We start from the raw sequence: 57,671 nt of genomic DNA, 5'->3' as shown, positions 1-57,671 counted from the left end.
ACGGCCCGGCTGGGCGCCGACGGCGAGGGCCTGGCCACCGCCCTGGACCTGGTGCTGCCCCGCTTCCTCGTACTGAGCGCCGCATTCTGCATGGGGGTGACCGAGGCGCTCCTCGCCCTTGCCGCGGGCCACCTGCGCACCACGCGCCTGGAACATCTGCGGCAGAGCCTGGCGGAGCAGCCGGTCGCCCGCCGTGAGTACGCCCTCATGCGGCTGCGCGCCGACGCCGCCCGGGCCTTCCTCGACGACACCCTCGCCGCCCTCGACACCGCCCGCCCCGACGCGACCCTGCGGGTGCTCCAGGTCAAGGCGCTGGCGGCCGAGACCGCCGCCGAAGTGGCGGACGGCGCCATGCGCCTGTGCGGCGGCAGCGCCTACCGCCGCGACCTGGGGATGGAACGCCGCTTCCGGGACGCACTGGCGGCGCGCGTGATGGCACCGACCACCGAGGCGCTGTACGACTTCTGCGGACGCGCCGGACTGGACCTGCCGCTGTTCGAGGAGGCCCGATGACTCCGCTGGTGCTGGGGGCCGTCGCCTACGACCCCAAGGTGGTGACCATCTGGTCCGGCTTCCGCGCCTGGCTGTCGCGGCAGCGACTCCCGTTCGACTTCGTGCTGTACGCCCACTACGAGCGGCAGGCCGAGGATCTGGTGGGCGGCCGGATCGACGCGGCCTGGCATTCGCCGCTGGCCTGGCTGCGCACCCGCCGGCTGGCCTCGGCGGCGGGCGTCGGCATCCGGCCGCTCGTCATGCGCGACACCGACCGGGACCTCACGTCGGTCGTGGTGGTCAGGACCGACGCACCCATCGCCACTGTCGCCGACCTCAAGGGCGAGACCGTCGCGGTGGGCGCGGTCGACTCGCCGCAGGCCACCCTGATCCCGCTGCACCACCTCCGGGGGCTGGGCGTCGACACGGACACCGGCCTGCGAGTCGAACGTCACGACACCGGCGTGGGACTGCACGGGGACCACATCGGCGGCGAGCGGGACGCGGCCCATGCCCTGCTGGCCGGCCGGGCGGCGGCAGCCTGCATGATCGACGCCAACCACCTCGCCTTCGCCCAGGACGGGACCCTGCCCCCGGACGGCACGCGGGTGCTGACCCGCACGGCCCCCTACGACCACTGTGTGCTCGCCGCCGGACCCTCGCTCGCCACCGAACCGGCCGAACACCTGACCGCACTGCTGCTCTCGATGTCCTACGCCGACCCGGACGTGCGCCACCTGCTCGACCTGGAAGGGCTCACCCGCTGGGTGCCCGCACGGGAGAGCGGCTTCGCACAGCTCGAGGCCGCGGTCGACGCGACGGGCTTCTACGACCCGGACGGCCGGATCACGGCCACCGGCTACCGGCCGTGACGGCGAGCGACCCGCGCTCCGGCGCCGCCCTGCCGCTCGACCTCGCCGGACTCGGCTTCGAGCAAGGGGCACACCTGCTGCTGCGCCGGGCGCTCGGCCACGTGGCGCCCGGCGGGCAGGTCGCCGTGTCGGGCACTCACCCGGCGCTCCTGCCCCATCTGGCCGTCTGGTGCCGTCGCGAAGGACACACGGTGACACCCGCGCCCGCCGAGACCACCCCACTGCGCGCGCATGTGCGCCGGGGCACCGCCGCCGGGGCCCGCTGGAACGGTGCCGAACGTGCCGGTGACCCCGGACCGGGCGGGGTGGTCGACCGGGCCCCGGCGCACTGGGGCCTGGCCGCGCGGGGCGCGCTCGTCGAGGCCGGCGGACCCGAGGTGCACTTCGCCGTGGCCGACCGGGACATGGCCTGGACGGACCAGGCGTCACGGCTCTACCGCCAGGCGACCGCCGCCCAGTGGGATCCGCAGTCCGCGATCCCCTGGGACACTCCCTTCGCTCTGCCCGATGACGTCGAGACGGCCGTGACGCAGGTGATGACCTACCTCGTGGAGAACGAGCAGGCCGCCCTGGTGGTGCCCGGGCGACTGCTGGCCCAGGTGCATCCGCACTTCCGGGAGGTGCTGCAACTGCTCGCCGTACAGGCCGCCGACGAAGCCCGGCACGTGGAGGTCTTCACCCGGAGGGCGCTGCTCAAAGGAGGCCGGATGGGCACCTCGTCGGTGGGGGGCCGGGCCTCCCTGGCGACCCTGCTGACCGAGCCGGACTTCTCCATCGCGTCCTTCCTGCTGTCCGTGCTCGGCGAGGGCAGCTTCCTCAACCTCCTCTCCTTCCTCGAGCGTCACGCACCGGACCCGGTGACGCGCCGCATCAGCCGGCTCGTGCGCCAGGACGAGGCGCGGCACGTCGCGTTCGGCCTGGGCCATCTCGAACACCGCGGCACCGTCGATCCCCGGCTGCGCGGCCGGCTGCGGGCCGCCGTGGAACGCCGTCACGAGGCGTTGACGCACACCGCGGGCCTGAACGCGGACGTGTTCGACGCCCTGGTGCTGCTCGCGGCGGGCTCCTGGGAACCGGAGGCGATCGAACGCGGCTGGCGCGCGGTGCGGCGGCTGCGGGCCGACATGGACGAGGGACGACGTCACCGGCTGTCCCGGCTGGGCTTTCCCGACGACGAGGCAGCGGCCCTCTCGGCACTGCACACCCGCAACTTCATGTGAGTCCCGAGTCGCCTCCGCCCGGCGGCGGCCCGCACGGTGGTTCTCACGGTGCGCGGGCCCGGCCACCTCGTCCGGCGCTATCGGGGCGCGATCGCACCGAGCCAGTCGTCGACGGTGAGGACATCCGCCCACTGCGGGAACAGCTTCTCCGTGAGCACCCGGTGCACCTCCGGGTCGAGGTCCAGGCAGGCGTCGGAGAGGACGGTCAGGCCGAAGTCGAGGTCGTTGGCCTGACACAGGGTGTACAGCACCACGGCGCTGGTGGCGATGCCGGTGAGCACGAGGCTGTCGATGCCGCGGGTCCTCAGCACCATCTCGAGGTCGCTGCCCGAGAACGCGCTCGCCCGTCTCTTGGTGACCACCACCTCGCCCGGCCGGGGCGCGACCTCGGGGTGGATCTCGGTGCCCGGGTCGCCCTCGACGTAGAGCCCGGCCCGCGCGATGGCGGTGAGAGCCCTGTTGTGCGGGCCGACCTCAGGGAAGCCGGGGCGCAACGCGATGACCACGTAGATCACGGGGATGCCGGCCGCCCGGGCTCCGTCGATCGCCCTGCGAAGGCGTGGCACGTATGCCGAGCCGTCGTCGGCGATGTCCACGATGGCCCGTTGGACGTCCATCACGAGGAGGGCCTTGCTCATACCGTCTCCAGGAACGAGGTCAGTCTGGCGTTGAAGCGTGCCGGGTCCTCCATGTTCGGGTAGTGCGCGGTGTCCGGCACGGTGACGGTGCGCCCGTCGCGGACGAGCCCGGTCAGGCGGTGGGCCATGGCCAGGTGGTCCGGGGAGTCCAGGGCGCCGTTGATGGCGCACACCGGGACGGCGATGCCGGCCGCGCGCTCCCAGGTGGCCGTGACCGGCACTCGGTGGTCCGGCTCACCGGGCGCGTGCTTGCCGAGCGTACCGAGTGCCATCTCCCGCACTCGGCGCACGACACCGGGATCGACCTCGGCCAGGTCGCGGTGCGGGCCGGCGGTGAACCGTTGGAACGCGTCGACCCAGGCGGCCGCGTCGCCCGCGGCCAGCGCCTGCCCCTGGGCGGCGAAGACGTCCAGCTCCCACGGGCCCTCGAAGACGGGCTCGCTGGTGCCGACACCGCTGACGACGACCGCGCGCACCAGTTCGGGGTGCTCCAGCGCGCAGTCGACGGCGGTGGCGCCGCCCATCGACACCCCGACCAGGACGGCCGGTGCCGCGTCCAGTGCCCGCAGCAGCGCGGCGAGGTCGTCGACGGGCCGGAAGGGACCGGTGGCGTTGTCCGAGCCCCCGTGTCCACGGGCGTCGAACGCGATGACCCGGTGGCTCGGGGCGAAGGCCGGGAGCTGCTCCTGCCACATGCGGTGGTCGACGAAGCCGCCGTGCAGGAACACCAAGGACGGCCCGGACCCGGTCTCACGGTAGGCGAGACGGCCGTCGGCGGTCGGCAGCGAACGGATCGGTAAGGAGGTGAGAGCGTCAATCATGACAACCAAGGTGTCATCTGCCCCGTGGTTTGGCAACCAAGGTGTCATGATGGCGCCATGACGGACGAACGCACCCCCGCCCTCTCCGCGCCCTGCCCGGACGAGATGGCCGAGCGTCTTGCGGAGGTCTTCGACCTGGTCGGGCCCCTCTACCGGCGGGTCCACCGCAAGGTGGAGCGGCAGGCGCCGGCCGAGGGCCTGTCGGTCGGGGTGCGCGCGGTACTCGATCTCCTGCGCACCGGGGGGCCGATGACGGTGCCGCAGATGGGACGGGCCCAGGCGATCAGCCGGCAGTTCGTGCAGCGCATGGTGAACGACGCCGCCCGGCACGGGCTGGTGGAGAGCCTCGCCAACCCGGCACACCGCCGGTCGGCGCTCATCGGGCTCACCGACGAGGGCCGCGCCGCGATCGGTGCGGTACGGGCCCGTGAGCGCGCGCTGCTGCGTCAGGTCGACGGCGACCTGACCATCGCCGACATCGACGCCTGCCTGCGCGTGCTCGGTGCGATGCACGCGCTTTTCGACGACGTGGACGTGGACTGAGCGCCGACGCGCCGGTGCTCGGACGTGCCCGGTCGACCGCGCGTACGGCGGCGTGCCGCGCCGCCGCGGCCACGACGCTGAAGGCCCGGGCGGTTCCGCCTGCGCGAGCCGCCCGGAACCGTCCGGCCGGTCCGGCCGTTCCGGTCCGCCACGGGTAGCCGGCCCCGAAGGGGCGGCGCGCCGGTCGACGGCCCGTGCCGGCGACCGGGGTGAGGTTTTCCGAACCCTGGATCCGGGGGCGGGCACGATCGACCGCCGTGCCCCGCCCGCCGAGGATGAGGGCATGGCCCAGACGACCACGGACATCAGAACGGCAACCACCGCCCGCGCGGAGGACCTGCACCGCGACTACGGACGCGGTACCGCCGCGGTGCGGGCGTTGCGCGGAGTGTCGGTGGCCCTCGCACCCGGGACGTTCACGGCGGTGATGGGACCGTCGGGCTCCGGCAAGACCACCTTGCTGCACTGCCTGGCGGGGATGGACCGGCCCACCCGGGGATCGGTCTGGTGGGGTGACACCGAGGTGTCCCGGCTGCCCGAGCGGCGGCTGGCGGAACTGCGGCGAAGCCGGGTCGGATTCGTCTTCCAGGCGTTCAACCTGATGCCGGCGATGACGGTCGCGCAGAACGTCGAACTCCCCGGCCGACTGGCAGGCGAGCGGCCCGACCGGGAGCGGGTGCTGGACGCACTGGCCCGGGTGGGACTGGCCGGGCGGGAACGGCACCGGCCCGGGCAGCTCTCCGGCGGGCAGCAGCAGCGGGTGGCGATCGCCCGGGTGCTGGTCTCCCGCCCCCAGGTGCTGTTCGCCGACGAGCCGACCGGTGCGCTCGACCGGGCCACCGGCCACGAGATCCTGGCCCTGCTGCGCGACGGTGTGGACCGCGAGGGGCAGACCTGCGCGATGGTGACCCACGACCCGGTCGCCGCCGGGTACGCGGACCGGGTGCTGCTGCTCGCCGACGGTGTCGTGGTGGACGAACTCGTCCGGCCCACCGCCGCCCGGGTCGGCGAAGCCCTCGCCCGGTTGGGCGGGTGAACGCGATGTCCTCGATCGCCCTCGGGCAGATGCGCCGGCGTCCGGCGGCCTTCGTCGGCCTGGCGGTCGCGCTCTTCCTCACCGTCGCCACCCTGACGCTGTTCGGCTCGCTGTTCGCCGCCGATGTCACCGCCCCGGCGGCCGCCCGGAAAGCGGCCGCCGGGCCCGGACTGATGGTGATCGCCGGTGCGTTCGGTGAGATCGCCGTACTGGTCGCGTTCCTCGTCGTGGTCAACGCGCTGGGCTTCGCTCTCCGTCAGCAGCACCGGGAGCTGGCGTTGCTGCGCACCATCGCCGCGACGCCCCGCCAGGCGCGACGGCTGGTGCGCGGCCAGGTCGTCGCGACCACGTTGCTGGTGACCGCGCCGGGCTGGGGCGCGGGCGCGGTGGCGGCCCGCCTCCTCCTCACGGAGTTGCAGCGACGGGGAATGGCGGCGCCCGGTGTACGGGTGCCGGGGACAGTGGTGCCGATGCTGGTCGCGCTGGTCGCCGTGCTCGCCGTCGGCCTGGCGGCCACGGCCGTCGCGGCCCGGCGGATCTCCCGGATCGCGCCCGCGGCCGCCCTCACCGCGAGCTCGACCGAACAGGGACGGACGGGCGCACCGCGCCTGCTCGCCGGAATCGGCACCCTGGTGGGCGGCGGCCTGCTGCTGCGACTGGCCGCGACGCGGCCGGCCGAACAGCCGGACGAGGCCGGGCAGGCGGCGCTGCTCGGTTCGCTGGTGCTGCTGGTCGCGGTCGCCCTGGCGGGGCCGCTCGCCGCGCGCGTCCTGGCGGCCGCGTTGGGCGCACCGGTACGTGCTCTGGCACCCGGCGCGGGCTGGCTGGCCGACGCCAACCTGCGCGGGTACGCGCGGCGGCTGTCGTCCGCGGTCACGCCGGTTGCGCTCCTCGTGGGACTGTCGGGCACCATGCTGATCATGACGAGTACCGCCGGGCGGGCCACGAGCGCGACGACCGACGCCGCCGGCGCCGCCACCGACGTCTGGCTGCGCCAGGCCGAGTTGGCGCTGCTGGTCTGCTTCGCTGCGGTCTCCACCGTCAACACCTCGGTCGCCGTGACCGCCGGCCGGCGCCGCGAGTTCGCGCTGCTGCGGCTGGTCGGTGCGACCCGGCCGCGGCTGCTGCGCATGCTGGCCGCGGAGGCCGTGCTGACCGCGGCGGTGGGGGTCCTGCTCGGCGCGGCGGTCACGGGCGCAGCGTCGGCGGCGTTCAGCACGGCGGTCAGCGGAACGCCGGTGCCGTCCGTCCCGGTGGCCGCCTGCGGGTGGATCGTCGCGGGCGCGGCGGCGCTCACCGTCCCTGGCATCGTCATCACGGGCCTGTGGGCGGTCCGCGGCCCGGCGGCGGAGCTGGTCGGCGGTGGCCGTGACTGAGCACGGCGACGGGGCGGCTGCCGCGGACGCGGCCCGGGAACGGACGGACCGACCGCGCCGGCCCTCCACCCGTGCCGGGCGCGCCGCCCGCCGGCTCGGCGCCGTCACTCGCCTCGGAGCGGCCGAGGCGTCCAGGGCCGGACATGGCTGAGCGGCGGCGGTACCTCTCCGTCCGGGGCGGCGAATGGGCCTTCGCCGTTGTCGGGCTGCCGCCGGCACTGCTCGGCGGCGCCTACGCGCTCGCCGTCCTGTACGCGGGGACGCTGCTCTCGCTCACCGTGCTCGGACTGCCGTTCGTGGCCGCCGCGCTGCTGGGAGCACGGGGACTCGGCGCGCTGCACCGCCGGCTGGCCGGCCGCTTGCTCGGTGAGCGCGTCGAGGCGCCGGCCCGGCCGCCCCGCCCGGCGGGAGCGGTCGCCCGCGTCCGTGCCGTGCTGACCGACCCGGTCGCCTGGCGGGCCCTGCTCTATCTGGTGCTGCGGTTGCCGCTCGGCGTGCTCGGGTTCGCCGCCGCCGTACTGCTTCCACTCGGCTGCGGCTGGCTGATCGGGTTTCCGCTCTGGGTCCGCCTGGTGGGACCGGGCCCGCGTCCGGCCGGCTGGCTGGACGCCGCATCCGTTACGCTCGGCCTGATCGTCCTTTCCGCGGTGCCCGGCGCGGTCCGGGCGCTGAGCGGAGCGAATCGGCGGCTCGTCCGGCTGCTGCTCGGCCCGGTCCGCGCCCAGCGGCGCGTCCGGGAGCTGGAGACCGCCCGCGCCACCTTGCTGGCGCAGAGCACCGACCACCTCCGCCGTCTGGAACGCGACCTGCACGACGGCACCCAGGCCCGGCTGGTCGCCCTGGCCGTCACCCTGTCGCTGGCCGAGGACGCGCTGGCTCCCGCCGCCGGTCCGGACCTCGCACGGCTGCGCAGCCTGGTGGACCGCGCCCGCGACCAGACCGACGACACCATCACCGAGCTGCGACGGCTCACCCGGGGCATCCACCCGGTGGCACTGGACGCCGGCCTCGGCGAGGCGTTGCCGGGACTGACCGCCACCGCGCCGCTGCCGGTCACCGTCCGTCTGGACCTGCCACAACGCCTGGACCCGGTGGTCGAACGGGCCGTCTACTTCTGCGCAGCCGAGCTGCTCACCAACGTCGCCAAGCACAGCGGCGCCGACTCGGCCGAGCTGGAGGCCAGCGCGGCCGGTGGCCGGGTCCGCCTGATCGTGCGCGACGACGGCCGCGGCGGCGCGGCACCGGGCACCGGCACCGGCCTGACCGGTCTCGCCGAGCGGCTCGCGGCGGTGGACGGCGTCCTGCGCGTCGACAGCCCGCCCGGCGGGCCCACCGCGGTCACCGCCGAGCTGCCGACGCACCTGTGACGGGACGTCACCCGCCGCTTTCCCTCAGAAAGGTGAGGACGGCCTTCACCCGCCGGTTGTCGGCGTCCGTCGCCCGCAGACCGAACTTGGTGAAGACGGCGGCGACGTGCTTCTCCACCGCCCGCTCCGAGACCACCAGCAGCGCGGCGATGGAACGGTTGGAGTGCCCCTGTGCCACCAGCTCCAGCACCTCGCGCTCGCGCGGCGTCAGGGTGTCCAGACCGCTGTGCCGGCCACCTCGCATCAGCTGCGTGACGATCTCCGGATCCAGTGCCGTGCCCCCGCCTGCGACGCGGTGCAGCGCGTCCACGAACTCGGAGGTGCGGGCCACGCGTTCCTTCAGCAGGTACCCGACGCCCGCCGCGCCGCCCGCAAGCAGCCGGGAGGCCCAGGCGGTCTCGACGTGCTGGGAGAAGACCAGGATGCCGACCTCGGGTGTCCTCGCCCGGATCTCCACGGCGGCGCGAATGCCCTCATCGGTGTGCGTGGGCGGCATCCGGATGTCCACCACGGCCACCTGCGGCCGGTGCTCGGCCACCGCGGCGAGCAGTTCGGGCGCCGTCCCGGCGGTGGCCACCACCTCGCAGTCGCGGGCGCCGAGCAGCTCGACCATGCCGTCCCGGAGAACGACGGAGTCCTCGGCCAGTACCACGCGCAGACGCCTGTTGATCACGACGCCATTATGGAGCTCGCCCGACGGCTGCCGCCGCCCGGTGCCGTGTTCCGAAAGAAGCCATGTGGAGAGGCGGGCCCACCGCTCCCCGGACGGCAACGGTCCGAGGCGGCCGCCTACGTGAGTGCCCAGCCGCTGAACCCGACGGTCCCGCGCGCCCCGTTCCCGCCGTTCGTCGCCGTCATGAACAGGCCCACGTCCTGGACCGCCGCGGCGCCGGGCACCGACACGGTCGCGACGGTGCGCCACGTGATCCCGCCGTCCGTGGAGCACGCGCCGGTGTACGCACCGCCGGACCGGCTCAACCGCAGCAGCACCGGCGCCTTGATCCCGGTGATCCGCCGGTAGGTGTCCAGGGTGCCGTCACCGGTGGCGTCGTAAGAGAGCACCACCCCGTTCGCAGGGGTCACCGACAGGTTCAGGAAGCCCGTCGACCCCGGCGCGGCCAGCGAGTCGCGGACCATGATCCCGGCCCGCGCCCACGCACCCGTCACCGCCTGGGCGTCCACCCGCAGCAGCACCGACGAACCGTCCCGGAAGGCGCCCTCGCGGTACGCGGCGCCGAACTCCGTCGTCGCCTTCCACAGGTCGGCGCCGCCGCCGTCGATCGCGAACCGGTCCGCCAACTGTCCGAAGACAGCGGCGTTGTTGCTGTACGTTTGCCAGCCCTCGGCCAGCGGACCCGCCTCGAAGAGCGTGCCCCGGTGCCGGTGCGTGACCCGTTTCCCGCCCCGCGGCCCGTACCGCACGTCGATCGTGTACGGCAGCGGGCGCAGCGGCTCGTCGAGCGGCGCGGCCGGTGCACTCGTCTGCCAGGAGACCACGCCCTGGCCGGCCGCCGGCACGCTCGGCAGGGACGTGCCGTGCTCCGGCGCCGCGTCGACGCCCTGGAGCGTGAAGTCGACACGGCCGGTCGCGCGCAGCCCGTTGACGTTGCGGAAGGCGGCGGTCAGGCGCGCGTGCCCGCCCGGCGGGAACGCGGACGGCTCGGCCGTCACCGTGACGGTGCCCTGGTAGGGGGCCCGGGCGAGCACGTCCCGTACCCGTGAGGCCGTCCGCCAGGCGTCGCCGTACGGTCGCAGCGGGTAGTCCTTGCGCTGCCGCGTCCACGGCTCCTCGATCGCGAACCAGTCGACGGCCTCCGGCTCGCGCCCCGACGCGAGCGCGTCCTGCAACCGGTCCAGCCACTTCTGCCAGCGCGGCAGGTAGAAGTCGCCCATCAGGCCCTGCCACTCGCGGTTGGCGTACTCGTGCAGATTGCCCGCGTCGGCGACGGACCGGTCGCCCCAGGTCGTGATCAGGACCTTGGCGCAGCGCTCGAACTCGGCGCGCTCGGCGTCGCCCGTGCCCATGGCCCGGGCGTCCTGGATCCACGGGCCCAGCAGGAAGTCCGGGTCGGTGCCGGTCACCTCGTCCGACAGCCGCATCAGCGTCAGCCACAGCGTGGCGAGCTCCTTGAAGGCGGCCCGGTCCGCGGCGTCGTACGCGGCCCGCAGTTCGGGCAGCAACTGGCGGCTGCGGTTCGCGAGGGCCTGCCGGGCCACGTCGACCAGGTCGTGGCGGTACGCGGTGCTGCGCCTCAGGTCCTCGGCCACATCGAGGAGTCCGGCCAGCGCGGCGTCGAAACGGCCCGGGTCGAAGGTGAGGGCGCGCGGCCCCCAGTAGTTGGCGCGGTCGGTGGTGAGGTCGGGGCGCGCGGCGAACAGCGAGTCGTGCGGGTCGGAGTGCTCGACCGCGGAGTGCTGGTACGCCGTCTCGTACAGCGCCCGCCAGGCGTCGCGGGCGCCGTGGTCGCGACGCCCGTAACGGAAGTCGGCGTACCCGGCGAACCAGTCGGCGCGGTCCACCTTCTCCGCGGTCCAGGCCAGTTCGGACCACAGCTCGAAGGCGGCCGGGTCGCGGTGCGTGGCCTCCGGCAGGTAGGCGGTGCCGACGAGCGCGCTGTGCGGCTTGTCGCGCCAGGCGAAGAACTTCTCGTTCCAGATGTGCGCGCGGGCACCGATCGTGGTGCGCCCGCCGAAGTTGGGGATGGTGCCGATCGCGTACGGGGTGCCGCCCCAGTCCTTCTCCCGGTCGGTCACCGACGAGTAGCGGTCGGAGACGCCGTCGACGATCAGCATCTTCTTCCTGTCGACGGCGTCGAGCAGCGCGGGCAGCGGGTTCGTCTGCCAGCCGAGGATGACCCAGAGGGCTCCCGGCCGGTTCTTCCGCAGGGCCGCCTCCACGCCGCGCGCGGCGCCGTCGATCGGCACGTCGCCGGCGGTGCCGCCCTCGTGCAGCAGATCCATCTTGAAGGCGTCGATCTCGCCGAACAGGTCCCGCTGGTGCTTGTAGAACGACTCGGCGACCCGCGCGAACGACGTGGTACGCGGATCGAGCCAGTCGGGCCGTTCGAAGCCGCCCGACCAGGTGCCTTGCGGTACGACGTGCGCGTCGCCGCCGTTGCGTTCCACGAATCCCTTGGGGACGTGGCCGTAGTAGCCCGGCAGGACGGGTCTCATCCCGAGCGCGCGCAGCCGGTCGACGATCCGGCGGCCCAACTCGGCGCGCCGGGCGATCAGTTCGGGAGAGAGCGGGCCGCCGTAGCCGTACAGGTTCTGCAGCAGCCACCACGGCTGGTGTGTGGGGGCGGGGAGCCAGGCGCGGGCCTCGGCTTCGCTGTACCCGAAGTCCCGCAGCACGCGGTGGTAGACGGCCTCGGTGCCCGGTGTGATCAGCACCTCGTTGCAGCCGTGCAGCGCGAGCACGTCGATCAGGCGCTCCCAGTGCGCCCAGTCCGCGAACGGCGCCGTGTAGCCGTCGTGGGTGTCGTTGAGCGCGAACCGGTGGGGCAGCGCCGTCGACCGCTCCAGGACGCGGGCCGGTGCGGGCAGTGTGCGAGGCAGGTCCAGTTGGCTGCCGTTCCAGGAGATGTGTGCTCCGGCCACGTACTTCAGGTACCAGTGGACCCCGGTGAGCAGGACCGCCGGGGTGGTCCCGCGCACCTCGATGCGACCCCGTGTTCCGAACACCCTGAAACGGTCCGCGCCGTCGCTCGCGGTCATCAGTTCGAGCCTGAACTGGTCAGCATGGCGCGGGAGTTGCCTGTCGAGCGCAGCCAGGGCCTGAGCCGTGTCGAAGCGTGTGCCGGAGTGTGCGGCGGGAACGTCCAGGCCGCTCAGGGCCGTGCCGAGCCCGAGGGCGCCGACCGCGCCGAGAACCGTGCGTCGCGTCGGTGCGGACATGTGTGACCCCCATGCGTCGCGGATGGTGCGGCGCACGCTATCCGGGGCGCCTGCTTCCACTCAACGGCGCGTATCTGTCCGCCCGGCGAACAGTGGCTGACCGCGGGCTCGTCAGTGACCTCCGCAGAAGGGACGGCCGCACCGTCTGCGGGCACGGCAAGCCGGTGGGTCCCGTGGGCCGCTGTCCGCGCGGTGCTGCCGGACCCGGTATGCGCGGCGGCATGGGAACACGGTGTCGCCGCTGCCCGCGCCCACCATCGGCGAGATCACCAGCCGGTACGGGGCCGCGCGGAGCGGGCCCGCACCGGACGCCGCCCGGCAGGACGTCGCTGAGATGCTTGACGGACGCGAGTCCGTGAAACCCCCGGCGTCGTTTTCCGCGCTTCCGCGCGGAGACCTGGACCGTCAACTTCCGTCTGGCTGGATTCACTTGCCGCATGCGTCCTGAGGGCGCGGGTAGCCGGGAAGTCCAGTACGGCTGAGAGGAGTGACGGCTTGTGGAACCGCGGGAGAGGACCGGGGAACCCCCGATCGGCGCACTGCACCCCGGAACCCGGCAGCGTGCGCAGTTGCGTGTCCGGATCTCTGACATCGCGTGGACCGCTCTGTGCGTCGTCCTCGCCCTGTGGGCGGTGGCGAGTTCGGTCGGCGCCGTACGCGGGATGACGGCCTGGGCGTACTGCGCGGTGGCCTGGATCCTCCTGGCGATCGCGTGCGCCATGCGGCTCGGTGCCGTGCGGCGCAGGAAGCGGATCTGAGGAGGGGCGGCCATGGAACGGATCAATGTCTTCCTCGCCAAGCACCTGTGGGTGCAGCTCGCCCTGTCCGTGCTCGTCGCCGCCGCGCTGGTCACTCTGATCTACCCGGGGCGCTCGTTCCCCTCCGTGGTGGCGCGCACGGCCGTCGTCTCACTCGGCGCTGTCGGCGTCACGCTGGCGGCCCGCCGCAGGGAGAAGCGGGCCGCGGGCGGTTCGACGAACGCCCTGGTGACGCTGGACCGGAAGCTGCGCACCGGTGAGGTGCCGTCGGATCCGAGGGAACGCCGGGCGATGCGCGATCTGGTCGGGCAGCGGTTGCACCGGAGCCGGCACCGCGTGGCGGCACTGGTCTTCCTCGCGGTGCTCTTCAGCTCGGTCACCGTGCTGACGGCCCTCACCGCGGGAGCACGGCAGACCGTCGGCATGGCCGTGTTCACCGTCGCCTTCACCGGGTGGATGCTCTACAACAGCAGGCTGCAGCACCGCCGACTGCGCGCCATGGAGGCCGCGCTGCGGACCGAGAGCCCGGGCGGCACCACCGAAAGCACCACCGACGCCGGCTCGGCGACGCGCCCCACGGCGTGACGGCACACAGTCCCGAGACCATGTCGTGGTTCTTCGCGGGCTCGTCCCCGGCCCGGGCGATGCCGTCCCGTCAGCCCGGAACCCTCGGGGCGGCGCGAAGCTCGTCCAGCCCGGGGAGGGGATTGTCCGGCCGGAACCGGCGGTACGCGATGTCGACGAACGACAGCGGCGTCCACTTCGACGGCCGCTCGTCGATCTGGTGGACCACTGCCTCGAGGATGCGCTCACGCAGGTTCAGCCAGGGGAACGCCGCGTGCGCGGCGTCGAGCACCGCCCGGTCCACTTCCTCGGCTCCGAAGCCGAAGACGTCGGCGCTGATGCCTAGGTGGGCGAGGGCGACGACCGGCTGCTTGTGGACCGCGATCCCGGCGGAGGTGTTGACGCCGGCCGGGTCGGTCCACGCCGCCCCGGGCGGGCGTCACGACGCCGGCCGAGGCCGCTGCGGCTTCGGCTCCGCGGAGTCGCTGCGTGTCCACTTCACCGCGCTGAGCCGGACCAGCCCGTCGGCATACCGCCGTACCTTCGCCCATTGAGCGCGTCCCGCCGTTCCGGCGCGGACCCGTCCCGGCCGGATCCGCGCCGGGGCCGCTCCAGGACGGCAAGCACGGCTCCTTCGTGGCCCACGCTCCGCGATCGCGCCGACCTGTTCGTTCGGCGGCGGCCGGCGCGCAAGCGTCCGGTGCGCGGGCCGTCGACGAAACCGATGACCGCACCCCGTCGTGCCGGCCGGGGTGCGCGCTCCCTCCGGATTGTCAGACCCCTGGGGGAGTATGACCCGCATGACGACTTCTCCCGCCGTTGAGGCGTTGACCACCCCTGCCCGGTACCAGGACGCCATCGCCCGCGTACGCGAGGCCGCCCGGGCGTACTACGGCGGCGACGGGGACTTCACGACCGACAGCGTGATGGACGACGCCACCTACGACCAGTGGCTGCTCGCGATCGCCGCCTACGAGCAGGCCCACCCGGCCGAGGCCGCCCCCGGATCTCCGACCGACCAGGTCGCGGCCGGGGCGGCACCGGCCGGCGAGGTCGCGCACACGGTGCCGATGCTGTCGCTGGACAACGTCTTCTCCGCCGAGCAACTGTTGTCGTGGGGGGAGGGGCTCGAACGGCGCCTGGGACGCCCGGTGGAGGGTGGCTTCACCGTGGAGCCCAAGCTGGACGGAGCGGCGATCGCCGCCCGCTACCGCGACGGGCGCCTGGTCCAGGTCGTCACCCGCGGCGACGGCCGGTTCGGCGAGGACGTCAGCCATGTGATCGGCACCATCATCGGGCTGCCGGAGCGGCTGGAGACGGCGGACACGGTCGAGGTGCGCGGCGAAGTGCTGTTCACCCAGGCGCAGTTCGAGCGTGCCAACGAGATCCGCGTCCAGCACGGCGCGACCGTGTTCCGTAATCCGCGCAACGGGACGTCCGGCACCCTGCGCGCCAAGGACCGGCCCTACCGGCTGTCCATGACGTTCTGGGCCTACGGCGCCGTCAACCTCGACGGCGGAACGTTTCTGCCCGACGGGGCGTCGCACACCGAGGTACTGGCCCTGCTCTCGGAGGCCGGGGTGCGGACCACGCGCGACAACCAGGCAGCGGTCCAGTACGTGAGCACGGTCGAGCAGGCGCGGCAGCGGGTGGTGGAGATACAGGCGATGCGGCCCCGACTGCCGTTCGGGATCGACGGCGTGGTCGTCAAGGCGAACAGCGCCGCCGAGCGGCGGGCGGCCGGGTTCGGCTCACGCTTCCCGTACTGGGCGGTCGCCTACAAGCTGCCCGCGGTCGAGCGGACCACAGTGCTGCTGGACGTGGAGTGGAACGTGGGCCGGACCGGAGTGATCGCGCCCCGCGCGCGGCTGGAACCCGTCGAGGTCGACGGCAGCACCGTCGAGTACGCCACCCTGCACAACCCGGCCGACATCCGGCGTCGCGACCTGCACATCGGCGACACGGTCACCGTGTACAAGGCGGGCGACATCATCCCCAGGGTCCAGGCGGCAGTGGTGGGTCTGCGCCCGGCCGGCACCGTCGAGGTGCCGTTGCCCGAGGTGTGCCCGAACTGCGGCGGCGGCATCGACAGGAGCCAGGAGAGGTGGCGCTGCGTCAAGGGCGCCGCGTGCCGGCTGCCCGCCCTCATCGCCTACGCGGCGCAGCGCGACTGCCTCGACATCGACGGCCTGGGCAGGACGTACGTCAGTGCGCTCGTCGACTCCGGCGCCGTCACCGACATCGCCGACCTGTACACCCTCGACCTGGCGACTCTGTCCGAGGCCGCCGGGAGCGACAAGCGGGGCGCCAAGCTCGTCGAGCAGATCCGGGCCGCGAAGGCCAAGCCGCTCAGCCGGCAGCTGTGCGCGCTCGGCATCCGCAACACCGGGCGCCGTCTCTCCCAGCGGATCGCCGCCTGCTTCCACACCATGGAGGGGGTCCGGGCAGCGGACGCGGAGGCGATGCGGCAGGTCGAGGGCATCGGCGCGGAGAAGGCTCCGGGCATCGTCGCGCAGATCGCCGAACTCGCCCCGGTCATCGACAAGATGGCCGCCGCCGGAGCCACCATGACCGAGCCGGCCGACGACACGGCGGGCGGGGGCCCTCTGGTCGGCGAGGACGGCCGGCCCATGAAGATCGTGGTCACGGGCAAGATGGCCGGCCCGCTCGCCGGCCTCGGCCGTACCGGTGTGAAGGACCTCATCGAGCGTGCGGGCGGGAAGGCCGGCGACGGGGTCACCGCAGAGACCGCGTACCTCGTCGCCGCGCCCGCAGCGGGCGGCAGACTCAGCAGCAAGGCGGCCAAGGCCGAGAAGCTCGGCGTGAAGGTCCTCACCCCCGAGGAGTTCGCCGAGCTCGTCGCCGAGTACCTCGACCGACCGGCCTGACCCCGGTGGTGAGCGGCCCGCACCGGCTCGGTGCGGGCCGCTCGGTGTCGTCCGCGGCGGACCGTGACGAGCGCCGCCCTCTCCTCGCCGCGCCCGCGAGCGCCCCGACCGCCGCGCCCCCGTCTCCCGGTCCGGCACCGGCGGTCGAGCGGCGACGACACCCTCCCGGCGGTGGCCCGCACCACCGTCACCGCACCACCGCCGTGCACGGCCCCTGCGGAGGTCCCTGGCCGTGCTGATGTCCGACGGCACCTCAAGCGCGACGGGGCCGGTGGGAGGCCCGGGACCGACAGGGGCGGCCGGTTCCCGGTCCGGAGCTGCCCGCGGCCACCGGGGACTGTCAGTGGGTGCCCCTAGTCTTTCGTTGTCGCGGAGCAGCGGTCCGGTCCGGACCGTTCGGCACCCCGCGACACCTTCCGGACGAGAGAGGCAGGGCGCCCATGGGCTGGCTTGCGGCGGGCGACGACTACGAAATCGCCCTCGACGGAGGGCGGGTGGTGGCGCGGCCCGCGTCCGAGCCGTCCTCGGCGGCACGGTCGGAGAGCCTGCCGGAGAAGATACGGGACCGTCCCGAGGTGATCGAGCTGCAACGGTTCGCCGAGTGGCTGGACCGGCACGCGGCAGACTGCGCGGCGCGGGTCGACACCTGGATGGTGTCGTCGTTGCCGGTGCCCACCGCACTGCTGGCCCAGGTGTGGCCCGACCAGGCGTGGCGGTCGGCGCTGCGTGACCTCGTCGTGGTCGGCGAACGCCCCGACGAGGTGGGGTTCCTGCGGGACGCCGACACCTCGGGTGGGCTGCGGCTGCTGACCTCGGACGGCGGTACCGTCCACGTCTGCGCCCGTACCGTGTCCATGCCGCACCCGGTCCTGCTCCCGGACCTGGAGGCCCTGCGCGCACAAGCCGCCGAACTGGGCGCCGTCCAGGGCGTCGAACAGCTTCACCGCGGTGTGTGGCACAAGCCCGACCGGATCGACCCCGAAGCATGCGGGGTCGAGCAGTTCGCAGGCGCCGAGTACGGCTCCTGGTTCCGCCTGTCCGCCCGTGCCACCGCGCTCGGCTACAAGGTCGCCGGGCGGTACGCCACCGACCGGATACGGGAGGCGGGGCGGGTCGTCACCGCGTCGGTCGCGATCGGCGACCCCTACACCGAGGAGAAGGCCTGGACCGGCAGGCTGGCCTGGAGCGCTCGCCCCGGCGACCGCATACCTCTGGCCGATGTCGGCCCGGTGGCCTGGTCCGAGGGCATGCGCATGGCCGCCGCCCTGCACGCCGGTGGCCGTACCACCGGCGTGGACGGCGCGGTGTGAACGGTCTGCCGCCACGGACGGCGGCACCCCCGACGACAGCCCACGACAGGCACCGAACGCACGGAAGGCGCGCACTCATGAACGGCTCGGTCACCGAGGACGGAACGACCGCGGAGACGGAGGAACTGCTGGGCGCCGGCGCGGTGCTGCCGCGCGGAGCCGCCACCGGAGGCGCCCGCGCCGTGCCGATGCTCACCCAGGCCTATCGGCATCCCGCCCTGGACGACCAAATCGTCGTGCGCCTGGTCGCCGCGGAGCCCGGAGAGGACCCCGGTGCCGGCTTCCTCGGCCTGGAACCCGAAGGCGAGGCGGTCGAGGTAGGTCTCGGGCGGCCCCGGGCACTCGGCTTCCCGGAATGGGTGCTGGTCCACCACCCCGCCGACGGGCACCTGGCCATGTCCGTGGTCGAGGAGATGGACAGGATCGCGAGGACGGCGCAGTCCAGACCCAAAAGGGCACGCGCCGCCTACGAGGCGATCGGCGAACGACTCGCGGGAGCGGTACCACATCTCCTGCCGACCTTCTACGAGCAGGCCGGCCGGGTGTTCCTGGCCGCCGACGAGAAGACGTACGCGTCCCTGATGTTCGTCAACGCCCGCAAGGCCGAGACGGCGTACGCGCTGCCCTTCGACGAGGAGCGCATGGACGCCGTCTTCCTGGAGTTCTCCCTGGCCGAGGCCGTTCCGACGCGAATTCTCTCCAGCTATGCCAAGGGACTGTCGGCCCGAGTCCCGCCGGAGACGGCGTACCGGCACATCCGCAGGCTCTTCGTCCGGCTCGCGCGGCACGGGCTGGCTCCGTCGAGCCCGGGCGCGGGCGATCTGCGCCGGTTGGCGAAGGAGGCCGCGGGCAAGGACGCGTTCGCCGAGGAGGTGGCCTATCTGCGCGAGATGCTGGTGCAGCCCGGTACGGAGAAGGCGCCGCCCGGCTGGTGGAAGGCCCACCGGCGGGCGCTGCTGGAGCTGACCCGGCAGGAGCCCGCTCTCCGCGGGGTGCTGCTGGGGCTGATGCCCGAGTGGGAGAGGGAGGAACTGCCGCAGTGGCTGGACCTGCTGGAGGGGACCGGTGCGGTCGCCGGACTGTGCGACGCCGCGCTGCCCGCCGAAGTGCGTCCCCCCGACGGTGCGTCGGGATGGGCCCGCAGGCTGCTGCGGCTGGTGGGGACGCATCCGCCGGCCGAGGTGCATCCGCTCGTCGAGCGCATGGCCGGCGCACTCCGCGCCGAACTGGGCGACTCCGGCGACGCGTTGCCGGCCGTCCATGACGTGAACCTCCTCGACCGACTGCTGGCCCTGGGCATACCGGTGGCGGACCCCGGGCCCCGGCACTCCCTCTCCCTCAGCCGCTGGGCGGCCGACGAGGATCGGCGCGACCTGCGCGCCGTGGAGGCCGACACCCGCTTCCGCGGCGCGTTCCGGCGCAGCTGCCCCACCCACCAGGGGAAGGACGACGTGCGGACCCTCACCGCGCTGGCCGAATCCCCGGGCGGACGTCCGATGCTCGCCGAGTGGGCGGGCGAGGTGGCCCGCAAGTACATCCCGGTGGAACTGGCCGGGTTCTCCGACCGGTCCGACCGCCCGCTCGAACCGCTCGGCTGGCTGCCGGGGGAGACCCTGGCGCTCGGCGAGGAGGCGGTACGGGACGCCCTGGGCACCGGACTGGCGCCCGCGCTGGCCCGCAGCCTGCGGTCGGGCATCATCGACGAACTGGGCTGGCCCGCCTGGGAGGAAGCCGTCGCGGCGGCCGGTGAGCACGACCCGACAGGACACATCCACGTCACCGACGCCTGGCCCCACCTCGTCGTCCTGGCCGGCACACAGGCCCGGGTGATCGATGCGCGGGGCCCGGTGCACACGCACGAACTGCGCCTTCCGCCCGAGGTGACGGACCGGCGCTCGGTCTGGGGCCTGCGCGCCGTCGGCTGCCGCTACGTGGACGGTGAGCTGTTCGTCTGGTGGAGCCCGTCCTGGCCGGCCGAGAAGCGGGGCTACTGGGAGCGCAGCGCCCCGTCCCCGTTCCCGACCGACCCCGATGCCCTCCGGTGCGACTCGATGCGGGAGTACGGTCGGAACATGCCTCCGGTCGCGCTTCCGCTCCCCGGTGGCGGACTGGCCACCGGTACGGGGGTGCTGCGCAGGGGGGACACCTCAGTCCCGGACGGACTGTCGGTGATCAGCGACGGGACGTCCTACTGGGCACGGCCCGGCGAGTGGCACGAGTACGACCCCGCCGGCGACAGGCTCGGCGGACCGGGCCTGCCGGACTGGTTCGCCGAGGGCCTGCGCGACGCCCCGCCCGGCAGCACCATCGCCAGGTACAGCAGGCTGCTGCCCGCCCCCTCGGCCGAGCCCGGCCCGCTGTGCGCCCCGGTCGGCGGACTGGTCGGCTGGCGGGTGGTGGAGCTGCCGGACGGCTGCCTGCGGGGCGAGGACCTGGCCGGACGCTCGGTCGTCGTGCGGCAGACGTCACCGCGTCGGTGGACCCGAGAACTGTGGCACGCGCTGGAGTTCCCCGGCGCCGACCGGCCGCTGGCGGTGTTCCAGGACGGCGCCCCCATCAGCCTGCTCGACACGAACGGCACGCTGATGGCCGAGTTCCCGGAGCAGGTCCCCTCCTCGCTGGAGAAGGGCCTCGGGGCGAGCTTCTCCGCGGGCACCGCGCTGCTGCCGCCCCTGCGCTACTGGCACCTGCTCCAGCCGCGCGACCCGCAGGGCTCCGCGGCGCTGCGCCGACTCGACGAGGACACCGCGGCGGCACTCCTGGAAGCGGCCGTGGCCGAGCCGCCGGAGGAGGACGTCGCAGCGGGGGACGATCCGCGGACGGAGCAGGTGGGATCGGACGGCCGGGACCGGCTGACCGAACTGATCCGCACGCTGCTGCCGCAGGTCACCAATGAGGCACTGCGCGCGGGCATCGCCGGGGTGGCGCGGCTCGCCGCCCGCCATCAGCGCACCATCGACGCGGCGCTCGCCCGGCTCGACGCGGCGGTCGGTCATGCCAGGGGGCGGGATGGCGCGGACGCGGAGCAGCCGGTCCCGGGGGAGAGCACCAGGGAGGAGGAAACCCGGCGGGAGCAGCCGGCCGGTCCCGGCGACGCGACGCTCGCCGCCGCGCTGGACGGCCTCGGCCTCCTGGGCACCTTCATGGGCCGCAGCGTCTACTACGACCTGCACCACCACCTGATCGATGCGCTGCGACTGATCGGCCGGTCGCTGCGGGGCCGCGCCGAGCCGGTCCCGGCGGGCCACACGCACGTCTCCATCGCCCGGACGGAACCGCTGGACTACCTGAACTGGTGGGGCCTGCCCACGCTGCCCGCCACGCTGGCGCTCCGGGCCGTCTCGGCGGCCACCGGGGAAAGCCACCGGGAAGCACTGGACGCCTACCTCGCGGAGCTGGACGCCCAGAACCTGTCGGCGCCCGACCCCGGCCACTGGCGCCGCGCCCGACTGCGCCTGGCGACCAGCCTGTTCGAGGGACCCGACGCCCTGCCGTCGGTTCCGTCCTCGACAGCCGTACTAGACCTGGGAAGCGGCGAGTTCGTACTCTTCCCCGGTCACTGGTTCCGGTTCCCCGACCGGCCGCCCATGCCCGCGACCGAGGGCAGGGAGTTCGAGGTGGTCCACCACGATCCGCGGGGCCGGTTCCGGGTGCCCGCTCCCTACACCCTGGTGCACGCCGAGCCGTTCACCGTCGGACCGGCGCGTGCGCCCGGCTGGCTCGCGGCCTTCCGGGCCGAGCTCGCCGAACGCGGCCCGGCGCCGTGGTGGCCGAAGACCGCCGAGGAGTTCGCCCGGCTCACCGGGGTCACCCCGACCATGGCCCGGCTGGTGGTCGCCGGACTGCCCGTGATCGACGACGCGCGCGAGCCCGTGCCCGCCGGGACGCTGAAGACCATCGGCGTGAAGACGGCCGACGCGCAGATCGGCAAGGACATCCTGAGAACCGTCGACGCCGACGCGCGCCGGGCGGTCGTGGCGGCGCTGCTGCCCGCCGAACCGTCCCGGCTGTGGACGGACGGCCCCGACGCGGTCGCCGCGGCGGAGGTCTGGAACGAGCGGGTGGGCCGGCGGACGCCCGTCGCCGAGGAAGTGCTGCACGACACGGTCCGCACCGTCTCCCCGTCGTGGTGGGACCCGTACGAGGCGCTGCACGGTTTCCTCCACGCGGACACCGAACCGAGGTTGACCCGGGATCTGGAATGGAGCCCGGCCGGCTACAGCGTTCGGCCCGCCGAGAGCCGCGGCTTCGGCTCCGACACGCTGAAGGGCTCGGTGGCCCTGACCGCCTGGCTCGCCCACCGTCTCCCGTCCGGCGACCCGCTCCGCGCCACCCTCCCGGGGGTCCTGACCGCGGTACGCGAGCGACTGGCCCATCCGGGCCTGCTGATCCGCATGGACAGGTGGAACGGCCTGGACGACCTCCGCCGCAACCTCGGGGATCCCACGGAGACCGGCGAGGGCTTCGAGCGCTACGGCGCGATCGTGCTGAACACCAGGACCCTGAACACAGGGAGCACAGCGGTCCATCCCACGATCCGCCCGGTGCTGCTGGACGAGGCCGGCAGCGACCCCCGCCTGCGGCTCCTGTTCCCCGAGGAAGGCCCGACCGCCGAGGAGACCGCCCTGCGCGTCGCCCATGACGAACGGTTCGCGGAGCTGCTCGCCGACCCCGGGGAACCGGCGGCGGGCGGGCGCGACGAGGACGGTCTGTGGTGGCCGCAGAACCCGGCCATGTCCGTGCCCGACCTGGTAGCCGACGCGGCCGGACGGCTAGGCATCGGCGAGGACGCGGCCGTCCTCTACCTGATGCTGCTGGCCATGCCGGACCCGACCGACCGCAACACCGCCCGCTGGACCGGCTGGGCGAAGCAGCGCGCCGGAACGGCCCGGCTCCGCGCCGCGCGCGCCGAACTCGCCGCGACCGACCTCGTGGTGGAGGGCGCCCGTACCAGAGCCGGACGCTCCCAGTTCCTGCCCGGTGGCTGGCTGGCTCTCGCGAAGCCGCACACACCGCTGGAACGGTGGAAGCTGCCCCTGTACGACCTGCTCCACGGCGAGAAAGCCCCCCTGGGCGTCGTCGTGCCCACCCGGCCCGCCGCCGGCCTCTACCGCCAGGCATGGCAGCGGGTGCTGGACGGGGACGGTCCCCGCCTGGAGGAGATCGACATCCCGCGCCCGCGCGACCGTCGCGGTCGCGGCTGACGCCGCCCCCGCGGGCGGGGTGGCCGTCATACACGGCCGGCCACCCCGCCCCCGGCCCGAACGTCAGGCGGACGCCGAGGCGAACGAGTCCAGGGTGAAGCCGGTGACCAGTTCGGCCATCCGCGCGATGTGCTCCACGATGAAGAAGTGGCTGCCGGACAGCACCTCCAGCCGGAACGCCCCCCTGGTGTGACGGTCCCACGCCCGTGCCTGTGCCACGTCCACCCAGGGATCGGCGTCACCCGTCACGGCCAGCACCGGCGCCGACAGCGCCGCGTACGACCCCCCGTACCGCTCGATCGCGGTGTAGTCGCCGCGCAGCGCCGGCAGGATCATCCGGACGAGTTCGTCGTCGGACAGCAACCGCCCGTCCGTGACGCTGAGTGCGCGCACCTCGGCGAGCAGCCCCGTGTCGTCCCGCAGGTGGATGTTCTCCTCACGGTGGACCGACGGCGCCCGGCGCCCGGAGACGACCAGCGCGAGCGGCCCCGCCCCGTCGGCCTCCAGCCGCCGCGCCACCTCGAAGGCGATGACGGCGCCCATGCTGTGCCCGTACAGTGCGAGCGGCCGTCCGTCCGTGGGCAGGGCCGCCCGCACCCCGTCGGCGTAGGCGGCGATGTCCTCGATCACCGGCTCCCGCAACCGGTCCTGACGCCCCGGGTACTGCACCGTCAGCACGTCCAGGCGCGGGGCCAGGAGCGCCGAGAACGGGCGGTAGAAACTGGCCGATCCGCCCGCGTGCGGCAGCACCACCAGCCGGGGCACGGCGGCACCGGCCGAGATGGGATCGGCGGGATGGAACCGGCGCATCCACCGCGGGTCACCGGTGTCGGCCGCGAACGGGGCCATGGAACACGTCCTCTCAGACGGGGAACGGACGGGGACGCGGCCGGCTGCCGCGCCCCCGAGGCGGGTCAGCGGCCGCTCGGCGCGCGCAGCAGGTCCGTCAGCACCTTCGGCAGCTCCGACGCGGACTCGGACGTGCGAGCGCGCCAGGCCACGTGGCCGTCCGGGCGCACCAGGACGCAGCCGTCCGCCTCGACCCCGCGCAGCCGCTCCCACGTCCCGTACGGGTCCCGCAACCCCCCGGCGGTTCCGACCGCCCGTACGGTGACGTCCACCCCGGTCAGCCGCGCCGCCTCCCGGGCCGCGTCGTGCCACGGCTCCCCACCCAGGCCGGTGAGCAGGACGAACCTGCCGCGCCCGGTGACGTCCAGGGTGGAGCAGCGGCGCCGGCCGTCCTCCAGCCAGGCGTGCGGCAGCCGCGCACCCGGCCAGGTCGTCGCCTGGTAGTACAGCTCCGGGTCCCGCTCCTGGACCGGCTCGGGCGTACCGTCGTCCACTCGCGCCCCCGCGCGGTAGCGGTAACCGATCTCCACGCCGTGCGCGTTGACCTGGTAGTTGATCCGGTCCGTCGCCGCGGCCAGCGCCTCCCGGCGGGCCGCGGCGGCCGGCGTGTCGTCGGCCAGGCCGCCCAGCAGCTCCCACTGCTCCTCGGCGCTCTGCCCCGCCGCGTACCCCAGGGCGGCCGGGATACCGAGGAAGTCGAGCATGCTGCGCACCGCCCGGTCCACGACCTGCCCGCCCACCGGAAGGCGCTCGCTCTCGTACGTCGCGAGCAGTTCGGGACCGGCCGTGCCCGCCAGGACCAGCCGCAGCTTCCAGGCCAGGTTGTAGGCGTCCGCGACCGCCGTGTTCAGGCCCAGGCCGTTCGTCGGCGGCATCTGGTGCACGGCGTCGCCGACGCAGAACACCCGGCCGCCGGAGTACCGTTCGGCGACCACCGCGTTCACCTGCCACGGCGAGACGCTCTTGATCCGGACCGCCACCGACGGGTCGCCGATGCTCTGGCGGATGTGCGCGGCGATCTCCTCGTGGTCATCCGGGTCGAACGCCCCGGGGTCGTCGTCGTGGTCGAGGAAGCGCAGGTACACCCACTCGTGCCACGGCCGGATGCTCACGAACACACGCCCGTCCTCCGGAGGACGGCCCGGAACGCCGCCGATGTAGAGGATCGCGGGCCGGTCCTCGCAATAGCGCGACAGGTCGGCCTCGAACCACACCGACGCCACCCGGGCGATGCCCTCGGAGCCCTGCAGAGCGATGCCGCACTGCTCCCGCACCCGGCTGCGCGCCCCGTCGGCGCCGATCACGTAATCGCAGCGCACCGTGTACTCCCGCCCCGTCTGCCGGTCGGCGAGCACGGCGGTGACACCCTCGTCGTCCTGCTCCAGGCGCAGGAACTCCTGGCCGCCGCGCAGCTCGCCCACCCGGGCCCGCTCCACCTCGTCCACCAGGATCGGTTCCAGCAGGTGCTGCGCGAGGTTGCACATCCGGCTCGGACTGGCCGCGAGGTAGTCCCCGATCCGGTCCGGGCCGTTGCCGTAGGCGTCCAGCCTGCTGACCTCGGGGCCGGCGAAGGTCGACATGAAGACGTGGTTGGCGAACAGGTGGCTGGGGGTCGCCTCGGCCAGCACCCTCTCCTCCACGCCCAGGTCGCGGAAGATCTCACCGGTGCGCTGGTTGAGGAGGTGCGCGCGCGGGGTGTGGGCGCTTCCGTGGTAGCGGTCCACCAGCAGGTGGCGGACGCCGTAGCGGGACAGCGCGAGCGACGCCGTCAGCCCGGCGGGGCCCGCCCCCACGATCAGCACGGGGACGCGCAGGGCCAAAGTCGCGGGAGCGCCCGCCGCGCCGGCGCTCATCGGGCGGCCTTCTTCGCGTAACCGGCGTAGATCACCGAGGTGTCCTTGTGCACGCCGAGCTGGAAACGGCGCCCCAGCTCACCGTAGGTGATCTCGCCCCGCGCCCGGCTGCGCATGTCCCGAAGCAACTCCAACTGTGGCCTCCTGGAGGCGAATCCGATGGTCTCCCGGTTGTCCAGCCCGTGCTTGCTGAACAGCGCGTACAGCTCCGCGGGCTTGATGAAGCTGTTCCAGTCGTGCAGGTTCCTGGGGGCGAAGCTGACCGACTTCCAGTCCTGCGCCATCTTGATCATGGCCAGCTTGGAACGGAAGGTGCGGTTGATCGTGTCGTAGAGGTAGTGGCCGTCGGGCTTGAGCACCCGCACCGCCTCGGCGACGGCCCGGTCCGTGCTGGTGACGTGCTCCAACGTGTCACAGCAGTACACGAGGTCGAACGAGCCGTCCTCGAAGGGGAGTTCCTCCGCGAACGCCTGCCGGTAGACGATGTCCAGTCCTTCCCCGCGGGCGTGCTCGCGCGCCGACTCCAGCGAGGGACCGGACGGGTCCACGCCGGTGACCCGGGCGCCGATGCGGCTGAAGCGCTCGGCGAGCAGCCCACCGCCGCAGCCGATGTCCAGCACCCGCAGGCCCGCCGGGTCCAGCCGCAGCCGGGTGGTCAGCACATCGTGGAAGTAGTCGAACCGCGCCGGGGTGAACGCCTCCAGCGTCGCGAACGGCTGGTTGTCGTCCCACCAGGAAAGTTTGTCGTATACGTCGTTGTCGACTGCCATGGTCTCGATGGTTCCTCGGGGGAGAGAAGAGGTGGATGGGGACGGGAACGGCGAAGGTGTTCAGAGTTTGACGGCCGGGCGATAGGTGTCGAGCCAGACGGCCAGGTCCAGGACGCGCTCGAACGCCTCGCGCTCGTCGCGCTCCACGGCGCCCGGCTCCCCGTGCACGGCCTTGGCGAGGGCGGCCCGGTCGAAGAACTCGACCGCGTGGTGGCCGCCGGTCAGCAGCTCGCCCACCTGGCGCTGCAACTCCTCGACGTAGCGCAGCTCCTGAGTGTGCGGGTACAGCGCCTTCACCCGCTCCACCACCGAGGAGGGCAGGGTGTCGCGCACGGCGGCCCGGAGCAGGCTCTTCTCCCGGCCGTCGAACGTCTTCATCGCCCACGGGGTGTTGAAGACGTACTCCACCAGCCGGTGGTCGCAGAACGGCACCCGCACCTCGAGACCGACGGCCATGCTCATGCGGTCCTTGCGGTCCAGCAGCAGGCCGAGCAGGCTGGTGAGGTGGACGTAGCAGAACTCCCGCATCCGGCGTTCGTGCGCGTCCTCGCCCGGCACGACGGGCAGTTGGGCGACCGTGTCGGTCCAGCGCTGGGCCCAGTAGCCGGGCACGTCGAGGGTGCCCAGCAGCAGTCCGGGGTCGATCAGCTTGGTGGGGTGGGACTTCGGGCCCAGGCCGGCGGCCGTGACCCAGGGGAACATGGCGGTCTCCTGCACCGCCGGCAGGTGGAACCACGGGTAGCCGCCGAAGACCTCGTCGGCCGACTCGCCGGACAGGGCCACCGTCGAGTGCTCGCGGATCGCCTTGAACAGCAGGTAGAGGGAGTTGTCCGCCTCGCCGAAGCCGAACGGCAGATCACGCGCCGTGACCGTGGCGCGGCGGACCTCCGGGTTCGCCAGCTCCTGGTGGTCCAGGCGGATGTCGCTGTGCAGCGTGCCGACGTGCCCGACGACCTCACGGGCGTACGGGGCGTCCTGCGAACCCCGCAGCTCGTCCGGGCGGAAGGCGTCCGGCTGCTCGAAGTCCACCGTGAACGTCCGGGCACGCTCACCCTGTTCGGCCAGCTTGCGCCCGGCGAGGGCGGTCAGGGCGCTGGAGTCCAGTCCACCCGACAGCAGGACGCACTGGGGCACGTCCGCGACGAGCTGGCGGCCGACGCTGGCCTCCAGGAGTTCGCGCACCCGGCGGACGGTCGTCCCGGTGTCGTCCCGGTGCTCGGCGACCTCGAGCCGCCAGTAGGTGTGCTCCCGCAGCCCGTTCCGGCCGACGGTCACCACACTGCCGGGTCTGACCTCGCGCATCCCCGCCCACACGGCCCGGCCCGGCTCCTTGACGAACCCGAACAGCTCGCGGAAGCCGTCCGTGTCCACCACGGCCTCGACCTCCGGATGGGCGAGGATCGCCTTGGCCTCCGAACCGAACAGGACGCCGTCCTCGGTCTCGTACACGTACAGCGGCTTGATGCCGAGCCGGTCGCGCAGCAGGACGAGCTTGTCGGACCGGCCGTCCCAGATGCCCAGTGCGTACATGCCGTCGAGGTGGTCGGCGACCTCCTCACCCCACTCCAGATAGCCGTGCAGCACCACCTCGGTGTCGCTGGCGGTGCGGAACGCGTGGCCGCGGCGGCGCAGCTCCTCGCGCAGCTCCCGGAAGTTGTAGGCCTCCCCGCTGTACGTCATCGCCACCGGCCCGTCCGGGGTGTCCACCGTCATGGGCTGGACACCGCCTTCGAGGTCGATGACGGACAGCCGTCGGTGGCCCAGGACGGCGGACCGGGACAGCCAGGCGCCCCCGGCGTCCGGGCCCCGGCAGACCATCGTGGCGGTCATCGCGTCGAGCGCGGGCCGTTGCTCCTCCAGGTTCCGCTGGAAGGCGATCCATCCGGCGATCCCACACATGTGCGTCTTCTTCCGTTCGATTCAGGGGGACGGTCGTCGGCGGGGCGCGTCAGCGCCGGGCGGCGGCCATGTGGGCGGCGAGCCCGTCGATGTGCGAGCGGCCGGTCGGGGCGAAGGAGAACCGGTCCAGCGGGTGTTTCAGCAACGACCACGGCCGGTTCAGCTCCGCCGCCCAGCGCCAGCTGAACCGCGAACCGCCGGCGGTCGGCTCCACCACGTAGTCCTCCACCAGGTGGCGGAAGATGGGCCGGGTCCCCTCGACCGCGGTGAACGTCTTGCGCCGGCCCTCCTCCCAGCGGAAGAAGCGCTCGCGCAGTGTGAAGTCACCGCCCATCTCGATCTCCCGGGTGGTGCCCACCCCGAACGGCCGCGGCGAAGTCCAGGTGAGCCGTTTCATGCCCTTCGTCCAGCTCGACACCTCGTCACCGGTGAGCGCCGCCCAGGTCTCCTCGACCGGGTACGGCACCTCGACGGACCGGGCGTGGTAGAGGGAGGCCGTCGCGAACAGCGAGTCGTCGGCCTCCTCGACGGGGTACCAGCGTGTGGGCATGGACGTCCTTTCGCGAGGGGGAGCGGTGGCGGGGGCGGGAGGTCACGTGGCCTTGCGGGCGCGGAACAGAGCGACGCTGCCGCGCGTGACGAGGTCGAAGTCGTCGAAGTTCTGCTCGAGCTGGGCGCGCAGGTCCGCCAGGGTGTCCTGGTCGTTGTGGAACACGCCCTTGGCGTTCAGGTCGTCCATCAGCCAGCGGCCCGCCCGCGTGACGGGGACGCCGGAGGACAGCACGGTGCTGCCGAAGACGGTGCCGCCCGGCCGGACGGCCGCAGCGGCGTGCTTGATCGCCACGCCCTTGTCCCGGAGGCTGCCCGGTATGCAGTGCAGCAGGAAGCTCAGCGCGGCCGAGTCGTGACTCCCGTCCGGCACCGGCAGCGGCTCCAGGGCGTTCGCGACGACCTTGGTCGTCTCGAAGAAGCGCAGCCGCTCCGCGGTGAAGTCGAGGGTCGCCGGGTTCAGGTCGGCCAGCGTGATCTTCGGGTTGGAGACCGGGAAACGGGTGCGGGCGAGCAGGTAGCCGGTGCCGACGCCGATCTCCAGGTGCTTCGCGCCGATGCTCGTGTTGTACATCTTCTCGAAGTCGCGCGGTGAGCAGCGCCAGAACAGCGGCGCGCTGCCGCGGAACACGACGAGGTCGTAGAAGGTGAGGGCGCGCCGGTGGTAGGGGGCCTGGCCGTCCAGGACCGCCTGGTCGATCCCGGTCGGCAGCTGTCGGTTTTCGTCGGTCATCTCTGTGCTCACTCTTGGTCGGTGTCGGTGTCGGTGTCGGTGTCGGGAATCAGATTCGTTGCAGGGGCAGGGGCAGGGGCAGGGGCAGGGGCAGGGGCAGGGGCAGGGGCAGGGGCAGGGGCCGTGGTCTGGACCTGGCCGGTCAGGAGCCGGAGCCGGTTCGGGCCGCGAGGTGGTCGCGGACCGCGTCGAGGGTGGTCGTGGCGTGTTCGGTGGTCACCGTGAAGTGGTCGCCCGGCACGTCCACCACGACGGGGGCCGCTCCTCCCAGGCCCGGCCAGCGGGCCTGCCAGTCGGAAGCGGGGAACCCGGGCAGCGGCTCGGCCGCGCGGACCAGGAGCGTCGGGCAGCCGAGGCCGCGCGGTCGCCAGGCGGCGAACAGCCGCGCGTATCCGCCCATCGCGGTCAGGACGGTGTCGTCCCACCCCGCCCCCTCGGGCTCCCCGGCCGGAGCGGCCGCGAGGTGGTCCTGCACATGCCGGAGGACGGGACTGCCCGGCTCGTAGCTGTCCACCAGGACGACGGCCGCCGGACGGACGCCCCGCGCCTGAAGGCGCTCGGCCACCGCGTGGGCGATCCAGCCGCCCGCGGAGTGCCCGAGCAGGACGAACGGCCGCCCGTCCGCGCACCGTTCGGCGTCCTCGGCGTGCAGCAGCGCCAACGCCTCGACGTCCGCGGGCAGTGGCTCGTCCGGGCCGAAACCGGGGGCGGACAGCACCCACACGTCCCGTTCGCCGCGTGCCCCCGCTGCGAGCCGGGCGTACTGGTGCGCGCCGGACCTGCCCGCGAACGACGGGAAGCAGATCAGCACCGGCTCCCCGGCCCCGTGCGCCAGCCGTACGGGTGCGGGGCGCCGCACCGCCCCCGGCTGCTCCGCCGCGTCGAACGTCTCCCGGAACCGGGCCGCCTCCTCCAGGAAGGCGCTGAACTCCGCGGAGCGCCCCCCGCGCGCGGCCCGGTCCGCCAGGGCGGTGAGGAACCCGGGCGCGGCCCCGGAGGACGGGACCGGACCGGCAGCCGCGGCGGCGTCGGACGGCAGCCGGGAGGTCTCCACGAGCAGGAGGTGGATGTGGGCCGCCAGGGCGTCCACAGTGGAGTGCTCGAACACGGTCGCCCCGGCGAGCGGGGCCCCGGTGGCCGACCGTAGCGCTTCCCGCAGCTCGACGGCCGTGAGCGAGTCGAAGCCCAACTCCGGCAGCCCGAAGGCCGCTTCGACCTCCGAGGTGTCGGCGTGGCCGAGCACCGCCGCCACTTGGCCGATGACCAGTTCGCGCAGCACGCCCTGCCGCTCGGCCCCGGTCAGCGGAGCGAGACGCCCGTACAGCGCCGCCACCTTGTCGGGCGCGCCGGAGGCGTCCCGAGCGCCGTCGGACCCGTCCGGTGTGTCCTCCACCGCCGTCGCGTCCCGTGCGTCCCCGGCCGCCGTGGCGGGACCGCCCGGCAACGCCGGCCAGAAGCGGCGGCCCTGGAAGGCGTACGTGGGCAGCTCGACGACGGCGCCGTCCGGGGCGCCCAGCAGGGCCTTCCAGTCCACCGGCACGCCCCGCACATGGAGCTGGGCGAGGGCGGCGACCGCGCTCTCGGGCTCCGGACGGTCGCGCCGCAGCAGCGGAAGCGCCACGACGTCGGCACCGGGACGCTCCGCCGCCGCGTCCCGCACCAGCGCCGACAGCACACCGCCCGCCCCCGGCTCGACCACCGTGGTCACCCCGTCGTCCAGCATCCGGCACACCCCGTCGTGGAAGCGGACCGCCTCCCGGATGTGCCGCACCCAGTACGCGGGGGAGCACACCTCCTCGGCGTCGACCGGCCCGCCCGTCAGATTCGAGAGCAGCGTGATGCGCGGCGCCCGGAACGACAGCCGTCCCACCACCTCGCCGAACTCCGCCAGCACCCCGTTCATCAGCGGCGAGTGGAACGCCCGGGACACGCGCAGCCGCTTGGTGCGGCGGCCCCGGTCCGCGAACGCCTTCACCACTTCGTCCACCGCGCCCGACTCGCCGGACACCACCGTGGCCCGCGGGCCGTTGACGGCGGCCAGACCGATGCGGTCGGCGTCACCGCGGGCGGCGAGCAGCGCGACCACCTCGTCCTCGGCGGCCTCCAGTGCCGCCATCGCCCCGCCTGTCGGCGACGCCTGCATCAGCCGGCCGCGCGCGGCGACCAGACGGCAGGCGTCCTCGGCCGACAGCACCCCCGCCACGTAGGCGGCCGTCAGCTCACCGATCGAATGGCCGCCCACGACGTCGGGGACGACGCCCCAGGACTCCAGCAGCCGGAAACCCGCCGCTCCGACGGCGAACAGCGCCGCCTGGGTGTGGACCGTCTCGTCGAGCAGGGCCGACTGAGCCGTACCGGCGTCCGCGAACAGCACCTCGCGCAGCCCGGGCCCGCCGGAACCGGCCGCAGCGGCCCGCTCCTTGTCGAGCAGACCGCACAACTCGTCCAGCGTCTCGCCGAACACCGGATACCTCACGTACAACTCACGGCCCATCCCGGGGGTTTGGCTGCCCTGTCCGGGGAAGAGGAAGCCCACCCGGCCGGTGCCGGGCCTGCCGCGCACCACGCCCGGTGCCGCCGTGCCCGCGGCGAGCGCCGCCAGCCCGGCGTCGAGCGCCGCCCGGTCCGACCCGACGACCACGGCGCGGTGCGACAGCGCCGACCGGGTGAGGGCCAGCGCCCGGGCGACGGCCACGTCGGAGGCCGCCGGGTCCTGCCGGGCCAGGTGTTCGCGCAGCCGCTCCGCCTGCGCCCGCAGCGCCGCCTCACCGCGCGCGGACAGCAGCCACGGCACGACCGCCGGAGGCTCGGGAGCCGCACCGGAGCCGCTGTCCGCCGGGGTCCCCGGAACGGAGTCGGGCCCGGCCGGGGACGCCGCCGAGGCGTCGGCGGTCTTCGGGGCGGACACGGCCGCCGCGGATCGCGGAGGCTGCTCCAGGATGACGTGCGCGTTGGTCCCGCTGATGCCGAACGCCGACACCCCGGCCCGCCGGGGCCGCTCCGCCTCCGGCCACGCCACGGTTTCGGAAAGCGGCGTCACGGCGCCCGCGGACCAGTCCACGTGCGGCGTCGGTTCGTCCAGGTGCAGGATGCGCGGCAGCACCCCGTGCTCCATGGCCTTCACCATCTTGATCACCCCGGCCACGCCCGCCGCCGCGGCGGTGTGTCCGATGTTCGACTTCACCGAGCCGAGCCAGAGCGGCTGTTCCCGGTCCTTTCCATATGTGGCGAGCAGAGCCTGCGCCTCGATCGGGTCGCCCAGCGGGGTGCCGGTGCCGTGCGCCTCGACCGCGTCCACCTCGGACGCCGCCAGCCGCGCGTTGGCCAGCGCCTGGCGCAGGACCCGCTGCTGGGACGGACCGTTGGGTGCGGACAGACCGTTGCTCGCGCCGTCCTGGTTGGTGGCGCTGCCGCGGACGACCGCGAGGACGGGGTGGCCGTTGCGGCGGGCGTCCGACAGCCGCTCCAGCAGCACCAGTCCTACGCCCTCGCCCCACGCCGTGCCGTCGGCGCCGGCCGAGAACGGCTTGCACCGGCCGTCCGGGGCCAGACCACGCTGCCGGCTGAAGCCGATGAAGGCCTGCGGGGTCGCCAGCACGGTGACACCGCCGGCCACCGCCAGTTCGCTCTCGCCGGAGCGCAGCGACTGCGCCGCGAGGTGCAGGGCGACCAACGACGACGAGCAGGCGGTGTCCACGGTCACCGCCGGTCCCTCAAGGCCGAAGGTGTACGAGAGCCGCCCGGACAGCACGCTCGCGGCGTTGCCCGTCATCAGATAGCCCTCCACCTCCTCCGACGCGCCCAGCGCCAGCGGGTAGTCCTGCCCGCTCAACCCCGCGAAGACACCGGTGCGGCTCCCCCGGAGAACCGCCGCATCGACGCCCGCGCGCTCGAACAGCTCCCAGGACGTCTCCAGCAGCAGCCGTTGCTGCGGGTCCATGGCCAGGGCCTCGCGCGGGTTGATACCGAAGAAGGCAGCGTCGAAACGGTCCGCGTCGGCGAGGAAACCGCCCTCGCGTGCGTAGGTGTGCCCGGAGCGCTCCGGGTCCGGGTCGTACAGGGCCTCCAGGTCCCAGCCGCGGTCGGCCGGGAACGGGGCGATGGCGTCCGTGCCGTCCACCACCAGCCGCCACAGGTCCTCCGGGCTCCGCACACCGCCCGGGTAGCGGCACGCCATCGCGACGATCACGACCGGGTCGGTGTCCGGGCCGGCGCCGTGACGTTCGGCGGTCGCGGCGCCATCGCCGTCATGCGCGCCGGAGACCAGGGCGAGCAGACGGCGGCCCAGGAGCTGCGGCGTCGGGTGGTCGAAGACGACGGAGGCGGGCAGCCGGGCGCCGGTCGCCGCGACGAGACGGTTGCGCAGTTCCACAGCGGTCAGCGAGACGAACCCGGACTCCTGGAAGGGCCGGTCCGGCGCGACCGGCTCGTCCAGCCCCAGCACCGCCGTGGCGTGCTCCACCACCAGGTCCGTCATCAGCTTCTCCCGGCCCGCCCCGGGCAGCGCGGCCAGCCGTCGGTGCAGTTCCGCCACGACGGGGTCGTCCTCGCCGTCCCCGTCGTCGTCCGCCGATCGGTACGTGGACACCGCACCGCCCGGGACCGTGTCCACCCAGTAGCGCTTGCGCTGGAAGGGGTAGGTGGGGAGGTCGATGTGGTGTTGGGTGGTGTTTTGTGTGGTGGGCCAGGTGATGGGGATGTTGTGGGTGTGGAGGTGTGCGGCGGAGGTGAGGAGTCGGGTCCAGTGGCCTTCGTCGCGGCGGAGGGTGCCGGTGATGGTGGGGGTGTGGCCTGTTTGTTCTGCGGTGTCTTGGATGGCTGTGGTGAGGATGGGGTGGGGGCTGCATTCGATGTAGGCGGTGTGGCCGTGGTTGAGGGCGGTGTGGAGTGCGGGTTGGAGGAGGACGGTCTGGCGGAGGTTGGTGTACCAGTAGTCGGGGGTGAGGGTGGTGGTGTCGAGGAGGGTGCCGGTGACGGTGGAGTAGAAGGGGATGGTGGCGGGTTTGGGGGTGATGCCGGTGAGGAGTTTCTTCAGTTGGGTGTGGAGGGGTTCGACGTGGGGGGTGTGGGAGGCGTAGTCGACGTCGATGCGTCGGGCGCGGATGTTGTTGGTTTCGCAGTGGGTGAGGAGTTCGTTCAGGGCGTGGGTGTCGCCGGCGATGACGGTGGTGTGGGGGCCGTTGAGGGCGGCGATGTGGAGGTGGTTGTGCCAGGGGGTGATCAGTTCGCGGGTGTCGTGGTGGTTGAGGGGGAGGGAGGCCATGCCGCCGTTGCCGTTGCCGTTGCCGGTGCCGGTGCTGGTGCTGGTGCTGGTGTGGGTGTGGATGGTGTGGCTGCGGAGGGCGGCGATTTTGGCGCCGTCGTGGAGGGTGAGGGCTCCGCAGACGACGGCTGCGGCGATTTCGCCTTGGGAGTGTCCGATGACGGCGGCGGGTTCGACGCCGAGGCTGCGCCAGAGTGTGGCGAGGGAGACCATGACGGCGAAGAGGACGGGTTGGATGATGTCGACGCGGGTGAGGGGTTCGCCGCTGCGCAGGACGTCGGTGAGGTTCCAGTCGACGTGTGGGGCGAGGGCTGCCTCGCATTCGGTGATGGTGTGGGCGAAGACGGGGGAGGTGTCGAGGAGGTCCAGGGCCATGCCGGTCCATTGCGAGCCCTGGCCGGGGAAGACGAACACCGGGCGCTCGGCGTCCCCGTGCCCGGTGACGACACCGGGCGCCTCCGACCCGGCGGCCAGTGCGTCGAGTCGGGTGAGGAGTTCGTCCGGGCTCGTTCCCAGTACCACCGCGCGGTGTTCGAGGAAGGCGCGTTGGGTGAGCAGGGCGTGGCTGGTCTGTCGGATGTCCGGGGACGACGGGGAGCCGGTGCGCAGGTGTGCCGCCAGACGGCCGGCCTGTGCGCGCAGGGCTCGGGGGGTGCGCGCGGACAGGACCAGGGGCACCACGGGCGGCGATGACACGCTCTCCGGGGCCGGGTCTGGGGCCGCCGGGGTGTCCTCGGGTGCCTGTTCGAGGATGACGTGGGCGTTGGTGCCGCTGACGCCGAAGGAGGAGACGGCGGCCCGGCGGAGGCGGTCCAGGTCGGGCCAGGTGTGCTGCTCGGTCAGGAGCCGCACGGCTCCGGCCGACCAGTCGACGTGTGGTGTGGGCTGGTCCACGTGGAGGGTCTTGGGCAGGATGCCGTGGCGCAGGGCCATGACGGTCTTGATGATGCCGCCGACGCCGGCGGCGGCCTGGGTGTGGCCGATGTTCGACTTCAACGACCCCAGCCACAGGGGCTGTTCGGCGGGACGGTCTGTGCCGTAGGTGGCGAGCAGGGCCTGTGCCTCGATCGGGTCGCCCAGTTTGGTGCCGGTGCCGTGCGCCTCCACCGCGTCCACCTCCAACGGAGCCAGCCGGGCGTCGGCGAGGGCCTGACGGATGACCCGCTGCTGGGCAGGACCGTTGGGGGCGGTGAGCCCGTTGGAGGCGCCGTCCTGGTTCACGGCGGAGCCGCGTACGACCGCCAGCACCCGGCGACCGTCGCGCCGGGCGTCCGACAGCCGCTCCAGCAGCAGTACGCCCACGCCCTCGCCCCAGCCGGTGCCGTCCGCGGCGGCGGCGAACGCCTTGCAGCGGCCGTCGGGGGCGAGCCCGCGCTGCCGGGCGAACTCCACGAACATGCCGGGCGCCGCCATCACCGCGGCCCCGCCCGCCAGCGCCATCGCGGACTCGCCGCGCCGCAGCGACTGCACGGCCAGGTGCAGCGCGACCAGCGACGACGAGCACGCCGTGTCCACGGTGATGGCCGGGCCCTCCAGCCCGAAGACGTACGACAGCCGGCCCGAGATCACGCTCGCGGCACCGCCGGAGAGCAGATAGCCCTCCAGGTTCTCGGTGGCGCGCTGCACGAGGGCGGCGTAGTCCTGCTGCCCGGTGCCCATGAAGACGCCCGTACGGCTGCCGCGCAGCGCCGTCGGATCGACACCGGCGTGCTCGAACGCCTCCCAGGAGGTCTCCAGCAGCAGCCGCTGCTGCGGATCCATCGCCAGCGCCTCACGCGGCCCGATGCCGAAGAAGCCGGCGTCGAACAGGTCGGCGTCGTCGACGAAGCAGCCTTCGCGCCCGTACGTCTTGCCCGGCGCGTCCGGGTCCGGGTCGTACAGGTCCTCGATGTCCCAGCCCCGGTCGGTGGGGAAGGGAGCGGCCGTGTCGCGGCCCTCGGCGACCAGCTCCCAGAGCTTGTCGGCCGAGTCGGCGCCGCCCGGGTAGCGGCACGCCATTCCGACGACGGCGATCGGCTCGCCCTCGACGGACTCCAGTTCCTGGAGCCGCCGCCTGGTCTCCTGAAGATCGGCCGTCACCCGCTTGAGGAAGTAGCGGAGCTTGTCCTCGGTCTCGCTGCTCGCCACGGTGGCGCCACCCTCTCTGTTCCGTACGGCTCAGGAGATCCCGAGTTCGTTGGTGATGAAGTCGAAGACCTCTTCGTCGTCCGCCGAGTCCAGCTCCAGTCCGGAGGCGCCCGGCTCCTTCCCGCCGGGCGCCGTGGACCGTTCGCCCCAGCGGCCGACGACGGCGCGCAGCCGTTCGGCGATCCGGGCGTGGTCCGGGTGGCCGGGTGTGATGTCCGCCAACGCCTCCTCCAGACGGTCGAGTTCGGCCAGCACCGGATCGGCGGACGAGACGTCGTCGCGCGGCACCGCGTCCTCGAGGTGTCGGGCCAGCGCCGCCGCCGTCGGATGGTCGAAGACGAGCGTCGCGGGCAGCCGCACTCCGGTGACCGCGGTCAGCCGGTTGCGCAGCTCCACCGCCGTCAGCGAGTCGAAGCCCAGGTCGGTGAAGGCCCGCCCGGCGGCGACGGCGGTGACGTCCGTGTGTCCGAGCACCTCGGCCACCGTGCCGCGCACCAGCTCCAGCAGGATCCGCCGCCGCTCGGCCTCGTCGGCTCCGGTGAGCCGTCGGCGCAGCGCCGCCGCGGCACTGCCGTCCTCCGGGCCGCGGGAACCGGCGGCCGAAGTGGGGGAGGGAGCCGCGAGTCCACGCAGCAGCGGCGGCAGCCCGACGTCGGCCGAGCGCAGTGCGGCCGGGTCGAGCCGGACCGGTACGAGGGCAGGCGGGAGGTGCGCCGGGCCGGAGAGCGCGGCCGTCAGGGCCGTGTCGAACAGCTCCAGCCCCTCTTCGGCGGACAGCGGCAGGACACCGAAGCGGCGCATCCTGCGCAGAGTCGGTTCGTCCAGCCCGGCCGCCATGCCGCTCTCCTGCTCCCACAGGCCCCAGGCCAGTGACACGGTCGGCAGTCCCAGGGCCGCGCGGTGGTGGGCGAGGGCGTCCAGGAAGGCGTTGGCCGCGGTGTAGGAGCTCTGTCCGGCGCCGCCGAGGACGGCCGTCGCCGAGGAGAACAGCACGAGGGCCGGCTTCGCGGCCCGGGTCAGTTCGTGCAGGTGCCAGGCAGCGTCGATCTTGGGGCGCAGCACGGCGGCCGTGCGCTCCGGCGTCAGCGCGTCGAGGGCGCCGTCGTCGAGGACCCCGGCCGTGTGGATCACGGCCGTCAGCGGGTGCGCCGCGGGTATCCGGGCCAGAACGGCGGCGAGCGCGTCCCGGTCGGCAACGTCGCACGCCGCCACCGTCACGTGCGCGCCCAGCGCGGTCAGCTCCTCCGTCAACTCCGCCGCCCCGGCGGCGTCCCGGCCGCCACGGCTCAGCAACACCAGCCTGCGCACGCCCTGTTCAGCCACCAGGTGACGGGCCACCAGCGAGCCCAGCGCTCCCGTGCCGCCGGTGACGAGGACCGTGCCGTCGGGGCCCGGCGAGGGCGGGGCGGTGGTGTCCGGGGCCGCGGCGGGCAGCGCCGCCTTGGTACGCACGAGGCGGGGCACCATCAACGTGTCGTTCCGGTGGACGAGTTGGGGTTCGTCCGAACCGGCGGCCGCGTGCCATCCGTGCGCCGACCCGTCGGACACGTCCAACAGGACGAACCGGCCGGGGTGTTCCGCCTGGGCCGCGCGGACGAGTCCCCACACGGGGGACCGGCGCAGTCCTGAGACGCCGTCGCCGGTGACGGCGGCCACCGCGTTCCGGGTGACCACGATGAGCCGCGTCCCGGCGAGCCGCTCGTCGGCCGCCCACTCCACGAGCGCGGACCGGACCGTGTGCACGGCCTGGTGCGCGGCTTCGGGGACGGGACCGCCGGGCTCCTCGACGGCCGTCAGGAACACGGCGTCGGGCACCGGCCTGCCGTCGGCCACGGCGGCGGCCAGCGCCGCGGTACCGGGGAACCGCTCCCGTACCGCGCCCTCCGGCACCGGTCCCGTGCCCACGGCGACCAGGTCGGCACCGGGTGCGGGGTGCGTGCCGGCCGCCGTCCACTCGATGTGGAACAGGCTGTCCGCCGACCGGCCCCGGGACGCCGCCCGCAGTTGGGCGGCCGAGACCGGGCGGGCCCGCAGCGACTCCACCGAGACCACCGGGTTCCCGTGCTCGTCCGTCACGGTCACCGACATCGCGTGGGGACCGACCGGTGACAGGCGCACGCGCAGCGCGACGGCGCCGGTGCGGTGCAGCCGCACACCGTTCCAGGCGAAGGGCAGCAGCACCTCGTCCCCGACGGTGCCGACCAGCCCCGCGTGCAGCGCCGCGTCCAGCAGCGCGGGATGGACGCCGTGACGAGCCGCCTCCGCGCGGAAGGGCTCCGGCAGGGCCACCTCGCCGAACACCTCCTCGCCCGAGCGCCACACCGCGACCAGCCCCCGGAAGGAGGGCCCGTAGGCGAAGCCGTCGAGCGCGGCGGAGTCGTAGAAGCCGTCCAGGTCCACCGGAACGGCACCGGCGGGCGGCCAGTCCCCGGCCGGGTCCGGCGCCGCGCCGGGGTTGTCCGCCGCGTTCGCCAGCACGCCGCTCGCGTGGCGGGTCCAGGGCCGGTCGGCGTCCTCGCCGGCCAGGTCCGCAGCGGGCCGGGAGTACACGGCGACCGGGCGGCGGCCGTCCTCGCCGGCCGGCCCCACGGTGAGCTGCACGTGCACGGCCGCGTCCCCGGCGAGGATCAGCGGACTCTCCTGGTCCAGCTCCTCGACCGTGTCGCAGCCCGCCAGCCGGGCGGCGTGCAGGGCGAGTTCGAGGTAGGCGGTGCCCGGCACCACGGTCGTTCCCAGGATGACGTGGTCGGCGAGCCAGCCGTGGGTGCGCGTCGAGAGCCGGCCGGTGAGGACCAGCCCGGCGCCGTCGGCCGGGGCGAGCGCCGCGCCGAGCAGGGGGTGTCCGGCCGGAGCCAGCCCCAGCTCGCCCGGCTCGGCCGGGGCGTCGGAGCCGTCGGCCGGCCAGAACCGCTCACGCCGCCAGGCGTACGTGGGCAGGTCGGGCAGGGCCGCTCGCGCCGCCCCGTCCGGCTCCGCCAGACAGGCGCGCCAGTCCACCGCGACGCCCCGCACGTGCGCCTCGGCCAGCGCGGTGAGCAGCGTGCGCGTCTCGGAGCGGTCGCGGCGGAGCACCGGGACCGCGAGGACCCCGTCCGAAGCGTCCCCGGCGAACGGGGCGGCGGCCTCGCGCGTCAGCGCGGACAGCACCCCGTCGGGTCCCAGCTCCAGGAAGGTGCGCACGCCCTGGCCGAGCAGGGTCCGCACGCCCTCGTGGAAGCGCACGGGCTCGCGCACGTGCCGGCCCCAGTAGTCGGCCGACCGGATCTCCGCGCCCGTGACCGGCCGGCCGGTGATGTTCGAGATGATCGGAATGTCCGGCTCGCCCAGGGTGAGCGTGGACAGCACCGCGCGGAACTCCGCCAGCATGCCGTCCATGCGCGGGGAGTGGAAGGCGTGGCTCACCGCGAGTTCCTTGGTGCGCCGCCCCCGGGCGCGCAGTGCGGCGACGACCTCGCGCACCGCGTCCTCGTCGCCCGAGACGACCACCGACGAGGGGCCGTTGACGGCGGCCAGGCCGACCCGGCCGGCCCGTCCGGCGAGCAGGTCCGCCACCTCGGCCTCGTCGGCCTCGACGGCCGCCATCAGCCCGCCGGCCGGCAGTTCCTGCATCAACCGCCCGCGCGCCGCGACCGCCGTCACCGCGCCCTCCAGCGAGAACACGCCCGCGACGTGCGCGGCCGCCAGCTCGCCGACGGAGTGACCGAGCAGGTGGCCGGGGCGCACCCCCCACGACTCGACGAGCCGGTAGAGGCTCACCTCCAGGGCGAACAGCGCGGCCTGCGTCCACGCCGTGCGGTCCAGCAACGCCGCCCGCTCCGAGCCCGCCGCGGCGGACAGCACCTCGCGCAGCTCCAGGTCGGTCCGCTCGGCGAACAGGTCGCAGATCCGGTCGAGACAGTCGGCGAAGACGGGATACCGGCGGTACAACTCCATTCCCATGGCCGCACGTTGGGCGCCCTGACCGGTGAAGAGGAACGCCGGGGCGCCGGTGTGCGCCACCGTGCCGGTGACCGGCCGCACGGGCCGCCGCGCCCCGGCGCCGCGCAGCACCGCCAGCCCGTCGAGCAGGTCATCGCGGCCGGAGCCGAGCAGGACGGCCCGGTGGTCCAGGTGCGCCCGGGTGGTGGCCAGCGACCGGGCGAACGCGGCCGGGTCCGGGTCGGGGTGCGCCAGGACCGCCTCGTGCAGCCGCTCCGCCTGGGCGCGCAGGGCCAGGGGGTCGGCGGCGGACAGCAGCCAGGGCACGAGCGGGGCGTCTTCCGGGACGGCCCCGCCGGGCTCCGCCGCACGCAGCGGCGACGGCGCGGCGGAAGCGCCCGCCCCGGACCGTACGGCCACCGGCGGCTCCTCCCGCCGGGCGGCTCCGGCCGGTTCCCCGGCCTGTTCCAGGATGACGTGCGCGTTGGTGCCGCTGATGCCGAAGGAGGAGACGGCGGCCCGGCGCGGCCGGTCCACCGCGGGCCACCCCCGCTGCTCGGTCAGCAGCGCCACGGCCCCGGCCGACCAGTCCACGTGCGGGGTGGGCTCGTCCACGTGCAGGGTCCTCGGCAGGACGCCGTGCTCCAGCGCCAGCACCGTCTTGATCACTCCGGCCACCCCGGCGGCCAGCTGGGTGTGGCCGATGTTGGACTTCACCGACCCCAGCCACAGGGGCTGTTCGGCGGGACGGTCCTTGCCGTACGTGGCGAGCAGGGCCTGCGCCTCGATCGGGTCGCCCAGCTTCGTGCCGGTGCCGTGCGCCTCCACCGCGTCCACCTCGGACGGAGCCAGCCGGGCGTCGGCGAGGGCCTGGCGGATGACCCGCTGCTGCGCGAGCCCGTTGGGCGCGGTGAGACCGTTGCTGGCGCCGTCCTGGTTGACGGCGGAGCCGCGCATGACCGCGAGCACCCGGTGGCCGTTGCGCCGCGCGTCCGACAGCCGCTCCACCAGCAGCACCCCGACGCCCTCGCCCCAGGCCGTGCCGTCGGCGCCGCCGGCGAACGCCTTGCAGCGGCCGTCGGGCGCGAGCCCGCGCTGGCGGCTGAACTCCACGAACATGTGCGGCCGGGCCATGACGGCCGCGCCGCCCACGAGCGCCAGCCCGCACTCGCCGCCGCGCAGCGCCTGCGCGGCCAGGTGCAGGGCCACCAGCGACGACGAGCAGGCGGTGTCCACGGTCAGCGCCGGACCCTCCAGCCCCAAGGCGTAGGCCAGCCGGCCGGAGGCGACGCTCACGGTGGTGCCGGTCAGCAGATACCCTTCGCCCCCCTCGGACACCGCCCGGAGCCCGGCACCGTACCCGAGGGGCGCCACGCCGACGAACACGCCGGTACGACTGCCGCGCAGCGCCGTCGGGGCGATGCCCGCACGCTCGACGGCCTCCCAGGACGTCTCCAGCAGCAGCCGCTGCTGCGGGTCCATCGCCAGGGCCTCGCGCGGGCTGATCCCGAAGAAGGCGGCGTCGAAACGGTCGGCGTCCGACAGGAACGCACCGTGGCGCACGTAGCTCTTGCCGGGGCGGTCGGGATCCGGGTCGTACAGCGCCTCGACGTCCCAGCCGCGGTCCTCGGGGAACGGCGTCACGGTGTCCCGGCCCTCGGCCAGCAGCCGCCAGAAGTCCTCCGGCGAGGCCACCCCGCCGGGGAAGCGGCAGGCCATGCCGACGATCGCGATCGGCTCGTGCCGGGCCTGGTTCAGCTTCTGGTTCTCCTGCTGGAGACGCTTGTTCTCCTTCAGGGAGTGACGCAGCGCTTCCATCATCCGCTCCGACCGGCCGCCCGCGTCCGGCGCCTTCGGCGTCCCGCCGTCCCGTGCCACCGGGGTTCGCTCTTCACTCATGGTCGTCTCCGTGGTCCGTCCGTGCGCGCTCAGTGGTCGCCGGCGCCGAACGCCAGGTCGATGAGGTCGTCCGCGTCCAGGTCGTCGATGTCGTCCGTCCCGTCGTCCGCTCCGTCGGACGGGCCCGTCCCGTCGCGCCCGAGCGGGGCGGCGGCATCCGGACCGGCCAGCTCCAGCAGGGCCGCGAGCAGCCCGGACGAACGCAGTCGGGCGGGCGGGAGCGTGGCGAGCAGCCGGCGGACGTCCTCGTCGGTGAGGTCCGGGGCGTCTTCGGCCCCCGGCCCCGGGGCCAGCTCCCGCAGCAGGTGCCCGGCCAGGGCCGCCGGGTTCGGATGGTCGAAGACGAGCGTCGTCGGCAGCCGCAGCCCGGTGGCCGCGGTCAGCCGGTTGCGCAGCTCCACCGCGGTCAGCGAGTCCAGACCGAGCTGCTTGAACGCCTGGTTCGGGCCGACCGCCGCGCTCGACGCGTGCCCCAGCACCAGGGCCGCCTGGTCGCGCACGAGGTCCAGCAGCACCCGCTCCCGTTCCGGCGCCGGCAGCCCGGCCAGCCGGTCGGCGAGCGACTGAGCGGCGGACTCACCGCCCCCGGCGGCCCCCGCGGACACCGTGCGCCGCACCGGCGCCCCCACCAGCTGACGCAGCAGTGGATGGACCTGCCCGAAGGCGCGGACCGCGTCGGTGTCCAGCCGCACCGCCACCACCTGGGCCCGCCCGGCCGACAGCGCCGCGTCGAACAGGGCCAACCCCTCGGCGTCGGACAGGCCGCTCATGCCGGCCCTGCGCAGCCGGGCCAGATCACCCGCGCCCAGGTGGCCGGTCATGCCGCTCGCCCGCTCCCACAGGCCCCAGGCCACCGACACCCCGGGCAGGCCCTGAGCCCGCCGGTGCTGGGCGAGGGCGTCGAGGAAGGCGTTGGCCGCCGCGTAATTGCCCTGCCCCGGGCCGCCCAGCACCGCCGCCGACGAGGAGAACAGCACGAACGCGGCGAGGTCGGCGTCCCGCGTCAGTTCGTGCAGGTTCCAGACCGCGTCCACCTTGGACCGCAGTACCGCGTCGACCCGCGCGGGCGTCATCGAGGCGAGCACCACGTCATCGAGGACCCCGGCCGCGTGCACCACACCCGTCAGCGGATGCCCCTCCGGCACCGTGGCCAGGACCGCCGCGAGGGCCGCACGGTCCGCGCTGTCGCACGCCGCCACGGTCACCTCGGCGCCCGCCGCGGACAGCTCGGCGCACAGCTCTCCGGCGCCCTCGGCCGCAGCGCCCCGCCGGCCGAGCAGCAGCAGGTGCCGCACCCCGTGCTCGGCGACCAGGTGCCGGGCCACCAACCCGCCCAGCACCCCCGTGCCGCCCGTGATGAGCACCGTGCCGTCCGGGTCCAGCGCGGCGGACGGCATGGTGAGCACCACCTTGCCCACGTGCCGCGCCTGGCTCATGAACCGGAAGGCGTCCAGACCGTGCCGGACGTCCCACGACGACGTCGGGATCGGCCGGAGCGCGCCACCGGCGAACAGAGGCATCAGCTCCGCCATCATCCTGCCGATGCGCTCATGACCCGCCTCGATCAGGTCGAACCAGAGGTAGGAGACGCCCGGATGGTCGGCCGCGACCCGACCGGCGTCGCGGATGTCAGTCTTGCCCATCTCCACGAACCGGCCGCCGCCGTCCGCCAGCAGCCGCAGTGACGCGTCCACGAACTCGTTGGCGAGCGAGTTCAGCACCACGTCCACCCCGCGCCCGCCGGTGGCCGCCCGCACCCGCTCCTCGAAGTCCAGGGACCGGGACGAGGCGATCCGCTCCAGCGGCACGCCGAGCGCGCGCAGCGTCTCCCACTTGGCGGGGCTCGCCGTGGCGAAGACCTCGGCGCCCAGGTGCCGGGCCAGTTGCAGCGCCGCCAGGCCCACCCCGCCGGTGGCGGCGTGGATCAGCACCGATTCGCCGGCCCGCAGGCCCGCCAGGTCCACCAGGCCGTAGTACGCCGTGAGGAACGCGATCGGCACCGAGGCGCCCTCCGCGTACGTCCAGTGCTCCGGCAGCCGCACGAGCAGCCGCCGGTCCACGGTGGCGACGGGGCCGAACGAGCCCGGGACCATGCCCATCACCCGGTCGCCCGGCGCCAGGTCCGTGACGTCGGACGCCACCTCCAGCACGACCCCCGCCGCTTCGCCGCCCATCACGTCCTGATCGACCATGCCCAGGCCCAGCAGCACGTCACGGAAGTTCATCCCGGCCGCGCGGACCGAGATCCGCACGTGCCCCGGCGCGGGTGGCGCCGACGCCTCCGGACAGGGCAGCAGGGCGATGTTCTCGAGCGTCCCCTTGCCGGTCGTGTCCAGCCGCCAGGGCGAACCGTCCACCGGCGGCGCCAACGTCCGCTCCGCCGAAGCCCGTACGAGCCGGGGCACCGACAACCGCCCGTCGCGCAGCGCGAACTGGGGCTCGCCGGACGACAGCGCACGCAGCAGGGCCGACCGGGACGACGTCCGCCCGTCCAGATCGGCCAGCACGAACCGGTCCGGATGCTCGGACTGCGCCGACCGCAGCAGCCCCCACAGCGGCGCGTGCACCAGGTCGGTCACGGTCTCGCCGTCACCCGCCGCCACCGCGCCCCGCGTGACCAGGACCAGCCGCCCCCCGGCGAACCGCTCGTCGGCCAGCCACTCCCGCACCAGCGCGAGCACGTCGTGCAGCGCGGCCCGGACGGCCCCGGCCGTGTCGCCGCCCTCCACCTCCGGCGCGGGCCCGCACGTCACCACCAGCGTGTCACCCGGTGCGGCGGCGTCGAGACCGGGCCGGGTCCCGAGGCCGAGGCCGAGCCGGTCCGTCCCGAGAACGGCCACGTCCGCCGACTCGTTCCCGGGCAGCGGGAGCCCGACCCACTCCAGGTGCAGCAGGGGGTCCTGCCCGTCGGCGCGGGCGGAGGCGATCCGCTCCTCGTTCACCGGCCGGCTGACCAGCGACGCGGCCTCGATCACCGGCACGCCGTCCTGGTCCGCCGCGAAGAGGGCGAGCCCGTCGGAGCCCCGTGGTGTGAGGCGCACCCGCAGCGCGGTGGCCCCGGCGGCGTACAGCGCGACACCGCTCCAGGAGAACGGCAGCCGCACCTCGTCGACACCACCGACGAGGCCGCTGTGCAGCGCCGCGTCCAGCAGGGCCGGGTGCAGGCCGAACCGACCGGCCGCCTCGCTCTGTTCCTCCGCCAGCCCTACCTCGGCGAACACCTCGTCACCGCGCCGCCACAGGGCACGCAGCCCCTGGAACGCCGGCCCGTACTCGAGGCCCCGTTCGGCCAGCCGCCCGTAGAGGCCGGCCAGGTCCACCGGCTCGGCGCCGGCCGGCGGCCACTGCGCCAGATCCCAGTCGGGGCGGGCCGCGCCGCCGGACACATATCCCGTGGCGTGACACGACCAGACGGCCCCGCCCGTCTCCCGCTCGGCCCTGGTGTGGATGCCCACCGGCCGACGGCCCGTGTCGTCCGGCGCGCCGACCGAGATCTGGAACCGCACCGCACCGTCCTCGGGCAGCACGAGCGGCGCCTGGAGCGTCAGTTCCTCCAGGACGTCGCACCCGACCTGGTCGGCGGCGTGCACGGCGAGGTCCACGAGCGCCGTCGCCGGCACCAGCACCGTGCCCCACACCGCGTGGTCGGCCAGCCACGGCTGCGACCGCCGTGACAGCCGGCCGGTCAGTACCAGTCGGTCCTCACCGGCCAGCGGCACCGACGCACCCAGCAGCGGATGCCCGGACACGTCGAGCCCCACCGCCCCCGCGTCACCGGCCGGGCGCGTCGCCTCCAGCCAGTAACTGCCGTGCTGGAAGGGGTAGGTGGGGAGGTCGATGTGGTGTTGGGTGGTGTTTTGTGTGGTGGGCCAGGTGATGGGGATGTTGTGGGTGTGGAGGTGTGCGGCGGAGGTGAGGAGTCGGGTCCAGTGGCCTTCGTCGCGGCGGAGGGTGCCGGTGATGGTGGGGGTGTGGCCGGTTTGTTCTGCGGTGTCTTGGATGGCTGTGGTGAGGATGGGGTGGGGGCTGCATTCGATGTAGGCGGTGTGGCCGTGGTTGAGGGCGGTGTGGAGTGCGGGTTGGAGGAGGACGGTCTGGCGGAGGTTGGTGTACCAGTAGTCGGGGGTGAGGGTGGTGGTGTCGAGGAGGGTGCCGGTGACGGTGGAGTAGAAGGGGATGGTGGCGGGCTTGGGGGTGATGCCGGTGAGGAGTTGGGTGAGTTGGGTGTGGAGGGGTTCGACGTGGGGGGTGTGGGAGGCGTAGTCGACGTCGATGCGTCGGGCGCGGATGTTGTTGGTTTCGCAGTGGGTGAGGAGTTCGTTCAGGGCGTGGGTGTCGCCGGCGATGACGGTGGTGTGGGGGCCGTTGAGGGCGGCGATGTGGAGGTGGTTGTGCCAGGGGGTGATCAGTTCGCGGGTGTCGTGGTGGTTGAGGGGGAGGGAGGCCATGCCGCCGGTGCCGGTGCCGGTGCCGGTGCCGGTGCTGTTGCTGTTGCCGTTGTTGGTGCCGTTGTTGGTGCTGGTGCTGGTGCTGGTGCTGGTGCTGGTGCTGGTGCTGGTGTGGGTGTGGGTGTGGATGGTGTGGCTGCGGAGGGCGGCGATTTTGGCGCCGTCGTGGAGGGTGAGGGCTCCGGAGACGACGGCTGCGGCGATTTCGCCTTGGGAGTGTCCGATGACGGCGGCGGGTTCGACGCCGAGGCTGCGCCAGAGTGTGGCGAGGGAGACCATGACGGCGAAGAGGACGGGTTGGATGATGTCGACGCGGGTGAGGGGTTCGCCGCTGCGCAGGACGTCGGTGAGGTTCCAGTCGACGTGTGGGGCGAGGGCCGTCTCGCATTCGGTGATGGTGTGGGCGAAGACGGGGGAGGTGTCGAGGAGGTCCAGGGCCATGCCGGTCCATTGCGAGCCCTGGCCGGGGAAGACGAACACCGGGCGCTCGGCGTCCCCGTGCCCGGTGACCACGCCGGGCGCCTCCGACCCGGCGGCCAACGCGTCCAGACCGGTCAGCAGTTGATCCCGGCTCGTTCCCAGCACCACCGCGCGGTGCTTGAACCGGGTACGGCTCGTCGTCAGTGCGTGGGACACCTCGGCGGGCGACCACTCGGGGTGGCCGTTGACCGCGGTCCGCAACCGCTCCGCCTGGGCGCGCAGGGCCTCGGGGGAGCGTGCGGAGACCGGCCAGGCGACGGGGCCCCGCGGCGACGGTGCCGTACCGGACTCGATGTCGTCCGGTGTCTCGGTGTCCTCGGGTGCCTGTTCGAGGATGACGTGGGCGTTGGTGCCGCTGACGCCGAAGGAGGAGACGGCGGCCCGGCGGGGGCGGTCCAGGTCGGGCCAGGTGTGCTGCTCGGTCAGGAGCCGCACGGCTCCGGCCGACCAGTCGACGTGTGGTGTGGGCTGGTCCACGTGGAGGGTCTTGGGCAGGATGCCGTGGCGCAGGGCCATGACGGTCTTGATGATGCCGCCGACGCCGGCGGCGGCCTGGGTGTGGCCGATGTTCGACTTCAACGACCCCAGCCACAGGGGCTGTTCGGCGGGACGGTCTGTGCCGTAGGTGGCGAGCAGGGCCTGTGCCTCGATCGGGTCGCCCAGTTTGGTGCCGGTGCCGTGCGCCTCCACCGCGTCCACCTCCAACGGAGCCAGCCGGGCGTCGGCGAGGGCCTGACGGATGACCCGCTGCTGGGAAGGACCGTTCGGTGCGGACAGGCTGCTGGTGGCGCCGTCCTGGTTCACCGCCGAGCCGCGCAGTACGGCGAGCACCGGATGCCCCAGTCGACGCGCCTCGGACAGCCGCTCGACCAGCAGCATGCCCACGCCCTCGCCCCAGGCCGTACCGTCCGCCGACGCCGAGAAGGACTTGACGCGGCCGTCGGGCGCGAGCCCGTCCACCCGGCTGAAGTCGACGAAGGTGGACGGGGTGGACATCACGGTCACCCCGCCCGCCAGCGCCATCGCGCAGTCTCCGCGTCGTAGCGCCTGTGCGGCCAGGTGCAGGGTGACGAGCGAGGACGAGCACGCCGTGTCCACGGTGACCGCCGGCCCCTCCAGCCCGAGCACGTAGGAGACCCGCCCGGACGCCACGCTGCCCGCGTTGCCGCTGCCCAGGAAGCCGGCCACGGTCTCGTCCACCTCGCCGAGCCGGGTGGCGTGGTCGTGGTACATCAGCCCCGCGAACACCCCGACGCGCCTGCCGCGCAGCGCCGTCGGGTCGATGCCGGCGCGTTCGACGGCCTCCCAGGAGGTCTCCAGCAGCAGCCGTTGCTGCGGGTCCATCGCCAGGGCCTCGCGCGGGCTGATGTCGAAGAACGCCGGGTCGAAGTCGGCGGCGCGGTCCAGGAAACCGCCCTCCCACACGTACGAAGTGCCGGGCCGCCGCCCGCTCGGATCGTGGAGGTCATCGGCGGACCAGCCGCGTTCGGCGGGCGGCGCGCCGATGGCGTCCCGGCCCTCCGTGACCAGCCGCCACAGGTCCTCCGGGGAGGCGACCGCGCCGGGGAAACGGCAGGCCATGCCGATGATCGCGATCGGCTCGCGGGCGGCCTCCTCCAGTTCGGCCGCCTTGCGCCGCGCCTCGCCCAGCTCGGTGGTGGCCCACCGCAGGTGTTCGCGGAACTTGTCCAGCTGCGACGCCGCGGCGGACGTCGGCTGCGCCGGAGCCTGCGGCTGCCGGGACTGTGCGGTCGATGACTCGTGCGACACGGGAACCCGCTCCTAAAGACGCTGCTGGTTCGACGGCGTCCCGCGATCGGCGGAGCGCATCTGCTGGAGGACTTCGAAGAGCTCTTCGTCGGACGCCGAGCTGAGATCGGACGGCTCCCGGTCGGCCGGGCCCGGACCGGCGTCCGGCTCCGGCCCGTCGCCGTCCGGCCAACGGGACACCAGGTCCCGCAGCCGGCGGGCGACCGTCTCCCTGGCACCGGCGTCGGCGCCCTCGGCGAAGGACGCCAGGAACTCCTCCACACGGTCCAGTTCGGCCAGGACCGGTGCCGCGGCGGAGCCGGAGCCCACCGCGCCGCCCAGCTCCGCGCAGAGGTGGTCGGCGAGGGCCGCGGCGGTCGGATGGTCGAAGATCAGGGTGCTCGGCAGCTCCACACCGGTGGCCTCGAACAACCTCTCCTGGAGATCCAGGTTGGACAGGGAGTCGAAACCGATGTCGGCGAAACCCCGGTGCGGCTCGATGTCCTCGGCCGACCGGTCACCGAGCACCACGGCGGCGTGCGACCGGACCAGGTCGAGCAGGGCGCGGCGCCGGTCGGGTTCGGCCATCGACCGCAGCCGCTGACCGTACGGGACCTCTGTTGCCACCGCCGGTTCCGAAGGCGCCTGCGCCACCTCTCCCCGCCCGGGTGACGACGGAGGTGTCCACACCGTGTCGTCCACCAGCAGGTTCAGGAGGGGCAGCAGCCGACCGGCCTCGTGCCTCTCCCTCAGCCGTGCGGTGTCGAACCGGAGTGGTACAAGCACCGGTTCGTCCTTCACCGTACGGGCGGCATCGAGGAGACCGAGGGCGTCCGCTGTGCTGAGCGCGCGGATGCCGTCCCGCTCCATCCGCGCCCGGTCGGCCCCGGACAGGGCGGCGGTGAGCGCGCTGTGTTCGGCCCAGGGCCCCCACGCGAGCGAACGGCCGGGCAGGCCGGAGGCGTCGCGGTGGCGGGCGAGGGCGTCGAGGAAGGCGTTGGCCACGGCGTAGTTGCCCTGCCCGGCACTCCCGAAGGTGCCCGCGGCGGAGGAGAACAGCACGAACTCGGCCAGGTCCAAGTCGCGCGTCAGCTCGTGCAGGTGCCAGGCCGCGTCCGCCTTCGGCCGCAGTACGCGAGCCAACTGCCCGTCCGACAGCGTCTCCGTCGGGGCGTCGTCGGTCACGCCCGCCGCGTGCACGACGGCGGTCAGCGGATGGGCCTCGGGCACGCCGGCGAGCACGGCCGACAGGGCCGCCCGGTCGGACACGTCGCACGCCACCACCGCGACCCGAGCCCCGTCGGCGGCCAGCTCGGCCGCCAACGCGGCCGCTCCCGGAGCCCGCTCACCGCGCCGACTGGTCAGCAGCAGGTGCCGGGCACCTCGTGCGACCAGGTGCCGGGCCACCAGCGCGCCCAGGGTGCCGGTACCGCCGGTGATCAGGACGGTGCCCTCCGGGTCGAACGCGCGCACGTCCCCGACGGCGCCGTCCGAGGCGGAGGCCGCCCCTTCGCCGGCGCCGTCCGCCGCTCCGGACAGGCGGGGCACCCACAACGCTCCGCCCCTGACCGCCACCTCCGGCTCGGCCCGTCCGGCGCGCACCGCCGCCGCGAACGACTCCGGCTCCGGCGCCGCCCCGCCGCCGACGGTCAACAGCCCGAACCGCCGGGGCCGCTCGGCCCGCGCGCTGCGCACCAGTCCGCGTACGGCCGCGCCGACGAGATCCGCGTGACCGGTGCCGCCGTCGCCGTCCTGCTCCCGCCACACCGTCACGAGCCTGCTCGTGGCCAGTCGCGGCTCGGCGAGCCAGGCCCGCAGGGTGCCCAGCAGGCCGGTGGCCGCCGCGTGCACGGCCGCCGGGACGTCCGCGCCGGGCGGCACCGGCGGTCGGCCGACCGGCAGCAGCACCACGTCCGGCGCGGGCGCCCCGGCGGCGAGGGCGGCGACGAGTGCGGCGAGATCGGCGTGGCGGGAGCCGACAGCCACCGGCAGCTCGTCCTCGGCGCCCAGCGCCGCGACCACGGCGGTGTCGTCCGGGCCCGCGCCGGGGGCGGCCAGCGGCACCCACTGCGGCCGCAGCAGCCCGCCCGGCCCGTCGGCGGCGGCCAGGGGACGGGACAGCAGGGCCGACACGGACAGCACCGGTACGCCCGCGGCGTCGGCGGCCGTCACGGACACCGCGTGCCCGGCGTCCGCCGCGTACCCCTCGGCCGGGGCGATCCGCACCCGCAGCGCACCGGCCCCGCCCGCGCCCGCCCTCACCCCGTGCCAGGCCCCGGGCACCAGGCGCTCCGCCAGGACCCGCGGATGCGCGACCGCCCACGCCTGGAGTGCGGCGTCCAGCAGTGCGGGATGCACGCCGTACCGTCCCGCCTCCGCCCGGAGTCCGGCCGGCAGCGCCACGTCCGCGAACACCTCGTCGCCCCGCCGCCACACGGACCGCAGCCCCCGGAACGCGGGCCCGTACGCGATGCCGTGATCGGCGGCCCGCCGGTGGAAGTCCTCGACGGCGACGCCCTCGGCCCGGGGCGGCGGCCAGGTCACGAGGTCGTGGCGGCTTCCCGCACCGGGGCCGGCCTCGCCCGGCAGGACCTCGGAACCGGCGTCGCCCGGCGCCAGCGTTCCCGTCGCGTGCCGGGTCCAGGCGTGGTCCGGTCCGGGACGGGTGGACAGGCTCAGCCGGCGCCCGCCGTCGGGGTCCGGCGCGGTGACGTGCAACCGGACCGCCCGGCCGGCGCGGACACCGGCCCGGCGGACCGGCAGCTCCACCGGGGTGTGCAGGGTCAGCTCCGCCACCCGGCCGCAGCCCGCGTACGCGCCCGCCCAGCGGGCCAGCTCCACCACCGCCGTGCCCGGCAGCAGCACCCGGCCGGCCACCGTGTGCTCCGCCAGCCATGGATGGTCGGCCGTGGACAGCACCCCGGTGAACAACAGGCCTCCGTCGTCCGGGAGTTCCACGACCGTGCCGAGCAGCGGATGGCCGGCGGGCGTGAGTCCGGCCGCGACCGCGTCCACGGTGGGCGGTCCGTCGTCCAGCCAGTACCGCCGCCGGAGGAAGGGGTACGTCGGCAGGTCGGCGGGGAAGGGACCATCCGGGCCCCCGGCCGGAAAGGCAGCCGACCAGGTCACGGTCGCATCGCTCACATGCAGCCGTGCCAGCTCCCGCCACAGCCCGTCCGCGCCGCCCTCGCCGCCGACCGGCGAGGTCACGACCCGCACCGGCCGCTCCGTCACGGCCGCCGAGAGCCGCGGGGCGACGACCCCCGGGACACCCACCTCCACGAAGAGGCCATGCCCGCGGCCGGCCAACTCGGCCACCACGCGCTCCAGTTCGCCCGGCGCCGAGGCGACGGCCAGGAACGGCACCCGGCCGGTGCCCGGAACCGGCGACCCGCCCCTCTGCGTCACCGCGCGGGCCCCCTCCTTCAGCGACAGCGCCCCGGCGACACAGGCCCCGGCGATCCCGGCGACGCCGCCGTCCGTCCCGTCCGCGTCGTCCGCCACGCCGACGACCGCCGTCGCGCACACCCCGAACGCCTCCCACAGCCCGCCGAGCGCCACCAGCACCGCCCAGCGCGCGGCCCGCTCACCGACGGCGTCCGGCCGGGCCCCGCCGCCACGCAGCACATCGCGTACCGGCCGGTCCACGGACGCACCCAACGCCTCCTCGCACTCCGCCAGCAGCCGCGCGAACACCGGGAAGGACCCGGCGAGCCGGTCGGCCCAGCCCAGGTCCGCCGCCAGGCCCCGACCGGTGACCACCAGCACGGCCCGGGCGGCCGAGACGACCCGGCCGTGGACCAGCCCCGGGGCCGCTTCACCCGCCGCCAGCGCGGTCAGGCCCGCGACCAGCTCCGTGCGGTCGCCGCCGAGCACCACCGCACGGTGCTCGAAGACCGACCGACCTCGGGCCAGAGCGGCGCCCACCTGCGCCACCGTGGTCTCGGGACGGTCCGCCAGGTGCGCCGCCAGCCGTCCGGCCTGGGCGCGCAGCGCCTCCTGCGTACGTCCGGACAGCACCCACGGCACGGGCCCGCCCGCAGCCCACACCGCGGTGGCCGACGGCGCGGACACGGTCACGTCCTGCTCCAGCACCACGTGCGCGTTGGTCCCGCTGACCCCGAAGGACGAGACACCGGCCCGACGAGGCCGGCCCGTGTCCGGCCAGTCGCGGCGCTCGGTGAGCAGTTCCACGGCCCCGGCCGACCAGTCCACGTGCGGATTGGGCGCGTCCACGTGCAGGGTGCGGGGCAGCACCCCGTGCTCCATGGCCTTCACCATCTTGATCACCCCGGCCACCCCGGCCGCGGCCTGCGCGTGCCCGATGTTCGACTTCACCGAACCGAGCCACAGCGGCCGTCCGGCGGACCGGTTCCGCCCGTACGTGGCGAGCAGGGCCTGCGCCTCGATCGGGTCGCCCAGCTCCGTGCCGGTGCCGTGCGCCTCGACCGCGTCCACGTCCGCCGCCGACAGCCCGGCCCGGTCCAGCGCCTGCCGGATCACCCGCTGCTGCGCCGGACCGCTCGGTGCGGTCAGCCCGCTGCTCGCACCGTCCTGATTGACCGCGCTGCCCCGGACGACGGCGAGGACGCACCGCCCGTGCCGCCGGGCGTCCGACAGCCGCTCCAGCAGCACCATCCCGACGCCCTCGCCGAGCGCCGTGCCGTCGGCCCCGGACGCGAACGCCTTGCAGCGCGCGTCGGCCGCCAGTCCCCGCTGACGGCTGAACTCCACCAGCGCCAACGGCGAGGCCATCACCGTCACCCCGCCGGCCAGCGCCAGTTCGCACTCGCCAGCCCGCAGCGCCTGCGCGGCCTGGTGCAGCGCCACCAGCGAGGAGGAACAGGCCGTGTCGACACTGACCGCCGGGCCTTCCAGGCCGAGCGTGTACGCGACCCGGCCCGAGGCCACGCTGCCCGTGCTGCCGTTGCCGAGATACCCCTCGAACTCACCGGGCGCGTTGCGCAGCCGGGCGGCGTAGTCCTGGTAGATGACGCCCGCGAACACCCCGGTACGACTGCCGCGCAATGCCGTCGGATCGATCCCGGCGCGCTCGACGGCCTCCCACGAGGTTTCGAGGAGCAGCCGCTGCTGCGGGTCGGTGGCCAGGGCCTCCCGGGTGCTCATCCCGAAGAACGCCGGGTCGAAGGCGGCCGGGTCGTCCAGGAAACCGCCCTCCTCGACGTACACCTTGCCGGTCCGGGCCGGGTCCGGGTCGTACAGGTCCTCCTCCCAGCCGCGGTCGGCCGGGAGGGGCGAGATGGCGTCCCGGCCCTCCACGACCAGCCGCCACAGGTCCTCGGGAGAGGCGATCGCGCCGGGGAAGCGGCAGGCCATGCCGACGATCGCGATCGGCTCGCGGGCGGCCGCCTCGGCCTCCCGCAGCCGCTGCCGGGTCCTGCGCAGGTCCACGGTCAGCCGCTTCAGCGCGTCGACGACCTTCGCGTCCGCGCCCTCGGCGCCGCCCGGGGCTCCGTTCGTCGCATCGCTCGTCATGATCGTGCCGTCAGCCTTCCGTGCGTCCGTGGTGGGTGTGGGGGTCTCGGCCATGTCAGGACTTCCGCAGCTCGTCGTCGACGATGCCGAGGAGGTCGTCCAGGGAAGCGCCCTCGAAGTCGTCCCCGAAACCGTCCTGTCCGGCGCCGGGGGACCCGGGGCCGTCGGAGGAGCCGGTCGCGGCGGCCCCGTCGGCGGGACCGGCCGGGGCCAGCCGGTCGAGCAGGCCGCGCAGCCGCGCCGCCAGCCGTTCCCGGTCCGCCCCGGCGGCCGCGTCGTCGGTCCCCGACAGCAGACCGGCGGCAGCCAGTCCTGCTTCCAGCGCCCGTAGTCCGGCTTCGGCGAACGAGCCGACCGTCTTTGGAGCGGGCCCCGGACGTCCCTGCGCCTCCGGTTCCCCGGCGGCGCCCAGCAGTTCGTCGATGCGGGCGGCGACCGCCACCGGCGTGGGATGGTCGAAGATCAGGGTCGCCGGCAGGCGGAGTCCGGTGGCCGCGTTCAGCCGGTTGCGCAACTCCACCGCGCGCAGCGAATCGAAGCCCGATTCCAGGAAGCCGCGTTCCACGACGATCGTGTCGGCGTCGGCGTACCCCAGCACCATCGCCACCTGCCGACGCACCAACTCTTGCACCACATGGGCCCGTTCGCCGGGAGTCAGTCCGGTGAGCGACAGGCCCGCGTCCGCCGGGGCCCCGGCGGCGCCGACGGTCCCGGACACCGCCGCACGCGGCAGGCCCACTTCCCGGACCAGGTCGCGCAGCAACGGCCGGACAGCGGCCCCACCGCCCAGCGCTCGCAGATCCAGCCGGATCGGCACCACCAGGGAGCGGTTCAGCCCGAGCGCGTGGTCGAAGAGGGCCAGCCCGTCCTCGCTCGACAGCGGCAGCACCCCGGCCCGCCGCATCCGCTCCAGGCCGGCCTGGTCCAGCCGGCCGGTCAGCTCGCTGACCTCCTCCCACAGTCCCCAGGCCAGCGACACCGCGGGCAGCCCCAGTGCTCGCCGGTGTTCGGCGAGCGCGTCCAAGTAGGCATTGGCCGCGGCGTAGTTGGCCTGTCCGCCATTGCCGAGCACCCCGCCCGCGGCCGAGAACAGCACGAACCGGGCGGGTTTGGCCTCCTGGGTGAGTTGGTGGAGGTGCCATGCGGTGTCGGCCTTGGGTTGCATGACGGTGGTGATGTGGTGGGGGGTGAGGGTGTCGAGGGTGGCGTCGTTGAGGGTGCCGGCGGTGTGGATGACGGCGGTGAGGGGGTGGTCGTGGGGGATGTGGTGGAGGGTCTGTTGTAGGGCGGTGCGGTCGGAGGTGTCGCAGGCGGTGATGGTGACGGTGGCGCCGAGGGCTTGGAGTTCGGTGCGCAGCCGGTGGGCGTCGGGTGCGTCGGGGCCGCGTCGGCTGAGCAGGAGCAGGTGGCGCACCCCGTGCCGCTCCACCAGGTGCCGGGCCACCAGGGACCCCAGCGTCCCCGTGCCGCCCGTGATCAGCACCGTCCCCTCGGGGTCCCACTGAGGGGCTTCCGGCTCCGCGTCCCCCGCCGCCGGGCGCAGCCGCGCCAGCCGGGGCACCAGGAGCTGTCCGCCGCGCACGGCGTACTGCTCCTCGGCGTCCCCGTCCGCCGCCACGGCCGCGACCACCTCGCGTACGGCGTCCGGCTCGTCCACGTCGGCGATCACCAGCCGGCCGGGATGCTCGGCCTGCGCGGAGCGGACCGCGCCCCACACGGCCGCCGCCGCCAGGTCCGTGACGCCCTCGTCCCGTACGGCCACCGCGCCCCGGGTCAGCAGGACCAGCCGGGAGGAGCCGAACCGCTCGTCCGCCGACCACTCCCGCAGCAGGGCCAGCGCCCGCACCACCGACTCGTGCGCGGAATCGGCCGTCCGCGACTCCTCCCCGGGCCACGACCAGGGGACCACCACGACCTCGGGCGCCGCTCCGGCCGCCTCGGCGAGCGACCCGAAGCCCGCGGCACCGAGCGCCGTCCCCAGCTCGAGCGGGTCCGGGCCGACGACGACCGTGCGGGCCGCAGCGGTGCGCGGTGACGGGACGGCGTCCGTCCACGCCGGCTCGAACAACGCGTCCGCCACCACGGCCGCGCCACTCGCGGCGGCCAACTGCTGCCGGGCCACGGGACGCACGGCGAGCGAGGACACCGTCGCGACCGGCGCGCCGTCCTGGTCCGCCACGTTCAGCGACAGACTGTCCGGACCGTCGGGGACGAGGCGCACCCGGAGGGCGGTCGCGCCGACGGCGTGCAGGGTCACCCCCCGCCAGGAGAACGGCAGCCGCACCTGATCGACGCCGCCGACCAGACTTGTGTGAAGAGCCGCGTCGAGCAGCGCGGGATGGATGCGGAACCGCTCCGCGTCCACGTGCAGTTCCTCCGGCAGCCGCACCTCGGCGAACAACTCCTCACCACGCCGCCAGACCGCGCGCAGCCCCTGGAAAGCGGGCCCGTACACCATCCCCACCTCGGCGAGCCGCTCGTACAGTCCCTCGATGCCGACCGCTACCGCACCGGCGGGCGGCCACACCCCGTCCAGCCTGCCCGTGCCCGTGTCGCTCACCGTTGGGTGGGGGGTGAGGGTGGCGGTGGCGTGGTGGGTCCAGGTGGTGTGGTCGGTGGTGGTGTGGATGGTGAGGGTGCGGTGTCCGGTGG

At 74.2% G+C, this 57,671-nt stretch carries 27 protein-coding genes and 4 pseudogenes (1 of these 31 running past the window's edge); 12 read left to right on the top strand and 19 right to left on the bottom strand.

Annotated elements, in window-relative coordinates; translation table 11 throughout:
• The 3 genes in view from ACF061_RS36475 to ACF061_RS36465 are tightly spaced (each overlapping or abutting the next) and all read left to right on the top strand, a layout consistent with a single transcriptional unit that may run on beyond the window.
• Positions 1-513: the final stretch of an acyl-CoA dehydrogenase family protein gene (locus ACF061_RS36475; protein WP_392271309.1), read on the top strand. It extends 648 nt beyond the left edge of the window; the window shows 513 of its 1,161 coding nt (coding positions 649-1,161); its start codon lies off the left edge, out of view; the stop codon is at positions 511-513.
• The gene (locus tag ACF061_RS36470; protein WP_392271308.1) at positions 510-1,364 is read left to right on the top strand and encodes a phosphate/phosphite/phosphonate ABC transporter substrate-binding protein; all 855 of its coding nucleotides are present in this window, start codon (positions 510-512) and stop codon (positions 1,362-1,364) included. Before ACF061_RS36475 ends, ACF061_RS36470 begins: the two co-directional genes overlap by 4 nt.
• Entirely contained in the window at positions 1,361-2,584 is a 1,224-nt protein-coding gene (locus tag ACF061_RS36465; RefSeq protein WP_392271307.1) for a ferritin-like domain-containing protein, read from the top strand. Before ACF061_RS36470 ends, ACF061_RS36465 begins: the two co-directional genes overlap by 4 nt.
• Before the next feature lie 77 nt (positions 2,585-2,661).
• Here ACF061_RS36465 and ACF061_RS36460 read toward each other — a convergent pair whose 3' ends face one another.
• The gene (locus ACF061_RS36460; protein WP_392271306.1) at positions 2,662-3,222 is read right to left on the bottom strand and encodes a cysteine hydrolase family protein; all 561 of its coding nucleotides are present in this window, start codon (positions 3,220-3,222) and stop codon (positions 2,662-2,664) included.
• Positions 3,219-4,043, bottom strand: coding sequence for an alpha/beta fold hydrolase (locus tag ACF061_RS36455; protein ID WP_392271305.1), 825 nt, complete (start codon positions 4,041-4,043; stop codon positions 3,219-3,221). Before ACF061_RS36455 ends, ACF061_RS36460 begins: the two co-directional genes overlap by 4 nt.
• 57 nt (positions 4,044-4,100) lie before the next feature.
• Between ACF061_RS36455 and ACF061_RS36450 the strand changes: the two genes are divergently transcribed.
• The 4 genes from ACF061_RS36450 to ACF061_RS36435 all read left to right on the top strand — a co-directional run bounded on the left by ACF061_RS36450 (position 4,101) and on the right by ACF061_RS36435 (position 8,365).
• The gene (locus ACF061_RS36450; RefSeq protein WP_392271304.1) at positions 4,101-4,586 is read left to right on the top strand and encodes a MarR family winged helix-turn-helix transcriptional regulator; all 486 of its coding nucleotides are present in this window, start codon (positions 4,101-4,103) and stop codon (positions 4,584-4,586) included.
• A 283-nt stretch (positions 4,587-4,869) separates the two neighbouring features.
• On the top strand, positions 4,870-5,622 hold the full coding sequence (locus ACF061_RS36445; RefSeq protein WP_392271303.1) for an ABC transporter ATP-binding protein: 753 nt from the start codon (positions 4,870-4,872) through the stop codon (positions 5,620-5,622).
• A gap of 5 nt (positions 5,623-5,627) precedes the next feature.
• A complete protein-coding gene (locus ACF061_RS36440; protein ID WP_392271302.1) occupies positions 5,628-6,998 on the top strand; it encodes an FtsX-like permease family protein in 1,371 nt (456 codons plus the stop codon).
• Positions 6,999-7,141: 143 nt separating this feature from the next.
• Positions 7,142-8,365 (top strand): sensor histidine kinase, encoded by a 1,224-nt coding sequence (locus ACF061_RS36435; protein WP_392271301.1) that lies wholly within the window; start codon positions 7,142-7,144, stop codon positions 8,363-8,365.
• Between the two features lie 7 nt (positions 8,366-8,372).
• Here the strand turns inward: ACF061_RS36435 and ACF061_RS36430 are convergent, their stop codons facing one another.
• Both ACF061_RS36430 and ACF061_RS36425 read right to left on the bottom strand, forming a co-directional pair.
• The gene (locus ACF061_RS36430) at positions 8,373-9,038 is read right to left on the bottom strand and encodes a response regulator (protein ID WP_392271300.1); all 666 of its coding nucleotides are present in this window, start codon (positions 9,036-9,038) and stop codon (positions 8,373-8,375) included.
• Between the two features lie 116 nt (positions 9,039-9,154).
• On the bottom strand, positions 9,155-12,262 hold the full coding sequence (locus tag ACF061_RS36425; protein WP_392271299.1) for an alpha-N-acetylglucosaminidase: 3,108 nt from the start codon (positions 12,260-12,262) through the stop codon (positions 9,155-9,157).
• A gap of 497 nt (positions 12,263-12,759) precedes the next feature.
• Between ACF061_RS36425 and ACF061_RS36420 the strand changes: the two genes are divergently transcribed.
• Both ACF061_RS36420 and ACF061_RS36415 read left to right on the top strand, forming a co-directional pair.
• Positions 12,760-13,020 (top strand): hypothetical protein, encoded by a 261-nt coding sequence (locus ACF061_RS36420; protein ID WP_392271298.1) that lies wholly within the window; start codon positions 12,760-12,762, stop codon positions 13,018-13,020.
• 12 nt (positions 13,021-13,032) lie between these two features.
• A complete protein-coding gene (locus ACF061_RS36415) occupies positions 13,033-13,605 on the top strand; it encodes a hypothetical protein (protein WP_392271297.1) in 573 nt (190 codons plus the stop codon).
• A gap of 70 nt (positions 13,606-13,675) precedes the next feature.
• On the opposite strand, the gene ACF061_RS36410 is transcribed toward ACF061_RS36415, so the two are convergent.
• A complete protein-coding gene (locus ACF061_RS36410; RefSeq protein ID WP_392271296.1) occupies positions 13,676-13,876 on the bottom strand; it encodes a hypothetical protein in 201 nt (66 codons plus the stop codon).
• A 508-nt stretch (positions 13,877-14,384) separates the two neighbouring features.
• Between ACF061_RS36410 and ligA the strand changes: the two genes are divergently transcribed.
• From ligA to ACF061_RS36395, 3 genes are all read left to right on the top strand, one after another.
• Positions 14,385-16,472 (top strand): NAD-dependent DNA ligase LigA, encoded by a 2,088-nt coding sequence (gene ligA, locus ACF061_RS36405; RefSeq protein WP_392271295.1) that lies wholly within the window; start codon positions 14,385-14,387, stop codon positions 16,470-16,472.
• A gap of 440 nt (positions 16,473-16,912) precedes the next feature.
• Complete coding sequence (locus ACF061_RS36400; protein WP_392271294.1) at positions 16,913-17,782, top strand: DUF4132 domain-containing protein; 870 nt, start codon at positions 16,913-16,915, stop codon at positions 17,780-17,782.
• A gap of 77 nt (positions 17,783-17,859) precedes the next feature.
• Positions 17,860-22,986, top strand: a complete 5,127-nt coding sequence (locus ACF061_RS36395) for a DNA-binding protein (protein WP_392271293.1) — start codon at positions 17,860-17,862, stop codon at positions 22,984-22,986.
• A gap of 63 nt (positions 22,987-23,049) precedes the next feature.
• Here ACF061_RS36395 and ACF061_RS36390 read toward each other — a convergent pair whose 3' ends face one another.
• The 14 genes and pseudogenes from ACF061_RS36390 to ACF061_RS36325 all read right to left on the bottom strand — a co-directional run.
• Positions 23,050-23,835 (bottom strand): thioesterase II family protein, encoded by a 786-nt coding sequence (locus tag ACF061_RS36390; RefSeq protein WP_392271292.1) that lies wholly within the window; start codon positions 23,833-23,835, stop codon positions 23,050-23,052.
• Between the two features lie 65 nt (positions 23,836-23,900).
• Positions 23,901-25,688 carry an FAD-dependent monooxygenase gene (locus tag ACF061_RS36385; RefSeq protein WP_392271291.1) on the bottom strand — a complete coding sequence of 596 codons (1,788 nt, stop codon included), beginning with the start codon at positions 25,686-25,688 and terminating at the stop codon, positions 23,901-23,903.
• Positions 25,685-26,458 (bottom strand): bifunctional 2-polyprenyl-6-hydroxyphenol methylase/3-demethylubiquinol 3-O-methyltransferase UbiG, encoded by a 774-nt coding sequence (gene ubiG, locus ACF061_RS36380; protein WP_392271290.1) that lies wholly within the window; start codon positions 26,456-26,458, stop codon positions 25,685-25,687. The genes ACF061_RS36385 and ubiG overlap by 4 nt, the downstream gene beginning before the upstream one ends.
• A 60-nt stretch (positions 26,459-26,518) precedes the next feature.
• Positions 26,519-28,357 carry an asparagine synthase (glutamine-hydrolyzing) gene (gene asnB, locus ACF061_RS36375; RefSeq protein ID WP_392271289.1) on the bottom strand — a complete coding sequence of 613 codons (1,839 nt, stop codon included), beginning with the start codon at positions 28,355-28,357 and terminating at the stop codon, positions 26,519-26,521.
• 49 nt (positions 28,358-28,406) lie between these two features.
• Complete coding sequence (locus ACF061_RS36370) at positions 28,407-28,907, bottom strand: SRPBCC family protein (protein WP_392271288.1); 501 nt, start codon at positions 28,905-28,907, stop codon at positions 28,407-28,409.
• Between the two features lie 42 nt (positions 28,908-28,949).
• Positions 28,950-29,639 carry a class I SAM-dependent methyltransferase gene (locus ACF061_RS36365; protein WP_392271287.1) on the bottom strand — a complete coding sequence of 230 codons (690 nt, stop codon included), beginning with the start codon at positions 29,637-29,639 and terminating at the stop codon, positions 28,950-28,952.
• A gap of 142 nt (positions 29,640-29,781) precedes the next feature.
• Positions 29,782-36,123 carry a type I polyketide synthase gene (locus ACF061_RS36360; protein ID WP_392271320.1) on the bottom strand — a complete coding sequence of 2,114 codons (6,342 nt, stop codon included), beginning with the start codon at positions 36,121-36,123 and terminating at the stop codon, positions 29,782-29,784.
• A gap of 105 nt (positions 36,124-36,228) precedes the next feature.
• Positions 36,229-36,981: pseudogene (locus ACF061_RS36355) on the bottom strand (beta-ketoacyl synthase N-terminal-like domain-containing protein); the annotation flags it as partial.
• A gap of 78 nt (positions 36,982-37,059) precedes the next feature.
• Entirely contained in the window at positions 37,060-42,846 is a 5,787-nt protein-coding gene (locus tag ACF061_RS36350) for an SDR family NAD(P)-dependent oxidoreductase (RefSeq protein ID WP_392271286.1), read from the bottom strand.
• Positions 42,847-42,875: 29 nt separating this feature from the next.
• Complete coding sequence (locus ACF061_RS36345) at positions 42,876-46,232, bottom strand: SDR family NAD(P)-dependent oxidoreductase (protein WP_392271319.1); 3,357 nt, start codon at positions 46,230-46,232, stop codon at positions 42,876-42,878.
• Between the two features lie 63 nt (positions 46,233-46,295).
• A pseudogene (locus ACF061_RS36340) lies at positions 46,296-46,574 on the bottom strand (hypothetical protein); the annotation flags it as partial.
• Positions 46,575-46,643: 69 nt separating this feature from the next.
• A pseudogene (locus ACF061_RS36335) lies at positions 46,644-49,385 on the bottom strand (type I polyketide synthase); the annotation flags it as partial.
• Between the two features lie 171 nt (positions 49,386-49,556).
• A pseudogene (locus ACF061_RS36330) lies at positions 49,557-54,941 on the bottom strand (type I polyketide synthase); the annotation flags it as partial.
• A 133-nt stretch (positions 54,942-55,074) separates the two neighbouring features.
• Positions 55,075-57,671 (bottom strand): SDR family NAD(P)-dependent oxidoreductase (locus ACF061_RS36325; RefSeq protein WP_392271285.1); only part of this gene is annotated, 2,597 nt, incomplete at its 5' end.

The organism is Streptomyces sp. NPDC015220 (assembly GCF_043079345.1).
Taxonomy (GTDB): Bacteria; Actinomycetota; Actinomycetes; order Streptomycetales; family Streptomycetaceae; genus Streptomyces.
The sequence above is the reverse complement of the archived record's forward strand: the minus strand, read 5'-3'. Positions and strand labels throughout refer to the sequence as shown.

Coding starts and splice junctions, on each gene's coding strand:
- ACF061_RS36470 (WP_392271308.1), top strand. CDS start 510: ATGACTCCGCTGGTGCTGGGGGCCGTCGCCTACGACCCCAAGGTGGTG.
- ACF061_RS36460 (WP_392271306.1), bottom strand. CDS start 3,222: ATGAGCAAGGCCCTCCTCGTGATGGACGTCCAACGGGCCATCGTGGAC.
- ACF061_RS36455 (WP_392271305.1), bottom strand. CDS start 4,043: ATGATTGACGCTCTCACCTCCTTACCGATCCGTTCGCTGCCGACCGCC.
- ACF061_RS36450 (WP_392271304.1), top strand. CDS start 4,101: ATGACGGACGAACGCACCCCCGCCCTCTCCGCGCCCTGCCCGGACGAG.
- ACF061_RS36445 (WP_392271303.1), top strand. CDS start 4,870: ATGGCCCAGACGACCACGGACATCAGAACGGCAACCACCGCCCGCGCG.
- ACF061_RS36440 (WP_392271302.1), top strand. CDS start 5,628: ATGTCCTCGATCGCCCTCGGGCAGATGCGCCGGCGTCCGGCGGCCTTC.
- ACF061_RS36435 (WP_392271301.1), top strand. CDS start 7,142: ATGGCTGAGCGGCGGCGGTACCTCTCCGTCCGGGGCGGCGAATGGGCC.
- ACF061_RS36425 (WP_392271299.1), bottom strand. CDS start 12,262: ATGTCCGCACCGACGCGACGCACGGTTCTCGGCGCGGTCGGCGCCCTC.
- ACF061_RS36415 (WP_392271297.1), top strand. CDS start 13,033: ATGGAACGGATCAATGTCTTCCTCGCCAAGCACCTGTGGGTGCAGCTC.
- ligA (WP_392271295.1), top strand. CDS start 14,385: ATGACGACTTCTCCCGCCGTTGAGGCGTTGACCACCCCTGCCCGGTAC.
- ACF061_RS36400 (WP_392271294.1), top strand. CDS start 16,913: ATGGGCTGGCTTGCGGCGGGCGACGACTACGAAATCGCCCTCGACGGA.
- ACF061_RS36395 (WP_392271293.1), top strand. CDS start 17,860: ATGAACGGCTCGGTCACCGAGGACGGAACGACCGCGGAGACGGAGGAA.
- ACF061_RS36390 (WP_392271292.1), bottom strand. CDS start 23,835: ATGGCCCCGTTCGCGGCCGACACCGGTGACCCGCGGTGGATGCGCCGG.
- ACF061_RS36385 (WP_392271291.1), bottom strand. CDS start 25,688: ATGAGCGCCGGCGCGGCGGGCGCTCCCGCGACTTTGGCCCTGCGCGTC.
- ubiG (WP_392271290.1), bottom strand. CDS start 26,458: ATGGCAGTCGACAACGACGTATACGACAAACTTTCCTGGTGGGACGAC.
- asnB (WP_392271289.1), bottom strand. CDS start 28,357: ATGTGTGGGATCGCCGGATGGATCGCCTTCCAGCGGAACCTGGAGGAG.
- ACF061_RS36370 (WP_392271288.1), bottom strand. CDS start 28,907: ATGCCCACACGCTGGTACCCCGTCGAGGAGGCCGACGACTCGCTGTTC.
- ACF061_RS36365 (WP_392271287.1), bottom strand. CDS start 29,639: ATGACCGACGAAAACCGACAGCTGCCGACCGGGATCGACCAGGCGGTC.
- ACF061_RS36350 (WP_392271286.1), bottom strand. CDS start 42,846: ATGAGTGAAGAGCGAACCCCGGTGGCACGGGACGGCGGGACGCCGAAG.